Genomic DNA, 57,188 nt, shown 5'->3' on the forward strand with positions numbered 1-57,188 from the left:
AATCAATAGTGATGGCAAAGTGGAAACCTAGTTCCAGAGCCAATTCAAAACCTTTTCTCAGAGCATATCCTTTGCCTATGTTATGTGGAAGGGAAATAGTACGGATATTGGAAAATTTATCCAATATATCCGAAGTGGTATCGGTTGAACCATCATTTACTACTATAACATTTTGGGTGTATAGCAGCACCCCTTCAAGGACTTTTTTTAGGGTTTTATGATTGTTGTAGGTAGGTATTATCACACAGCATTTAAGCTGATCCATAGCTTTAGTTGTGGATGTAGTATGTTGTGACACGGTTTTAACGTAATTTGGTTGTTCCATCTTGTAGAAAAATACAAGATATGGTTCGCAAAAATAGCAATTACTGAAGTTAAAACCGTTGCTTTTCTTCAGTATTAAATCCTGTGGATTGTAATATATACGATTTCACAAAATCCTTGACCGCTTTAGAATTGGTCTTTTCGTAGTGGTTTAAAATGAAAGTTTTGTCCTCTGCGATGTTGGATCTGTATTTCAAAAACTTTGGGGAATTTTCCTGTATACTCAATCTTAGGCACCTAATTTCTATGTTTTCCGGTTTTTGGGATACCGCAAATTCCAGTAGTAAAACCCCACTTTTAAAAAGGTCTTTCCTTTCCGCATTATCTTTTGTGTATTTTGCCGTCAATGCAGAAACTGCACCCTTGTAAGCTACCAATACAGTGTTATCTTCCTTGGAAACAGTTTCCAGTTTATCCCTTAAGGCCAGGGCCGATTCACGGTCGTTTGTGGCCAGGCTAAAATCTTTTCGAACCTGGTCTAGATCGGGTGTGAAAGGAGAAATGGAAATCACGAATAGAAGAAAACAGATAAGTTTCATTTAGGCCGCGCTTTTAAAGGTTGCACTTAGTTTTAGGGCAACTGTTTCCCCAAAGGTGGTTGTACTTTTTACCTTGATCAGACCGTCTATTTCAGAAAGGTTGATGTCTATTAAAAGTGTCGGATCCGTTTCAGGATTTATAATGGCCATGAATTTTACATTGGTGGCGACAGATAGAAATAAATCATGCCCAAGACTTTTTTCCGTTAATTCCTTTATGATTTGAATCATACATACCCCTGGCATAATAGGCTTTCCTGGGAAATGGCCTTTAAAAATTTCATGCTTGGGGTTCAACTTGATTTGGGCCGATATGCCTTCCTCGTTTTTATTAAAAGTTTCTGTAGTATATAGTCCTTCTATTAACATTTTGCTCACATATTAAATTTGTAGGCGAGTCCAATTTGGAATACCCTGTTCAATTGATTCTCCTCAGAATTGACTCCATATTCTCCGGAGTCATTGAAATCCAGATCTATCAATCCTTGTTTATACCTCAATTCCAATGCCAATCCAAAATCAAACTCATATCCAATCCCTCCGAACACGGCCAGATCAATAGGCGTTATTTCTAGATTTTCACCGTTGTCATTGATAAGGTTTATAAAATTGTCATCAAAATTAATGTCTATACTAGGGCCCAATATAAAGTGGAACCCCTGATTTTTACTGACAAAAAATTTATTTGCCAGGGCAATGGATACATAATTAATATTTATGTCTTCCCCATTTCTATAGCTGGCATTACCTCCCTGGTTGGAATATATTATTTCTGGTTGCATAGTGTAACTATCCGTAAATTTGACCGCCAAAAACAACCCTGTGTATAATCCGGATTTGTTATCCAGTTTGGAATTCAGGATCTTGGCGTTGTTCAATCCCAATCTTACCCCTAGTTGCGACTTGCTTTGTGCAATCAAGGTGTAGGAAATGGTGAGGAAAAGGCTGGTAAATAGTAATTTTTTCATTTTTAAATGGCTTTTAAATCAATAGTTAGCTTAATGTTTTTGTGCCGTATTTTAATTTCCCTTGCATGATCGTTTTCTATTTCTGTAAAAATATAGTCCGATTTCTCTTTGTTTCCTTTTGTTTCCAGTATTTTATGTAGCCGTTCATCTGCCGTGATGTAAAAGTAAGTGTTATTCTTTATCTTGGTCTCAAAGAACATGCTATCTCCCATTTTCTGGTAATGGTTCAAAATGTTGGGATTTTCACTGGTCAGAACAAATAAATCCTTCTTAAGCAGGTTAATAAGAATCTTTTTATTCATTTCACTAAGAATAAAATTAATTTTGAATTCGTTTTTGATGAACGAAAAATCAAATAGTTTATTTCCCATTTCGGTTGTGAATACAACCCTATAGTGTTCTTGTCCCAGCTTTTTTATAGCAAATATTCCGCCAAAGGATTTCTCGGCGAAATTAATTTTGGCCTTGTAGATATAATCCTTGGAAAGGTCGGAAAAGTAAGGATTGATTACAGTTGGCCTATTGCCGTTTATTCTTTCTAGATTATTTTTTTTTGGAAAGGAAGCACAGGCAAACAGCAAGAGGGTCAAGCTAATTAGTAAATACCTCATTGTCCAATGGTTTGTTGATCAGTCGGTCGTTAAAGACAATTCTAGTGAAATCATTGGTGGGTTCCACCATTTTAACCTCCATAACATCGGCCTTATTCTTATCGAAAAACAAAATAAAAGAGGCGATATAACTTTTTATTTTTTCGTCTTTAGGGATAAAGATGACCTTGTAATAATTTGGGCTTTTAAAGTAGCTCATAGTGAAATCCGAATCTTGGAACAAGTTGCCCTTTACACTATTGACAATTAATTGATTTAGCTTTTTAAACAGGGCACTATTTCCCAGATCCATATTGCTTTTGGTTCCGGAATCGTTTATTGTTAATTTGTCGTCCTTAAAAATGATACTGTATTTAAAGGGTTCTGTATACTCCCATTTTACCATGTTGGGAGCCTTAAAAGCCATTCTGCCCTGTGTAGTAATATCATTGGATAAAAAGTCCAGATGCTTATACTGTGTAAAATTGCTTTGTATAGTGTTCGTGGCCTTGGACGTCTCGTTTATCATGGCCTTGAGCTCTGCAATTTCGGTATTGTTCATATTGCTTTCTTGGGCGAACAATAGGGTTGTATGGGCAATTAGGACAATTAAAAATAATAGGTTACGCATAGGCTTCAATATCTAACAATTGGTCTACAGTTACAGATTGCATTTTGTGCTGCTGTAAAAATAGCAATAACTGTTCCAATACTTCAACTGTTTTTTCACTACTGTCATGTAGTAGTATAATGTCGCCTTTCTTTATTTTATTGGTGATGCGTTTCAGGATTACTTTTTTTGATCTTTTGGTAGTGTCCAAAGATCGAATGTTCCAGCCCACCGTTTTTAGTTCCAATTTTTTAACTGCTCTTCTTATACTGGGATTTGTTACCCCAAAGGCCGGTCTATATAATTTGGGGTTAAGACCTGTTACTTCTTTTATGGTAGCATTTGTTTTTTGGAGTTCCAATATTACTTTTTGTGTCCCAAAGAATCCAAATTTGTTGGAATGTGTGTAGGTATGGTTCCCAATAGTATGTCCGTTATCTACTATTTTCTGTGCAATTCCACCAAATAAGTTTACTTGTTGTCCCACACAAAAAAAAGATGCTCTGGCATTATATTTTTGAAGTAGTTCCAAAACTTTGGGCGTAAAGTTGGGGTGGGGACCATCATCAAAGGTAATGGCAACCAGATTATCGGGAATTTTATTGTTGAAATGCAGGGCAGGGAGATGATAATTCCAGCGGATGTGGAAGGAGCCAATAATAGTAAAGGTAACCCAAACAGCACCCAATAGTATATAGGCCCACCACTTGATTTCCCAAAAAACATCCAATACAAGAAGGGCGGCCAAAGCAATGCTAAAAAGGCTATTTATTATAGGATACTTCAACATCGGCGAAGAAGGGTGAAACTATGGTTTTTACCTCTGTATTGATTGTACAGTAAAACAATTTCAAAGCCCTTGGTTTTAATTGTGTTTATGGCAACGGCACTTGGTATCTGCTGGGTCTTAAGAATTTTGGCTCCCAGCCAAAATCCAAATGCCGAAGCTGTGTTAAATTCACCACTTAGATGTTTGTAAACCACTTGCTGGGTGTTTTTAAAAGGTCCATTGGTAAGCTCAGTATAATAATTGTCGTAGTCAATGTCTCCATTATTTCCACTGATCAGCACATCAATGTCGGTTGCGGATAGATTATTTTCCTTTAAATATGCCTCAAGATTGGCCAATAGATCTGATATAGCAAGGGTATTAAAGGTCTTTACTCCCAATACCTGGGCATAACTGGAATCTTGTTTTTTGTTGGACAACACAAAGAAATTGGCACCTTCCCCAAATACGGCGCCAGCGGTTTTGGAATTCAGCAACTCGTTGGAATTTATTTTTTCCGGTTTTATATGTTGTATTAGTTTATGTATGGCGTTGGTGTGTTCCCCGGATTCATCAACTCCACCTACAAGTATGTTTTCCGCTTCCTTAAGTTCTAATTGCATTAAGGCATCGATGAGGGCCGATTCAAAGGAAACACTGCTATGTACGTAGGTGAAATTATATCCCTTGCACCCAATGCCCAATGCTATCTGGCCTGCAACTGTATTATGGGTAGACTGTATAAACGAAGTAGGGGTAAGGAACTGCTCATTGTTGTCCAAAATGGCGGTTACAAATTTTTCGGAATCCCGAACGCATCCCATTCCCGTTCCGGTAATAATGGCATCTATATCTGTTAGATTTGCTTCCTCCAAGGCTATTTTAGAGGCAACTACCCCCATTTTTATACCCTTTGCCATTCTTCTAGCTGCTGCCGGCGGAATAAAATCCTTATAGTTGGGCTCTATTACCGGTATGATGTTGTCTTCATAGGTAGTTATTTCCTCCAAAAAATCATTGTTGTCAAATGTTTTTTGGGCAGATATGGAACCGATACTGTTAATATAAACTTTTTCCATTAGTTGTTGGGAATGCCGATTTCTAATATAATATCTAAAAGGATCAAATGGTCCAAATGTAAATATAACAATTCCTTCTTAAGCCTATTTTGAAAAAATAAGTGTGGAGCAATTTCCTCCAAACCCTAGGGAGTTGGACAGAACGGTGTTTAATGCTTTTTCTTTTAAGGTGGTTTGCGGGATAAGGGAAAACTCTTTCATTGGAGTTTTAAAATTTAAATTGGGGTAGATAATGTTGTTTTGAAGTGATAGTATTGCATACACCGCTTCAATTGCGCCTGCTGCGGCCAAGGTATGCCCGGTATAGGCTTTCGTGGAACTAAATTCTGGTACATCTTCACCAAAAACACGGATAAGGGCCCGTCCCTCGGATAGATCGTTGTTGCCGGTGGCGGTCCCATGGGCATTGATGTAATCTATGTCCTTTGGCTCCAATCCTGCAACGGCAAGAGCCTTCTCCATGGCCAAAGTGGCACCATCCCCATTTTCGGAAGAGGCCGTTTGGTGATATGCATCGTTGGCATTACCATATCCAACCACATATCCCAACACTTTTTTCTTTTCCTTTTTTACTAGGAATTCAGATTCCAACACTAAATAAGCAGCAGCTTCCCCTAAATTGAGTCCTTTTCTATTTTCGTCAAAAGGTGTATTGTAGGAGTCGGACAATATCATTAAGGTTTTAAAACCATTAATAGTGAATTTGGACAAACAGTCGGCACCACCCACAATTACCCTATCCAATTTTCCTGTTTTAATTAATCTGGCCCCGAACATTATTGCATTCGCAGCAGAGGAACAGGCAGTACTGATGGTCGTGACCAAACTTTGGTCAATGCCCAATTGTTCCGCTATTTTTTCCGTAGAGTCTCCGGCATGGTGGCCTTCAATGTACCTTCTATTGTCCTCACTTTCCAAGTAATCGTAATAAAATTTTTCGGTCATATCCATGCCGCCAACACTGGTGGATGAAATAAGGCCCGTCCTGTAGGCTTTTATGTTGGTTATTTTGGCATCAGCAATGGCTTCCTTAGCTGCAATGGCTCCCAATAAGGCCGTTCTGGAGTAATTGTTGTTAGTGCTTAAACCCAATTTTGCTTCCAATTCCGCGTTGGTGAATTCAATTTCACCTACCATAATACTGCCTTTGTGCACGGTATCTATTTTGGAAATATGGGAAATTCCTGTTCTACCCTCCAAAAGTGAACTGTAATTCTCGGCCACATTGTTTCCAATAGCCGAAATTATACCCATTCCCGTTATAGCTACTCCTGTGGACATGAATTTTTTATTTTAAGGTATAGATTTCCTTGGATATAACCAAGGTGTTCATTCAGTGAATAAACACCTTGGTTTTGTACTGTTGAATGTAACCGAATTATTTTGTGCGATGCTGAGCAATATAATTTGCCATTACTTCAATGGATTCAAATATTTTTTTTCCCTCTTTTGGGTCGGTAAGTTTAATTCCATAATCCTTGTCCAACATTACTATGAGTTCCAATGCGTCTATGGAGTCCAGTCCAAGACCATCACCAAACAAGGAATCGTTATCTGCAATTTCATCAATTGCAATATCCTCCAAGTTTAATTGAGTAATAATTTTTTCCTTAAGTTCTTGTTTTAAATCGCTCATTTGGTTGTGTACAATTTTATTATTTCTTCTTTATTGTGTGCAATGCTTCCTTCCGTAGAAACTAGGTATAAAAATGCTTCATAGTCCTCTACGTCACAGTTTATCCACCCGCACAACACTTCGTCCGCTTTTTCAGTCTTAATTAAACTGCTTGCGTAGTCGTGCAGATAACCTGCATTAAAGTGGTTAAAGATAAAAAAACTATTTTCAGAATATAGCCTATGCTTAATACTTATCTCTCCAAGGCAAATATTGGGCAAGGTATAGACGAAAACAGCGGGACTCGGAAAGTAGTTTTCTTTGTCCACTATAGACTCTTGGTGCTTTCTGTCAGTTTTCAGGCTCGAAGCACTATTTGAAAACACCAAGGCAATGTTTTTGGGTTTTTCTGAATCTTGGGTTATTGGCTTTAGTAAAATATCGGAGGCCAGAAACCCAAGTTTGCTTAGGTCATCCATTTTAAAAAACTTGGGATAATTGGTGTCCATCTTTTTATAGGCCATTTTTATAAAAGTGGTGAAATCGCCCCCTAGGTCTTCAAAGAGCAACTGAGCATTCAACAGTACCCTGTTGTTGGATATTCTACAATATTCCTTTATTTTAAGATCTTGGGCCTTCATGATTGAACCTTTTTAAATACGGCAGCTGTATTGCAGCCTCCAAAGCCAGAGGCAGTCTTTAAGAAGTAATTTAAATTCTTGACCGTAGGTGCAGTAATTATATTGAGGGGTTGTGATACGCCCAATTCGGTGAACCCTTTGGAGGTATATAAGGTATTGTGGTAAAGGGAATGCATACCAACAATAGTTTCCAAAAGGCCCGATGCCCCAAGGGTATGTCCAAAATAGCCTTTGAGGCTGTTTAATGGCACCGTGCCCAGGCCTAATCTGTTCAGGGCTATTGATTCCATTTCGTCATTGAAATTGGTTGCAGTGCCATGGGCGGAAATATAGTCTATATCCTGAGGGCCTACATTGGCTTCTTTAAAAGCCGAAAGTATACTGCGATAAAGGCCTTCCCCTGTTCTTGATGGGCCGGAAATATGATTGGCATCATTACAGGAAGCTTCGCCCAATACTTCCACGGCCTCGGGGACTAAATTGTTCTGGTCCTTGTTTACCAATACACTGGCGGCCACCTCCCCTATATTAATACCTGATCTCTGCTTGCAATAGGGTTTGCAGGGCTGGGAACTCATGGCTTGGAAGGAATTGAAGCCAGAAAGAATAAAATTGGAAACAATATCGCCTCCAACTATAAATACCTGATCGAAGGTGCCCTGGCAAATAAATCTTTTAGCTATTGAAATAGCCAATATTCCTGAAACACAGGCGTTGGAAAGCACAATAGGTTCTGTGGTAAACCCAAAATAGTTTTTGACAATATGCCCTAAAGTTCCCAAATAGGCCCTTTCTGTTGGCATAGGGCTCCTGGGATCCAAGGTATCTATATTTCCTTTGGTTGTGGACAGAATTAAGCCTACCCTATCCGTTAATTCTACTCCGGATGCTTTAATGATTTTATCCAGGGATAGGATCATCATTTTCTCCAAGCGGGTATAGTCGCCATTCGGGTGTAATTTTTCGAAGGCCTTCTCTAGGTAATCGGAATCGATAACAGAAGCATAAAATGGGTTGGGAAATAGGTTTTCATCTTCAATTAATGTTATCCCCGATAAGCCCTCATGAATATTTTTCACCACCGTAGGACTATCAAAGCCTATGGAAGACACAATATTGTTATATGAGAGATAGGTCTTATTCATTCAATAATCCAACTTTTAGTTTCCAATCCAAAAAAAATGTTGGCATGGTCAGGGATAAACCGCCTTCGTCTTCCACAAAAACCTGTATGGTTTCCCCGGTGCATACCAATTTGTTTTGTGGATCATAAATTTCGTATTTAAAAACCATTTTAGCTGCTGGTGAATCTACAAAAATTGTTTTAATAGTGGCAACATCGCCATAGCGTAACGGAAGTTTGTGTTCACAGGACGATTTAACAATCGGGGTGGTGTAGCCGGCTGCTTTGTGATCTAGATAGGCAATCCCATGGTGCCTGCCAAAGGCTTCCCTGCCATCCTCAAAATATTGGATATAATTTCCGTGCCACACAATGCCCAAAGGGTCTGTTTCAGCAAAGCGAACCCTAATTTCACTGGTAAAGCTAATCTCTGATTTGTTCTTAGACGGCATTTTTTCTTTCATTATACACAATGGAAATGGCGGTAGTTATTACAAAAAATAAAAATAATAGGGTTAGTTCAGGTACAAGATCCATTAGCCCCACATCTCTTAAAAAAACATCATAAAAGGCATTTAAGCCCCAATTCATGGGCGATAAATTTGAAAGTGTCTGCATAAACTTAGGCATTATAAATACGGGCACCCAAACACCTCCCAATGCTGCCAATATAACCACAAAAGTAGCGCCGAAGGGGGCAGATTGTTCCTGGGTCTTTGCCACGGTTCCCAATAGCAGTCCAAGGCCAATGGCCGCAAGTCCCGCAAATAAAGCTACAAGGAACAATAGTGGTATTTTTCCCGAGACGTCAAGGCTGGGAAGGCCTAAGATAGGGAATAGATAAACCCCTATTCCCAACATTAGTCCAAACTGTATGAGACATACAGCAAGGTAAATCACAGTTTTTCCTCCTAAAACCGTTAGATAGGAAACGGGATTTGTCCTTAGACGAACAAAGGTGCCCTGGCTTTTTTCCTTGACCATATTGATGGACAAGGGAACAATGATAAAAAATATAGCGAACAAGGTCCAGGCGGGTACATTGTGCTGTACCGAATTGGGGATTATTTCATTTTTGCCAATACTAGGAGTAACTTCCTTAAAGGTGATAAAACTTTCGGTGTCAAATATTGCTTCGGTTTCATCATCCGTTATTTGGGATTGGAATGCCTTGTAAATAGTTTGGGTCTCTATTTTAAAGATCATCTTGTCTATCCCATTCTTAATGGAGTTTTTAAAGGCCATCTGTGTAGCGGGGTCGAAATAAAGTATGACCTCTTTTTTTTCTAAATCCGCTTTTTCGGATTGAGGCGTTTCTTCTTCCAAACCAAATTTGGAAAGCAGACCTTCCACATTAAGATTCACTTTTTTTTCCAGTTCCGAACTAAGGTTGGCCGGAATTACAATGGCCAGTTGATACTTGCCTTTGAAAACCAGTTCCTTGGCTTCGCTGTCCGATTCTTTCCCAATAATATTAAAGGATTTGGACTCGGCCAGCCCATCGTAAATATTTTTGGAAACCTCACCCTTGTCATAATCCACCCAAAGGATAGGTATTTTGTTGTCATTGATAGACCTAAAAGTGCTATCCTGAATTAGGGTAATGGTGACCACCAATACCAAAGGCATTACAAATAAGATGGCCAATCCACCTATATCTCTGGATAGGAGTAGTAATTCCTTATATGTTGAAGCCCAAAGTTTATGCATGATCTCTTAGGGCTTTTCCGGTCAAGGTTAAGAAGACGTCTTCCAGATTGTGTGATTCCGGGTATTGGGAAATAAGATTTTTAGGAGCTCCTTCAATGATGATCCTTCCGTGGTCAATAATAGCCACTTTTGTACAAAATTGTTCTGCTTCGTTCAAATGATGGGACGTATAGATAATGGTGGTTCCCTGGGCGTTCAATTTTTTTAAATTTTCAATAATTACATTTTTGGATTGTACGTCCACACCAACTGTGGGTTCGTCCAAGAACAGAACTTTTGGGTTGTGCAGGATACTGGCAATTAAGTTGACACGTCTTTTCATTCCGCCAGAAAAAGTATCCAATTTTTTGTTGGAAAATTTTTCCAACCCTAAAACTTCCAAATGAAAATTGATCTTTTCCTTTAAAAGCTTCCCTTTTAGACCGTACATGCTGCCCAGGTAATACAAATTTTCATATGCGGTTAGGGTAGGGTAAAGGGCATATTCTTGGGGTACTATACCAATTAGTTGTTTAAGTTGGTTAGCATTCTTCTGAAAGGTTAGTCCGTTGATGGAAAAACTGCCAGAGGTGGGTTTTATCAAAGAACTTAACATGGAGATCAGTGTTGTTTTTCCAGCTCCGTTGGGTCCTAAAAGCCCAAAAATTTCCCCTTCGTCTATTTTTAGATCGAGGTCCACCACCGAATAATCCGCGTTATTTTTATATTTTTTGGAGAGATGGGATATTTGGATCATGGGCTACTTTATATTGCCTTTTTCAGTTTTTTAAAAAAAACTTCCTCTTTGTTGGCGATATCTTCAAGAAGGGTGGCTACATGATCGTATTGGTCAACGGCTACGGCATTGCTCCTGTTTTTGTATATGCGTGATGCCTCCACTGCAAAATCGCGCCACTGGTCACCTATCAAGGTCATTTCTTTGGAAAGCTCCAAGAGTTGATTGTTGGTCAATAATTTTCCCGCTTCTTGTAAAAATGCGGCATAAATATATCGGAAACCACCACCTCCGGTACCTATTTCTTCTTGCATACGCACAATTTGCCCCAAATAATGATTGGCAATTTTAATGCCTTTGGCCTTTGGCCATTTGCGAATAAGTTTGGCAATTTTCCGTATTCCCTTTACCCCAACAACCGGGACGGGCGCCAACATATCCCTACAGGTGTGCTTTATGCCCTTAATAATGGCTTTTTCGAGCTGTAGCTGTTCCGGGAAAGCGGTAGGATAATAAATATGTCCTTTGGGGGCAAAGGCGCCTTTGGCAAATCTTACTTTTTCCAGTTCCTTTTCGGTAAGCGAGGTAACCGTTTCCATTACGGGGTCACTTATTAGATAAATACCATCTTTTTTACCATAGACCACCATGTTGTGGGCGTTGAAATGGAAGCGATATTCATCAGGAAAGTAAGGTAGATTGTATACGCCTACCTGAAGTCCTACCGGATTATTTCTTTGTAGGTTTTCATCCAACCTGGCCTTGGCGGTTTGGGCATTTCGAAATTTTTCACGTTTTATTTTAATTCCGACCCGTGTGGCAAATCGGGTAAAGATAATTCCTGGCATTGCCCTATAGGATACTACAGGTGCATGATTGACCTTTAAAAAGGGAATATAGGTAAACAAGAGCCCAGAGCCTATTCCAAAAACCATAGGCTCACTTACGGTAAACCCGTTATACGTCATTAAGTTGGCTACTACACCGTTCTCGCAGTGTGCAGCTTGCTTGTGTTTAAAATCTATTTCCATTGTTTAGAGATCGGTACGCTGTAGCTCTTCGATCGTAATATCGAAGACATCTGCATATTTTTGTAATGTTTTGTTATTTAGATTTTTAAATACGGCAGGTCGAAAATGTCTTTTAACCCTCCACTTCCAAATCCCCACGTAACTCGCTAAGATGGGGAGATCCATTTTATGGAGTTCCATATAGTATTCCAAGGGGCTCACCTTAAGATCCTTAACCCTTTGTTTTGAAGCTGAAATACGCTCATTTAAAGCCTCTATGGCATTGTTCAGGGCAATGGTCTTAGGGTTCCATCCTGTACTTAATTCTGTGGTGTATTCCCCGTTTTCATCAACGGCATAACACAGTTCTTTAAAATTGGCAGATTCAAGATTGCTTTTGTCCTGTGGTACTTCATTCTTTTTCATGCCTAAGGTCATTATACATTATAGGCCAAGGTTGCTGGCTTATAAAGTTATTAATACAATTTCATATTCGATCCGCAGATGTAGCTAAACTTCCTGTATCAGAAAATTCAGGATACAATCTGCCACTAATTCTTTCTCTGTATATATTTTGCATTCCATAGTGCATATACTAAAATTTCCCGAATTGTAATTGGATACGAGATTGGCCTTGGTGGTTAAGGTGTCTCCTGTCTTGGGTAACAAAAAAATGTTAGCCTTTTTAATACCGCTAATAAAACCAATAACACTATTTCCTTCACCTTCAAGATCATCCGCTGCAAAGAAATCTTGGCCAACAATTGCAGAACAGGATTGGGCTGCATTTTCTATAATGCCCGATTCACTAAACCTATTGTCCTTTACAAAGATACAATCTTCGGTTACTTTGAATTCAGTGGTTACCGTTTCTTTGTTAAGATCTATTATTTTCGTGACCAAGAGCATTGGCGCTCTATGGGGCAAAAATTTGTGTATATTTATATGTGAACGCGCTGTATTCAATTAGTTTAGTTTGCCAATACGGTTTTCATTTCACTGTTTGCCATAATTTTGTCATTGCAGGTTACTTGAATCTTTACTAAGGTAACACCTAAGATCTCATGTAGAATGGTAACTGTTGTTATTAATTCCTGATCTACGGTTGGCAACTCAAGTATTTCAGCCAATTTAATAGCTCCAATATATCCCGTGGGCGCAGGCTCATTCTTTAGGAAATATTGGTACCCGGTATGAAGGGCCACGGACTGTGCCATGTGTTCAATTAATCCGGCAGCCATAAATTTATTATTGTACACAAACAAATTGGTTGGTGGCGGTGTAAAACCAGCAACCACCTTTTCTTCGGAAAAGTAAAGTAACTTGTCCACCATTACAAAAGGCGCTTTTTGGGGGATCAGATTTTCAATTAGCCCTTTATCGTCTATTGTTTGTTTCAATAAATTCATTTAACAGACCGTTAGGTAGGCATAGGAATAAGAAAACCTAGCACTTTCCGGTACGTGCAACAATATCTTTTCTCCCTTTTTTAATTGTCCTGAACTTACCAATTCTTCAAGCATAACAAAAATTGAAGCTGCACCAACATTACCAACCTTGCTCAAATTCATAAACCATTTCTCCCAAGGTACTTCCACGCCCTGTCGTTTCAATTCCTCATATAAATTTTCCTTAAAATAATAGGAGGAGATATGTGGTAAATAATAGTCAAAATCGGCTGTAGTAATATTGTGTTTTGCCATAGCCATTTTTAGACTATCCACTCCTTTTCCCAATATATTTTCACCCAAGAGTTTAACATCTTGTTTCATGGCGAAAAGTGATTTTTTTGCCCAATCTTCGGCAGGATATTCGCTCCAAGGTTTTAAATGGCCATTTTCCAATTTATCGGCACCGGCATACATACATGTTTCCATTTCAAAGGCATAGGAATACCCTTCCATCCATTCAATTTTTAAAGCAATGCCTTTAGGTTCGCTTTCCAGTAAAACGGCTCCGGAGCCATCGGAAAGCATCCAGCGCAAAAATTCTTTGTTAAAGGCCAATATAGGGTTGTCTTCCAACTCTTTCAGGTGTTCTACCTCATTTTCAAAAATATCGGATTTCATCCAAGTTGAGGTTCTTTCCGACCCCGTGCATACTGCATTGGATACCTGTCCCGCCTTTATGGCCAAGAAACCGTATTTCAGGGCGTTCATCCCAGAACAACAGGCCCCAGAAGGGGAATTAACCTCTAAATTTCCGTTTTTTAAAAAGCCGTGCACCATAGAGGCGTGTGATGGCAATATTTGGTCCGGACTACTGGTGCCACATGAAAGAAGTTCAATATCCTTGGTGGTAAAAGTGTCATCACATAATAGCTCAATGGCCTCCTTGGTTAGTTGGGCATTGTTATGGGTAATGTTTCCATTATCGTCTATGGCGTAATATCTGGTCTTAATTTGATTGTTTCGCAGGACTATACGTCTAGCCTTAGAATTCTTACCATTGATAATGCCCAATTTTTCTTCCATTTGTTCATTGTCAATAGGTTCATTAGGTAAGAACTTGGCAATCCTGGTAATATAAACGTCTTTCATTAATTGTTCTTTAATCTAACGGATGAATAGTATGCTTTATCCCTTTTAATTTTATTGTACCGGGGTATGTAAGTCGCCAAAAATACAATAAAAACTATTGGAGCTATAGCCCAAATTGCAAATAACAAATAATATTTGAACAAAACCAGCAATTTCTTTCGTTTTGGATTACCTGTAGGTCCTTTCTTTATAATAAGGTTTGCCCATTTAGTAAACAAAACATTGCCTCTAATGTCTGTCTGTATCAGCAAGGGTTTTACTTTAACGGCATCGAGTTTTAATAAATCATCTTGTAAGTTGCCGAATTCATTGGTTAATAGCGCCTTTCTGATAGGTGTTCCAAATTTTTCAGACGCTTTGATATCTTCGTCGGAAACCCCCGGTTTTGGAAAAATGCCAAGGTACTTTGTTTTTTTTCCTCCTAACATCCAATGCACTATGGTAATAACGCTTATGTGATTTATGTGACGGTCTACCAAAGCTATATTGCCCACTAACCGGGCATTACAGGAAACTAGTAGGCGTTTCATTTTTTCCTGTGCCATTAGCCACATGTTTCTACAGGCAATAACTGTTACTACGGGTGTCTTGTCCAGAATTTTCTTGGCAACATCAGATTTTAGAAAAGAATTGATGGGTATAGAGGGAGTTAGGTACCAGACTTGGTACCCTAGAATTATGAGATCATATTTCTTTTCAAGGATTTCGGCCTTTGGCGGCTTTAGCTTACATGGGATTTGTAAAAAGGATTCAGGAAACGCATCATAAAAATCATCTTGTTTCCAAGGAAATTTATAATCATTTTCGGGTTCTATCCTATAATAAGTAATGTTTACGTTCTTCCCGTCTATGGAAGTTGCCAAATTTTGAACAATATCCAACAACTGCCCGGATTGGGAGTAATAAATTATAAGAACTTCTTTCATGGGTAAGCTATTAATCTTCTTTATAATACCGCCAAGATTACCATTTTATTAATAATTAAATGGTCTTTCCTATGACTTTTAAATTGGTTCAAATTTAATTTTAATTTAGAGATCGGCACCAGATTTGGAAAATGTAACCAAAACTTAGTGTTATCCTAACCGAAATTAGTTTTTTGAGCCCCAAAAATCAAAATAGTTAAACCACTGTAATGGATATTGTTCTATTATCCATTCCATGCTTTTAATATAATTGGCTAATAATCCTTCGGCATCCCTTTTCTTAAAATCTGCTTTTCTGGCGTAAAGATGATAGTGTTTATTGGTTTCCTTCATTACATATACAAAGAGGACCGGTACGTTTAATCTAGATCCCATCAAAAAAGGACCGGAAGGAAATTGTGCTTTTTCACCTAAAATAGGTGCGGTCATCAACTTGGCCGTTGTTGCATATCTATCTCCGGTCATGCAAATTATCTCATTTTTTGCCAGGGCCGCATTCATTTCAAAGATATGGGAAAGATCTTCCTGAAGGATAATAAATTTGGTTGCCGATTTCTTAATATATCGATCGAGGTATTCCTTTATTGCTTTATGTTCGGCATCCGTGGTAAGTAGATTAATAGTGGCATTCCCTTCCAGTTCGTCCAGGAAAAACTCAGCTATTTCGAAGTTGCCCAAATGGGCACTGATCAAAATCCCCCCCTTTTTATTGGCCAAGGTTTCGTTTAAATGTTCTATTCCGTCGAAATGATAGGTGAACCTATTTCTAAGACCCGAAGAAATAGCTACTTTGTCCAAAATGGTCTGTCCAAATACGTAGTAGCTTTTATAAATGGATACAATACTTTTTAGCGTGCTGTATTTAAGTCTTTTACGGAAGTAGTAATAGCTGGCCTTGGTGCTTGCGGGAGCAAAAAAACAAAAATAAAAGGCGACAAAATATAGAATAAAATAGGCCGATCCCAATCCAAGCCTTTTAATGGAAAAAACAAAAATCTTATATCCTAAAACAGAACCTCTGGACTTTCCTTTCCATTGATTTGACATTTTTTGCGACTAAAATTTTAGTTTAATTTCCTCTCTATAAGATCATAAAAGTCTTGTAAAGTAATTACATTAATGAAATCTTCTCCCACCAATTTAACACTAAAGTTAGATTCGATAGCCACTACTAAATCAACAAAATCCAAACTGTCCAATTCAAGGGTTTTCTTTAAATTGGCCAATGGAGAAATATCATCTGCATCAACTTCAAATTCATCTATAAGAAAGTTGTTTATTTTATCAATAATTACTTCTTTATTCATCTTTAATCTTTCACTTTTTTTATTAGCAATGCTGAATTTGTACCTCCAAATCCAAAAGAATTCGACAAAAATACATCAATTTTTTTATCCAGTGTTTTTCTTACCAGATTTAATTTGGCCGCATCCTCGTCAGGATTTTCAAGATTTATATTGGGTGCAATAAATGAATGTTCCATCATCAGCATGGAATACACAATCTCACTGGCACCAGCCATCCAACATTCATGGCCGGTCATGGATTTTGTAGAGCTAACATAGGGACCGTTATCACCAAAAACAGCAAATATGGCCTTGGCTTCATTGGAATCCCCCACAGGAGTAGAGGTAGCATGGGCATTTACATAGTCTATTTCGCCGGGTTTAATTTGGGCTTGGTCTATAGCTTTTTTCATGGCCAATGTAGGGCCGTCTACGTTTGGAGTGGAGATATGATCCCCATTGGACGAAAACCCGTAGCCTATGATTTCTCCTAAAATAACAGCATTCCTTTTTTTAGCGGATTCATAGCTTTCAACTATAAGGGATGCAGCTCCGCCACTGGGTACCAGTCCGTCCCTACTTTTGTCAAATGGGCGAGAAGCGGTCCCAGGTGCTACATCGTTGACCGAAAATACACCTAGTCCGTCAAAACTGCCCATGGCCAATTCATTGATTTCTTGGGTTCCGCCGCATATGATACAATCTTGAAGTCCACTTTTAATTAATTGATAGGCAATACCAATGGCGTGCGACCCGCTTGCACAAGCAGCACTTACGGTGAAGTTTATTCCCCTTAATTTGAAGATGGTGGAGAGGTTCATGGTTACGGACGAGTTCATGGCTTTAAAAATAGCCCCGGAACCAACCAAGGTAGTGTCTTTCTTTTCCCTTAGTTTGTCAATGGATTCGATTACTGATTTGGCTGTGCTATCATTGCCGTATAGTACGCCAACCTCATTATTGTCTAAATATTCTTGGGATATACCTGCATTTTTTAAAGCCTCCAAAGTGGCTATATATGCGTAGGCTCCTTCCTCTCCCATACTTAAACGTTGCCTTCTAGTGAGCAAGTCTTTCAGGTCGGGTTCTTCTACCATGCCCGTTAAGCAGGAGCGATATCCAAATTCCTTCCGTTTTTCGTCATAAACAATTCCTGAAGTTCCCTTGTAAAGTGATTCTTTGACTTCGTCCAGGTTTTTTCCTAAACAAGAGTATATTCCCATACCTGTAATTACGACCCTCTTCATCTTTCCTAGTGTTATTTTTAAGAATATATACCTCCGTTAATATTTATGACCTCGCCTGTAATATACGATGACTTTTTGGAAGCCAAAAAGGAAACTAAATGGGCTACTTCCCCAGCTTCCCCAAAGCGGTTCATAGGTATCATTTTTTTAAGCTCTTTTTCGTCAAGATCACCGGTCATATCCGTTTTGATAAAGCCAGGTGCCACAGCATTAACGGTGATGTTCCTTTTTGCTATTTCCTGGGCCAAGGCCTTTGTACCCGCTATTATTCCTCCTTTTGCGGCAGAATAATTGACTTGCCCCGGTGTACCTTTAAGGCCGGATACGGAAACCATATTAATGATCCTGCCATATTTATGCACCAATAATTTTTGGATCAGGTGATTGGTGACATTGAAAAAACCATTTAGACTTGTGTTGATTACACTGTTCCAATCCTCAGGTTTCATCCACATGAAAAGGCCGTCTTTGGTAATGCCGGCATTGTTTACAATTACTTCTATAATAGCCTCCTTGTTGTCCTCATGCCATTTATCCAATTTACTTTTTACTTCTTCCGCATCGCCAACATTAAATTGTATAAGTTCCGCGCTCCCTCCAATTTTTTCTATTTCATCTAAGGTTTCCTGTGCCGCGGATTCATTGGACTGATAATTAATAAGAATCTTATACTCGGTATCTAGTGCTAGCTGTAGGCATATGGCTTTTCCAATACCTCTTGATCCTCCGGTTACCAGTGCAAATTTCTTTTTTTCGCTCATTTATCTAATTAGTGTGATTTAATTCTTTACGTCGTCGAATATCTCCGCATTTTCGTACCATTTATTGCCCAAAACTTCTCCCTTGGCATTTAAAAACCCCCATTCCTTGTTATGTTTTACTCGGGCAAGCCCATTAATGAACCCTTTTTCCAAATTCTTTTTAAAGATAGAAAACGATAATCCTGCCGTGATATCATATTCCGGTTGTATTACCCATTTTCCAGTTTTATCTATAAAGCCCCATTTCTTTTCTTTCACAGGAGCAAGACCGTTAGCGGAGAACACTTCGGCATCCTTAAAGTTGAAATCTATAACCTTTTCTCCCTTTTCATTAATATACCCCCAGTTTTTGTTCATAAACACTGGGGCCAATCCTTGGCTAAAATCCCTTGCCTTTTCATAGGTAGGAGCTATGACCCACTCGCCTTTGTTATTGATGAAGCCCATCAATTTATTGCTACGGGCATATGTTAAGTCGGACTTGTCAGTGAATTCCCAGATCTTATCGGCATTCTTTACCGGGTTAAAATTGCCATTGGCTACTATACCAAAGGAATCCTGTTTTTTTACCCACACACCTTTACTATTATAATCTCCAATTTCTTGGTTCTCAATGGGGATAAAGATCTCACCCTTTTTGTTGATCATTCCCCATAGCTCACCTTTTCTGGCCTTGGCATATCCATCAATAAAGGGTTTTATTTCATCAAAATCCGGTTCGGCAATTAATTTTCCGTCGGTCCCTAAAAGCCCAATTTTTTCGCCTCTTTTAAAAAAGGCCACTCCATTGTCAAAATCATAATATTTATCCGAAACTGGTGTTTCCAAGGTTTCGCCCGAAACATTGATATAATGCCATTGGTCACCTTTGTTTACCAGAGCCAGCCCGGAATTAAATTCCTTTACATGTTCGTATTCAGGTTGAATTGCCCATTCTCCCGAAGTATTTATATAGCCCCATTTGTCACCCATTGAGGCAGCGGCGCGCTCGTTCGTAAAATTGTCCGCTTTCTTGAATTGGGGTTTTATCGCATATTCCCCCGAGGTATTAATATACCCAAATAGGCCATTTTCTCTTACCAGGGCATATTCCTGGGAATAAAAATTACCAAAAACTAAAAAAAGTACAACTGACAATCCAATTTTTGTTTTCATCTGTGATTTTTTTAAATTAAAACGTTCATATTCAATAATTACCAAGTTAAGACTCGGCATATGTTTAAGATTAAACTAAGCCACTATTAAATTATGGAATATTTTATTTAAATAACTTTTCTAACTCAATTTTTTAACTAAGCTCCTTACATGCGTAAGTTTCTTCTTCAAAATTTTGAATAAAGCTTTTAACCTTATTTACGTAAGGGTACATGGGAACGTCTTTGTCGGAGATAGGGGGAACCAAATTTCTAATATCATCATACATTTTTTTTGTTTTTGATGATATTTTATCCTGTACTTTCAAATATTCAATTGCTTGAACAATAGTTATCGTTTCTATGGCAAGGACTTCGAAAGTATTTTCGATGACTTTTTTGGTAATATTGGCTGCATTGGTTCCCATGCTAACAATATCCTGATTGTCGTTGTTGTTGGGGATACTGTGCACGTACATGGGATTGGACAACATCTGGTTCTCAGCAGTTGTGGAGGTGGCAGTAAACTGTACACCTTGCATCCCAAAATTTAAACCAAGTTTGCCAAGATTGACAAATGGGGGAAGTATATTATTTAGATTTGGATTTAAGAGGTAATTTAATTGTCTTTCGGCGAGCATGCTCATTTTGGTTACAATTAATTTTAGTTTGTCCATTTCAAGGGAAACATAATCGCCATGGAAATTTCCACCGTGGTACACATGCTCTTTTTCAACATCCACAATGGGGTTGTCGTTGGCCGAATTAACCTCTTCAATAAGAATTTTTTCCACATTGTTCAAAGTATCAAGGACCGGGCCTAAAATTTGGGGTACGCATCTCAGAGAATAGTATTCCTGAACCTTTTCCTCAAAAATTGACACTTCATTATTGCCATTGTACAAATGGTGTTCCCTTTTCCGGGTAAGTGTACTGTCCTTTAAATGATTTCTCATTGATTTGGCGATGTGCTGCTGTCCCTTATGTTTTTTGGACTGATTTAGCTCTAGGGACAAATGGTCATCATAGGCCTGTACTATTTCGTTGATGGCAGAAGAACAGCATATCATCCAATCCAATAACTTTCTGCTATTTATGGTGTTGATAAGGCCTATACCGGTCATTACGGAAGTGCCATTTATAAGTGCCAAGCCCTCTCTTAATGAGACGGTAATCGGCTTTAGGTTTTCAATTTTAAAAACTTCTTCCGTTGGTCTTCTCTCGTCCTTGTAAAAAACTTCACCTTCCCCTATAAGTACTAACGCAATATGGGCCAATTGGACTAAATCCCCACTGGCACCAACACCACCGTGCTCAAAAATTACAGGGGTAATGTTTTTATTGATGAGCGAAGTCATTAATTCGATTACCGAAATATGTACACCTGAATGACCCAAGCTTAAAGTGTTCAATCTGGCCAACATGGCAGCCTTAACATATTGTGCCGGGATTAGATTGCCGGTTCCGGAAGCGTGGCTTCTTATAAGATTGTATTGTAATTGGATTCGGTCGGAGTCCTTTATTTTATATTGGGCCATTGGGCCAAAACCTGTATTTACACCGTAAATAATTTTGTTTTGGGAAAATTGGCTTAAAAAATTAAAACTATTTTCGACGGTTGCTAAAACGTCTTTATTTATTAGAATAGATTCTTCTTTAAAAATTATACGATAGAAATCCTCTATTCCTAACTTTCCTTTAATAGTCAACATGTATATAAATTCAATATTTAAAAAGTAAATTGAATAACAATTAATAAAAATAGTTATTTTGGATTGCAAATGTATGATATTTAACCAATCAATATTTTAAAAATAATGAATCAACGTTTAGTCGAAGTCTTGGTAATTGGCGCAGGGCCGTCTGGTTGCGTCTCTGCAGCCTTTTTGCAAAGTCAAGGAATTAAAGTTCAAGTGGTTGAAAAAAGTGTTTTTCCCAGGTTTGTTATCGGGGAGAGTCTTTTGCCCAGGTGTATGGATCATTTTGAGGAAGTAGGTCTGTTGGACGGTTTGAATGCCTTTGGTTTTGAAAAAAAATTCGGAGCCCGATTTATAAAAGGGGACAAAATCTGTGAATTTGATTTTAGTAAGAAACATACCAAAGGTTGGGATTGGACTTGGCAGGTTCCAAGAGCGGATTTCGATAAGGTATTGGTAGACGAATTAGTCAAGAAGGGAGTGGAAGTCTCTTTTGGACATGAGGTTGTGGATGTGGTTATTGACGAAAATGGAGGTTCCGTGACTACCATTAAGGACGAAAATGGGACACCATACCAGGTTCGGGCCAGATACATAATAGATTCCAGTGGTTACGGAAGGGTATTGCCCAGATTGTTGGACTTGGATAAGCCCTCTGCCCTGCCTAGTCATTCTTCTATTTTTACCCACGTAGTGGATGTAAACCGCCCGGAGGGTAGGGAAGGTACCCTGATAACTTTTGATGTAATTGAGACCGAGGTTTGGTTATGGGTCATTCCATTTTCAAATGGAAGAACAAGTATAGGATATGTAGGGCCTACTGAATTTTTGGAATCTTTTGAAGGAAGTAATGCAGAGAAATTGACCCAGATGTTGCAGTTGTCCACCTATTATTATGAACGTTTTAAAGGAGTTGAATTCTTGTTCGAGCCTGTTATGATAAAAAATTATTCCAAATCAGTAAAAAAACTTTACGGTAAAGGATTTATATTAACGGGCAATAGTGCTGAATTTTTGGATCCTGTATTTTCATCCGGAGTTACTTTTGCTACTGAATCGGCCTTGTTGGGGGCAAAACTGATTGCCAAAGAGCTTAATGAACAATCAGTGGATTGGGAGAAGGAATACTCTGGTTATATTAGGGAAGGAGTAAGTGTTTTTTCTTCTTATGTTAAGGAATGGTATAGCGGTAATCTGCAGACCTTATTTTTCCACGAACCGGAAAACCCAGAGGTAAAAAGACAAATTTGTTCCGTTTTGGCGGGCTATGTTTGGGATAAAACCAATCCATTTGTTACCAAGCACAACAGGCTTATAAGGACGGTAGCACATATTATTGAGCTTGAAAAGCAAAAAAGTGAATGACATTGTCATTCACTTTTTTGTAACCGACTAAAAGATAATTTGGTCTAGAATCCTTTTTTCAAAATTAACTTAGCAAATGATTTTCCAGTTTTTGCGTAACCTTCACCCAATCGGTCTTCATTGCTAAATGAACTTCCCCATTGGTCTCCAGGTGCGTTTTCACTAGAAACTTCCAACAGTACATTAGCTCTATTATTGGTTTCAACGAACTTTAATAAGGTGCTAACTTTTGCAGGTTGTTTCATGACACCGGCATCCCAACCTGGATAAACCCATACCGTTTCCACTATAAGGGTGTATTTGGCCTCAGCTAAATTCTCATTAAAGAAAACATTGTGGTCCTCGTAAAGATATCTATTCATTAATTCCAGAAATTTTGGTGCATAGATCAGCTCCCTACTTGCGTACCAGCTTTTTTCCCAAGATGTACCTTTTCCCCTTGTTTTTTCTTCCAATTCTGCAGAATGCTCTTTTACGTATTCATCATTTGAAAGATTCTTTTTTAAAAGTTTCATATTGTCGTAAACAAATTCTACGTTTATTTCTTTCTGACCCTTAATAAAATTAAAATCTCCCTGTTTTACTTTTAGCTTTTGGCCATAACTAAATAGGGTTGATAAAAATACTAGAGCAATGATAAAATTGATTTTCATAATAAATAATTAGTGTTTATACCTTCAAATGTATGGGAATTATATTTTAAGGTGGCTTTTCTGGAATTAATTTTTCCTTAGGTTTAAATATACGTGCCAGTTGGGTGCTTGAAATTCGGAGAGGGATTTTATAATTATCAAAAAATCAGTGCTTTGAGGAATTTTTATAAATGTTATCGTTTTGTTATTTCCAGTAATATGTGGGTGAATCTTATTCCATATGTTTAATTTTGCCGGATGCAAAAAAGTCAGCAGCGACCACAATTCGAATTTGTAGCCATTATGGCTTCCTTAATGTCTATCGTAGCACTGGCCATTGATGCTCTTTTGCCGGCAATGTCTACTATAGGGATAGATATCAATAGCCTTGATTCTACTGAAAATCAAAAGTTTATAACGATGATTTTTTTGGGCTTGGGTGTAGGGCAATTGGTTTTTGGACCTCTATCGGATAGTTTTGGTAGGAAACCTATTGTTTATATTGGCTTTATTGTGTTTTGTTTGGCCAGTGTTATCTGTGTTTTGGCTCCCAATTTGGAGTGGATGATAATAGGTCGAATTCTGCAGGGTATAGGGCTTTCTGCCCCGAGAACAATAAGCATATCCATGATAAGGGATTCCTATAAGGGGGATTATATGGCCAAGATTATGTCTTTTGTCACGGCATTTTTTATTTTGGTGCCTATTGTAGCTCCTTCTATGGGAAAATTTTTTCTGGATCATTATGGTTGGGAAGCTATTTTTTATATGCAATTGGTTGCTACTTTAGTGGTGGGAGTTTGGTTTTGGCGAAGGCAACCGGAAACTTTAAAACCGGAATACAAGATTAAATTTTCCAGTCATGTGTTCGTGGACGGATTTAGGGAATTGCTCCAACACCGGGAAACAGTGGCTTTTACCATTGTTTCTGGGCTAATCACAGGGGCTTTTATGGTCTATTTGAGTTCGGCACAAGAGGTGTTTGAAGTGCAGTATGGCTTGGCCGACAATTTCCCCTATGTTTTTGCCGGATTGGCAATTTCCGTTGGCCTATCTACCTTGTTGAATGGTACTATGGTGGTGAAATTGGGGATGAGAAGATTGGCATTGATTGCCTTGACCTTATTTTGTACTGTTTCTATTGTCTATGTGGGCTTGTTCTGGAATTCCCAAAATCCTAGTTTGTGGATATTGATCTCCTTCTTGGCCATGCAATTTTTTACCTTGGGCTTTTTGTTCGGTAATCTTAGGGCCATTGCTATGGAGCCAATAGGCCATATAGCTGGTATAGGGGCCGCCATCACCGGATTTATATCTACTATGATCGCTATTCCCATCGCAACCTATGTTGGTGGTTATATACAGGATACCATTCTTCCTCTTTTCGTGGGATTTTTGGTTTGTGGATCCATTTCCTTGGGAATTTTTATGTTGATTAGGAGACGTAGCATTTTGGCTACTGCCTAGTGTGTATAATTGGATAAACTGAATATCTTTAGACCAATTACTTAATAAGGCAACTACATAGAATCAATATTTAAATCTATTTGCTTAATGGGGTACCCATTCTTAGAAAGATAGGGAAGTTTATTTGTTGTCGTCTTGTATTCCATATAGGAGCTATATCCCTTATAAGATTTTCTACGGGATTTTCGCCCTTGTTCTTTTCCATATAATTTTGAACACTGGACCAAGAATTAAAATACCCCTGTAGCTGATCAATTGTCCATTGGGTTTCAATTTTAAAGGTCTTCTTGATATCCACTTCATCAAAATTAAATAGAATGGTACTGTAATTTTGATCTATGTAATCCCTTTCCTTATCCCAATAATTTCCTATGATATCTTGATAAAAGTGATTCACAATGGCATCAATTTCTGAATTTATTTTTAGAAGTCCGTAACCCCAAATAGCAACAATACCATTGGGTTTTAAAACCCTATAGACTTCCTTATTGAAGCTTGGGAGATGAAACCAATGTACGGCTTGGGCTGCTGTGATCAAATCAAAATAGCGATCTGGAAATGTTGTCTTTTCAGCTCTTTGAACGCTATAGTATATGTTTGGTCTGGGAATGGCATATTTAATTTGTTCTTGGCTTATATCGGTGGCATATACCTGATCGAAGGAATTGGATAGTAAAGCGGCCACTTGGCCGTTGCCTGTACCACAGTCCCAACAAGTATTCCTGCCATTACAAAAGGAGTATATATAATTAAACAACTCCTCTGGGTAGGTAGGCCGATAGTCTTTATAGGTTTTTGATTGTTTGGAAAAACGGTCCAAGGCTTTTTTCATATTATAAAAGTAAGAAGCAAAGAATATTATTGGAATTCATTTAATATTAAATCGAAGTAATTCCACGGATTTTTACTTTTTGATCACATAATCTTAAAATCGCAGGGCCTCAGACTGTAAGTAAATACTTACACTCATCGATGAAACGCAAAATTTTATCGTTAAAACGATTTTGAGTCCGTATACGTTCATCGATATTATTTTGCACTTCATCCGGATTTTGTCCGCTTAACGAGAAACAGTGCTTTTTATCGAAACAGAACCTAGAAAAATACACTTGCCCAAGTTATATATATAACAAAACGCAAGTCATGAAAACCATATTAACTTTAATCTTTGTTCTTTTTATCGGAGTAGCTGCACAGGCTCAAAACGATGCTGCCGAAGTTAAGGTTGAAACTGTTGCCATGAGTATTGTAACTGCAACAGCAAAACAAGAAGTTGCTGTTAAAACTAACAATGCTGTTGCCCGTTTGTATATGTTCAAAAATTCTAAGGTAACCAAAGAATTGTCTTTCTCTACCAAATTGAACAAGTCTAAATTGGCTTAATCTTAAGCCACTACATTATTAGCATTTAAATACTGAATCTCCCAAACCTTTAGTGCCCCTCTTCAACTTTGACTATTGGATAGTATTTTTTACGTAACCCAAAGGCTACGCGCACCAATAAAATTAAGGCAGGAACTTCCACTAAGGGACCAATGACCCCTGCGAATGCTTGTCCTGAATTTAGTCCGAAGACGGCTATTGCCACGGCTATGGCCAATTCAAAATTGTTCCCGGCCGCCGTGAAGGCAACCGAAGCCGTTTTGTCGTATTCAGCACCCATGGCCTTGGTAAAGAAAAACCCAATAATAAACATCAGGGTAAAATAGATGAGTAATGGAACCGCTATGATAAGAACATCCATGGGTATCTCAACAATCATTTCTCCTTTTAAGGAAAACATGACCACTATGGTAAACAATAGGGCAATCAAGGTCATTGGGGATATGGTTGGAATAAATGTGTTGGAGTACCATTCCTCACCTTTTAGTTTAACAAAGATCAATCTACTTAAAAAACCCAGTGCAAACGGAATTCCCAAATAAATAGCTACGCTTTCGGCTATGGTAGCAATAGATATATCCACTATTGCCCCTTCAAATCCGAAATAGGGCGGGAGTACGGTAATAAAGATCCAGGCATAAAAACTGTAGGCAAATACCTGAAATATACTATTTAGGGCTACCAATCCGGCCCCGTATTCGCTACTTCCTTCGGCCAGATCGTTCCATACAAGTACCATGGCTATGCAACGCGCCAAGCCTATTAGGATGAGTCCCACCATATATTCTGGGTAATCCCTTAAAAAAGTAATGGCTAGCGCAAACATCAAAATTGGACCAACAATCCAATTCAGGATTAAAGAAATAGATAAAATCCTGGTGTTTTTAAAAACCTTGGGCAAGAGGGAGTAATCTACCTTGGCCAATGGAGGGTACATCATTAGTATCAAGCCAATGGCAATGGGTATATTGGTTGCTCCACTACTAAAACTATCGATGATCTTAGGAAAGCTAGGTACAAAATAGCCTATGCCTACTCCCAAAGCCATTGCCAAAAAAATCCATAGGGTGAGGTAGCTGTCCAGAAAACTTAATTTTTTGTTCGAGGCCATTAATTATGATTTTATTTGGGCAAATATGTATAGTAGTTCCGTTGCAATTTGAAGGCTTCTTTCCTTGTATTTTTCTGCCTGTTGCGGGGAATTATCAAACGCCTTTGGATCCTCATAAGTAATGGGTATACGCTTTTCGGCGCCTGCTATAAATGGGCAGCCAACATCTGCCTGGGAGCAGGTCATAACTGCTGCAAATTCAGATTTAGGGTTAAAACTATCATCGAACTTCTTTGAAAATCCAATTACTGCAGGTTCATTGTCTGCATATTTAATGCTGTAAACTGGATTTTCTCCCTGAGATATGGTCTCTATACTAAATCCCGAATTTTTTAAGGTTTCCGCCGCCATAGGAAATAAGGCAGTAGCTTCCGTTCCTCCAGAATAACAGTACACGTTTTTAATTCCAAAATAAAAAGCCATGGTTTGTGCCCAGACTTGGGACAAGTGACTCCGTCTGGAATTATGGGTACATATAAAATTGATCCTTACAGGCTCGTGTTTATTTATTTTGTGCTGTACATATTCAACAAGAGGTAGTAATATTTCTTTACGTTCCTTGCTTATATTTTTAACGCTTAAATTAGAGATTACTTTCTCAATATTAGCACAAAGCTTCGTTTTTACTGGTGTCATGGGTTGGTGTTTGTTGGATAGTAATGGGTTTAGCAGCATCCGGAATCGGGAGTACAACAATTGGCTGTTGTTCCTTGCAATTGGGATAACTTTAATTTTGGTTTTTCAGTAGGAATACCACAATTCTCCTTAGCCAGGCAATCTGTATGTTTGGTGGCCAAAAGAAAGTTGGTACCGTCAAAATCCAATCCAAATTTTTGAATGGTTTCTCCTTGGTATTCCACTTCAATTTCCAAATCCCCAATTTCCAATACCTTTTCAGATAGTTCAATGATGTGCACCAATTTCTCAGGATGAAGTCGGTGGTCATAGTCGTTGGAATCCCATAGCTGAAAATTTACCACCTCCTCTTTACGAACGGTTCCCCCACAGTCTATAAAATTCTTGGTTATTTTCCCTACTTCGGTAACGTGAAAGTGATTGGGAACTAGTTTACCGTTTGGCAATTGGAATGCAATAGTATCCAATTTTCCTAAAATTGTTTTTACTTCTGATAGTTTCATTTTATTATTTGTTTATTGCGATTATACGATTAAAGAATTTAAATTTTTTAGCAGCAATCCCCTTGTTTGGAGATGTCCTGATTTAGAAATTGGTTTAAGATTTCCTTCATTTCCAGCCATTTTTCGGTGTTAATGCAATAGCAGACGCTGGTTCCTTCAACACTACCCTTAATGAGTCCCAAGAGTTTCAATTCTTTTAAATGTTGTGAAATGGTAGGTTGGGCCAAACCAATTTCATTTACAAGATCACCACATACACAGGTGTTTATTTTAAATAGATGCTGCAGAATGGCCACTCGAGCCGGATGCCCAAAAGCTTTGGCAAAAATGGCAATTTCGTTTTGTTGATCCGAAAATATTTCTGTTTTAGCTAATCCCATTCTCTTATTATTTGTATATCGCAATATTACGATGAATATTTCTTTTAAGCAATGTTTTTTAATTTTTTTTACAATTAGTCCTTTTGGTGTTGATTTTTCCTGCTTATCAGGACCGTATGTTTTTCTATTAGGGCTTCCGTTCTCTGGTAATCTATATGGTAAACCTCAGGTTCTTCAAATGAATTTTGAGTTAGAATTGTTTTTAATGTATCCAATTTATGGAAATGGAAATAGACTCTGTCTCCGTTGCTACCCACTTTGAAGTCCGATTTGTTTGGATCACCCTCCACAAAACTTAAATAGAGTAACCCGTTGTTCAATAATAATCTGTGGGAATCCACAATTAATTGAACACAATCTTCCGGTGAAAGAAAGGGTAGGCAAAAACCACAAACTATTCCATCATATTGGGGGTTCAGTTCACTGATCCGTCTGCCGTCCAAAACCTTGAATGTTGCGGTTGGATTGTTCTTTTCTGCCAATTTTATCATATTTGGGGCAACGTCTATCCCCAGTATATTGAAGTCGGGCCTTTTGGATAAAAGATATCTTGTGATGTTTCCGGGGCCACAGCCTATTTCTAAAATTTCGGCATTTTTTGTTGATATCGAATTGCAAATAAGATCATAGCTTTCATTGTACAAGTCCAGTTCCATAAACTTGTCTTGATATAGGGAAGCTATTTTGTTCCAAGTCTCGAATGTTTCCTTATAGCGGTCCAATGAGGTATTTCATTTTAAATGACTGTTAATCGACATAAATATCGGGAATAATCTTCAACCCAGGATTGCTGTATTATATCATTTTTTTATTTTAAGTGTGGAAAATCACAAATCAGTGGGGCTTAATTTGTAAGTAAATACTTGCTCTAATCGATGAAATGCAATTTTTTAGCGCTAAAGTGATTTTGGAGCCCGATACGTTCATCGGGAATTTTTTGCACTTCATCTGGAATTTTTCCGCTTAACGAGAAAGAGTGTTTTTCGTCGAATCAGAACCTAGAAAAGTACACTTGCCCAAGTTATATATATAACAAAACGCAAGTCATGAAAACCATTTTAACTTTAATCTTTGTTCTTTTTATCGGAGTAGCTGCTCAAGCTCAAAACGATGCTTCCGAAGTTAAGGTTGAAACTGTTACCATGAGTATTACAACGGCAAAACAAGAAGTAGCTTTAAAAAACGAGAACTCTGTTGCACGTTTGTATATGTTTAAAAATTCTAAGATAACCAAAGAATTATCTTTCTCTACCAAGTTGAACAAAGCTAAACTGGCTTAGTACTTGGGTAAATTAATAAAGTCGCCATTCGGCTTTCAATCAAAGAAAATACTATGATAATAATTGCCCTTTTAATCTTCTTCTGTATCTGCCTTAATTATATGGTTGTTTTTCCTGAAAAAGAGGATAGTGTAAGGACATTGAAGGAGCCAGTGAAACGGGATATCTAGATCTGTGTCTTCTTTCTTCTGCTAATAAATCGTAGAGGAATTAATTTTTGCTCTTTGGGAGTGCTTCAAATTCCTTTTTTTTATTTTCGAACCATTTGGCCATGGCATCTTGTGATTTCATAAGTTCCTGCATTTTATTCATGGCTTCCAAGTGCTCTTTGTTACCCGCCTTAAACATTTCCATACCATGCTTTTTGCTTTGTTCAGCCATTTCTTCAAAGGTATTGGCGTGAAATTGCATGTCACAGGCACCTCCCAATTGTTTACACGTCATTGTTTTCATATCGATTGTTTTTTAAAGATAAGTTTATCCAGTAGACCACTGACTCGCAAATGGTTCCTGTTAACGCTATGTTTTATCTAAATTGTAGGCCGAGGTTACAAGTTAATGAAAAAGCCTTAAACTTATATTGGGAATATCGAGTTCCTTTAATATCACAAGTTCTTGTTTATTGGTATTTTTCGAAAGGTATGGATTAATAGAAGTCAATATTAGGTAGAATATCTTTTGAATATGCAGGTACCTTGGGGATGGCAATGTAGATAAAGTGCCACCACCAGGAGTGGCGGTGATGAGGACGTGACCTATATACTAGTTTTTTAGAACGATGAGTTGTTTAGAAATTTTGAGTAGATCTGTTTCAATTATTTCGGGCCGTGGAGCCAAAGGATACAGTTGTTGTCCGGGACGGGCAATGAATGCACCTCTCCAACCGGCCCACATTGCACCCGCAATATCCCATCCGTGGGCAGCAATCATTATACATTCATTTGGTTGTACCCCCATTTTCCTGGCTGCCCAATTATAGACATCGCTGTCGGGTTTGTATTTTCCAAGATCCTCTATACTTAATCGTTCATCGAAATAGTCGGTAAGACCGGCATTCTTAAATTGCATCTCGACTCCTTTGTTAGAGGAGTTGGTCAAGGAGACCATTTTATAACCGGCATTTCTAATATTTTCCAAAGCAGCCTTAACTTCCGGGTGAGGGGGTAAGGAGCGCAATGGGGTTAGTGCCTCCTTGGCATCCTTCTCCGATAATTGAATTCCATGATTTGCGGCGACCATTCTCAAGGTGGCGGCTCCTATGGTGCCAAAATCTACATATTGCCTACTAGCGGTTGATACAAGGGAGTATTGCAACATGGTAGTGAACCATAGAGGCAAGAGATCTTCTCGGCCCCCTAAGGCCTTCCCTATACTATTTTTCATATTCCCTAAATCTAATAGGGATTCATTTACGTCAAAAAATAGAACCTTGGGTGGTTTCATATGGATTTGTATTTCTTTATATTAATCGGTCTTAGGTTAAATCAGCATTAGTGTACAACACCGGATTTTATAATTTTTTAAAAATTGTTGTAGCGTTGTGCCCGCCAAATCCAAAGGTGTTGCTCATGGCTACATTTACGTTATGGTCAATGGCTTCCTTAAGTACTATGGGCATGGATACGGGGATATTGGAATCAATTTTTGTAGTGTTGATTGTTGGTGGAATAATATTGTTTTGAATGGCCTTTATGGATAAAATCGCTTCCACTGCACCTGCCGCTCCCAATAAATGCCCGGTCATGGATTTTGTAGCGCTTATTTTTAGGTTGTTGAACTCATTGTTGAAGGTTTTTGCCACAGCCTTTATCTCGCTCAAATCACCAACAGGGGTAGAGGTAGTGTGGGTGTTTAAGTAATTGATCTCTCCCGAATTAAGTTTTGCTTCCTCCATGGCCAATTGCATAGCTTTTATAGCACCGAGACCCTCTGGATGTGTGGCAGAAATGTGGTAGGCGTCATCGGTCATAGCAGCTCCTACTATTTCGGCATAGATTTTTGCGCCGCGTTTTTTGGCATGTTCATATTCTTCAAGAATTAAGGCACCGGCTCCTTCGCCCATAACAAATCCGTCCCGATCTTCATCAAATGGTCTTGATGCTCCTTGTGGATCATCATTTCTGGTAGATAAAGCTTTCATTGCACTGAAGCCACCAATGGAAGCCTCGGTTATGGGAGCTTCCGATCCCCCTGTCACCATTACTTTGGCCTTGTTTAATCGAATATAGTTAAAGGCATCCATAATGGCAGAGCTTGAAGATGCACAGGCCGAAACCGCTGTATAATTAATTCCCATTAATCCGAATTTCATAGCAATCATTCCCGATGCCATATTTGCTAAAAGTTTGGGTATAAAAAAAGGATTGAATCGGGGATTCATTCCTCCCTGGGTATAATTCTTCACTTCATCCTCAAAGGTTTTCATACCGCCCTGACCAGTTCCCCAAATTACCCCAATATCAAAAGGAGAAAGTGTATCCAGGTTTAATCCGCTATCACCGAAAGCTTCTGTTACGGAACAAAGGGCATACTGGGTAAAGGGATCACTTCTTTTTATTTCATTGCGATCAAGATATTTTTCGGGTGCGAAATCCTTTAATTCACCCGCGAAGTATGTTTTAAACAAAGAAGGGTCGAACTTGGTGATTTTTGAAAATCCATTTTTGCCTTTTATGGCATTTTCCCAAAACTCATCAACCGAATTTCCTATTGGGGTCAAGGCTCCCAATCCTGTAATCACTACTCTTTTCATAAATTCAATTTTATAACAGGAACCGCCAATGCTGGTTTCCGTGCACTTGAGGGCCTGTTTATATGTTCTCCTGTTAACCTTATTGTTCAATAACTTCAGTAAGTATCTGTTTAAATACATCTACAGGTTGTGCCCCTGTCACTGCGCTTTTTCGGTTAAATACAATAGTTGGTACAGAATTAACTCCTAAATTTTTCCAATAATCTTCTTTACTTCTTATCTCGTAACGTGCTTCATCATTATCTAATTTAGCTAGAGCTTCTTCAGCGTTTAAACCAACATCTAATAAAGCTTGCTTTAAAATAGCTCTGTCCGAGACATCTTTTCTTTCGCTAAAAAAAGCTGTGGTTAAACGCATCTTTAATTCGGTTTGCTTTCCAAATGCCTTGGCATACTCCAATAAGATATGAGCTTCAAAGGTATTTGCCATTCTCATTTCATCAAAATAATCGAAGGTAAATCCCAGTTCTGCCCCTGCCTCGGCCATATATTCCTGTGAGCGCTTTTGGTCTTCCAAGCTAGAACCATATTTTTCGGCAATATGTTCCTGTACGTTCTGACCCTCTTTTGGCATATGTGGATTTAGTTCAAAAGGTTGCCACTCTATTTCAACTTGGTCTTGAATACCCATTTCTGAGATAGCTTTATCTAAGCGTTTGTAACCAATGGTGCACCAAGGGCACACCACATCGGATACGATATCTATTTTAATTTTATCTGCCATTTTATTTGATATTTAGTATTGGTTAAGGCTTATTTAACTTCACTAATTTGAACTTGTGGTTGCACATTGGTAAAATTAGGAAGGTCAGCCAAAATAGCTTCTGCATTTGGACCAAACGAATGTTGAAAGGTTTCCATTGATACAAAAGTTCAAAGTTAATGAATATGGGACTGGTTGTATAGAATCTGTTCCCATATTGGTGGAAAATTGAACCGGGCGGTCACTTAAGTTGTGTATACCTTTACCGTCCGATTCCTTTCTTAGTCCTTTCCTTTATTTAGGAGACTATTGTTTCGGGTTTCCAGGCAAACTTTTTAAATGGTGTATCAACAGGAGTGTTGGCAATATGATTGGAATAATTGCTTATTACCTTTTGCGATAGTCCAAGGATAATTTCTAAAATTTGTCTTTCCCCGTAACCCACGGCATAGAATCTGTTCATTTCTTCTTCCGAAATATTTCCACGATTCCGAACAATGGATAAAGTGGTCTCGTGCAATACCTGTAATTTTTCTGTGGGCATTGCGGTCTTATTTCTCAAAGCTTCGCTTATTGCCGGATCTACCTTCATCATATGGGCTATGCCGGTATGTGCCGGTACACAATAGTGACATTCGTGTTCCACGTTAATGGTTTGCCACACCACCGTTAGTTCTTCGTTGTTAAAGGAAGAGTCTACAAACAATTGATGCAATGTCTGATATGCCTCTAAGATGCCTGGAGCACCGGCTAATACCCCATGTAATCCGGGTATCATCCCAAAGGCCTTAACTGATTTTTCCAATAACGGTTTACTTTCCTCTGGTGCGGTCTCAATGTCGTGTACTTTTAATGTAGTCATAATTCAATTTTTAATTTATTGTTTATTCGATTTTATTTTATTTCTAAGCAACTGCTTAGAAATGGAGTAAAAAAAATGTTAAAGGTTCGTAAATGCTGTTTCTATATAATCTTCCAATTCTTTCCTACTTAATATTTTAGAGGCCAGGGAAAGTCCTAACATAGATGTGGCCAAGTAGTTGGCTTGTTTTTCAATAGTTACTTGGGTTTTATTTTTGTCTTGTTTTAAGCTATTTGCAAATAGGGTTTTAATTTCATTAAAAAAGCTCTTCAATTCTGTCATAATAATGGGATCCCCATGCGCTCCCAATTCATTTACGGTATTGGTAACCAAACATCCCTTTTTGCCATTATCATCTTTTGAGAATTCTAAGAAATCGTAAAAATATTGTTTAATACCGGCTACCCCGTTGTTCGATTTTTCTAAAATTTCTGTAATGCGGTGTATCCGTTTTTTATAGGATTTAATACATTCCAAGAAAACCCCGTTCTTACTTCCGAAACTTGAGTAAATAGAGAATTGGTTTATGCCCATTTCTTTTTCCAACATCCGAACGGAGGTATTCTCATACCCATTGCGCCAGAACAAGCCCATGGCCTTTTCTATTACTTCCTCTTCGTTATATTGTTTGCTCCGTGCCATTTTTTAAATACTGGACAAAACTAAGCATTTGCTTTGAAATAAAAAAAACATTTAACATTTTGTTCGATATTGCCTATGGATATAGTTGTTCTGCATTAAACAATAATCTTAGGCCTTAAAAGGAGATATGCCCCAAACTACAGCTAGTTAACCTCGGTTAAATACTTCTTTTATCGCTAAAGTGAATTGAGGCCTCCTGACGTTTATCGACAATATTTTGCACATTAACAGACTTTTTTCCAATGAACGAGTAACAGTGCTTTTCAGCGAATCGGAACCTAGATAAGTACACTTGCCCGAGTTATATATATAACAAAACGCAAGTCATGAAAACCATTTTAACCTTAATCTTTGTTCTTTTTATCGGAATGGCCGGGCAAGCTCAAAACAGTGCTGCTGAAGTTAAGGTTGAAACTGCTACCATGAGCATTGTTGCTGCCACTGCAAAGCAAGAGGTTGCTTTAAAAAATGAAAACCCTGTTGCACGTTTGTATATGTTCAAAAATTCCAAGATTACAAAAGCATTGTCTTTTACAACTAAATTAAACAAAGCCAAATTGGCCTAATAAGATACACTAACCTGCTGCCCCTAAACGGACAGTCCCAAAATAGACCATTATGATATTATTTGCTCTTTTAATTCTCATATTTCTTGGCCTTAGTCATATCATTATTTTTCCTAAAACGAAGGGTATTCTGAGACCTTTGAAAGTGTCAGGGAAGCAGGAAAAGGAATAGACCTTTACACGGAATCCGATTTTACCGCCAATTATCGTAAGTTCGTCTTAAAACGGAGTACCTATAACTGATTATTAATTGAAGGTTTTGGATAGCTATATCTTTGATAAGAGGTCTCTCCCGATAAGCATCGGGATACGCCATTCTGCGGATAGGCAGTCTTCACTGGACATTATTTGACATAAACCCTGGCTTATTTTCATTAAAAAATTGAAAATAAGAAAGAGTATGCGAATAAGTGTAGCTACTACTTATGGGTTTAAGTCTTAAAGGGATGTTGTATATCGGAAAATTTGACAACGTAGTTTGTGCCTTTTTTGGAGGAATCCCTGTTTATGGATCCCTTTAATTGACGGGACAGATTATGGATAAGTTTTAGTCCTAACGATTTGGTGTTCTTATGGCTTATGCCATCGGGAAAACCTTCACCATTGTCACCAATATAAAGTATATAATCCTTACCATTCGATTGTACAAGTTCTATATGTACTTCCCCGTGATCATTATCCTTTATACCGTATTTAAGGGCATTGGTAATTACTTCGTTGATCAATAGTCCTAATGGGATAGCCGTGTCTATCCCGAGTTTAATATCAGGGATTTTGATGTTTAGCGTGATATTGTTTTCAGTGCCTTTGAAGGATCGTATGAGATAGTCACTTAATTCCTCTACATAGGACTTGTATTCAATTTTGGACAGATCGTGACGCATATACAACATCTCATGTACCATGGCCATGGAAATCACCCGGTTTTGACTGCTTTTTATCAAAGTTTTTATTCTAGGTTCTTCAATGCTTCTGGATTGAAGACTTAGTAAGCTGGATACGGTTTGAAGATTATTCTTTACCCTATGGTGAATTTCTTTTAAGAGCGTGTCTTTTTCCCTAATGCGGGCCTCGTTTTCGTTTCTAATCTTATGCAGTTCGTTGTGCGCCTTTAGAAGGTTTTTTCCTATAACACCTCCCAAGAGGTATACCGAGAAAAGAATACTAAAAAGTGCAAAAATATTTTTACTTTCTATAGGGACTACATTTTCTGTAAAATTAAATTCTGCTATACTCTGGGAGTAAATAAGGATAATAATAAGCAGATTTAAGTTTAGGTAAACCCTTCCATATACCTTTGTGCTGATGTATCCGGCAAATACCACCAATGCCAATACAAAAATAAAGGGACTGTTAATGCCACCACTGTATATGGTAATAATAACAGAGGAGGCCAAGGCCATTATTGAAGTAATATTGTAAGTTAATCCCAATAGTTTGTGCTTGTGGTACAAAAGGGTATTGGCCAAATTTAAAGTGCCAAAGACAAAAAAAGTAGTGGGAATTATTTCAGTGATCTTAAGGAAAAATATACAGATAATACCAAAAAGAATGGAAAGGACCGAGGAAATATAGTTGACCCTTAACGTTAAACGGACTTTGTCCTTTAGTCGGTACTGATCCTGAGTGGGTATTTGCATTAAAAATTGGTTAATGGTTGTATTCTGAAGGTAAAGATAATCGTTTGAATTAAAGCGCGATGAATTTTAAGGTTAAAACAATATTTTTATGGAAATCCCTTTTGCCTTGCAGGTGGGATTTTGGATCTATTGATTTTTGGCCCCAATTTTTCACCTCTTTTATTCGATATTAGTTTTGCTTTTCCGTCAGAAAAAACCTTAGTATTGTTATAAATATATTAAAATTTGAACAATAAAAAAGCGACACCTTTGTAGGGCGTCGCTTTTTTGTGCGTACTACTTTAATTTTAAAGCTGTTGGGCGTTTTTACTAATCTTCTATAATTACCCATTCGCCTTTTTCCAAAAGCGGTTCTGCTTGCTTGTATTTGACCGTCTTGCTTTCACCGGACATTACATTCTTAATAGTGATCCTTTCGTTTCTTCCTATTTTGGCCTTTTCCCGTACAATGGTTTCGGTTACCTGTGGTCGTCCACCCTGATTTTGGCCTACAGCCCTGCTTTGGGCCGACATATCATCACTGTTGGGGATTTCTTCCTTGGAGGTCTTTAAGTTTTCCTTTGGCCTGCGAACATTTCTGGCTTCTTGGATTTCCGGACTCTGCGTTGGAAGCTCTCCTTTAAACAAGAAAGAGACGACTTCTTTGTTCACCTTTTCTATCATTCCCTTGAAAAGTTCAAAGGCCTCAAATTTGTAGATCAACAAGGGATCTTTTTGTTCATGTACGGCCAATTGAACGGATTGTTTCAACTCGTCCATTTTTCGTAGATGAGTTTTCCAGGAATCGTCAATGATGGCGAGGGAAATGTTCTTTTCAAAATCTGTTACCAATTGGTTGCCATTACTTTCGTAGGCTTCCTGAAGATTGGTAACCACATTCAAGGATTTTATGCCGTCTGTAAAAGGCACTACAATTCTTTCAAACTTATTGGCATTGTCCTCATATACCTTCTTTATAACTGGGAAGGCCGTGGCTGCATTGCGCTCCATTTTGTTCTTATAATGGGTATATGCCGTTTTATAAATAACATTCGCCATTTCCTGAACGCCCATTTTTGCAAAATCATTTTCGCTAATGGGAGAGGTGATGGAAAAATATTTTATAAGTTCAAATTCAAAGTTCTTAAAATCGTTGGCCGCCTTATTGGTGTCTGAAATTACCTCGCAGGTATCGTAGATCATGTTGGCGATATCTACTTTAAGTCGCTCCCCCTGTAAGGCATGGCGTCTTCTTTTGTAGACTACTTCCCTTTGGGCGTTCATGACATCATCATATTCCAATAATCGCTTACGGACACCAAAATTGTTTTCCTCCACTTTCTTCTGTGCGCGCTCAATAGATTTCGTCATCATGGAATGTTGGATAACCTCACCTTCTTCCAAGCCCATCTTATCCATCATTTTGGCTACCCGGTCCGATCCGAACAATCGCATAAGGTTATCTTCCAAGGAAACATAGAATTGAGAGCTTCCTGGGTCTCCCTGTCGTCCGGAGCGACCTCTAAGCTGTCTATCTACCCTTCTGGAATCATGGCGTTCAGTTCCTACAATCGCCAAACCTCCAGCTTTTTTTACTTCTGTACTTAGTTTAATATCTGTACCACGACCTGCCATGTTGGTGGCTATGGTTACCACACCTGCATTACCTGCCTCGGCCACAATATCCGCTTCTTTCTTATGCAATTTGGCATTAAGTACGTTGTGAGGTACTTTCCTGATTGTTAACATACGCGAAAGAAGTTCGGAGATCTCCACAGAGGTAGTACCAATAAGCACCGGTCTGCCGGATTGTGATATTTTGGTAACCTCATCAATAATGGCATTGTACTTTTCGCGTTTGGTCTTGTAGATCAAATCTTGTCTATCGTCCCTTGCAATTGGTCTGTTGGTAGGGATTTCCATCACATCCAACTTGTAAATCTCCCAAAATTCCCCAGCTTCTGTAACAGCTGTACCGGTCATCCCTGCCAGTTTGCTATACATCCTAAAGTAGTTCTGTAAGGTTACGGTGGCAAAGGTTTGGGTCATTGCCTCGATCTTAACATTTTCTTTGGCTTCAATGGCTTGGTGCAATCCGTCAGAATAACGCCTGCCATCCATAATACGGCCCGTTTGTTCGTCTACGATCATAACCTTGTTCTCCATAACCACATACTCCACATCCTTTTCAAAAAGCGTGTATGCCTTTAAAAGCTGGTTCATGGTATGGATACGCTCACTTTTTATCGCGAAATCCTTGAACAATTCCTCTTTTAATTCGGCTTCCTTATTAATTTCAAGATCCTGATTCTCGATTTTTGCAATTTCATTTCCAATATCCGGCATTACGAAAAAGTCCTTTTCGCCATCCCCGGATAGATATTCAACTCCCTTTTCTGTGAGTTCTATCTGATTATTTTTTTCATCGATAACAAACCAAAGTTCTTCATCTACCTTCGGCATTTCTCGGTTGTTATCCTGCATATAAAAGTTCTCGGTCTTTTGAAGTAACTGTTTTACCCCTTCTTCGCTCAAGAACTTTATTAAGGCTTTGTTCTTAGGAAGACCTCTATGTACACGTAACAAAAGGAAACCACCTTCTTTGGTATCTCCCTCGGTAATCAATTTTTTGGCCTCAGCCAAAACTCCTGTTAAATAGGCGCGCTGTTTGTTGACAATGTCACCAACTTTGGGCTTCAGTTCATTAAATTCATGTCGATCTCCCTCTGGTACCGGACCTGAAATGATCAAGGGGGTACGGGCATCATCTACAAGAACAGAATCCACCTCATCCACAATGGCGTAATTATGAGGTCTTTGAACCAGGTCGCTGGGAGTATGGGCCATATTATCCCTCAGATAATCAAAACCGAACTCATTGTTGGTGCCATAGGTAATATCTGCGTTATAGGCAGCCCTACGTCCGTCGGAATTGGGTTGGTGTTTGTCTATACAATCCACTGAAAGTCCATGGAATTCGAATATAGGTGCCATCCAGGCACTATCCCTTTTGGCCAGATAATCGTTAACTGTAACCAAATGGGCTCCCTTGCCGGTTAGAGCATTTAAATAGAGGGGCAGGGTAGCCACCAAGGTTTTACCTTCCCCTGTTTGCATTTCCGCAATCTTTCCTTGGTGAAGGGCAATCCCCCCAATTAATTGCACATCATAATGTATCATATCCCAGGTAACCTCCTTGCCGGCGGCATCCCAAGAGTTCTTCCAGATGGCACTGTCGCCATTCAAGGTAACGTAATCCTTTGAACCGGAAAGCAGCCTATCGTATTCGGAGGCTTTAACGGTAATGGTTTCATTATTGGCAAAGCGTTTTGCAGTTTCTTTTACAACGGCAAAGGCTTCGGGCAACATATCTGTCAGGGCCTTTTCGGAAATGGTATATATTTCCTCCTTTAGTTTGTCTATGTCCGCATAAATATCTTCGTTCTTGTCTATGTCTGCAGACTCCTTTACCTCTTTTAGCAACTGATCTATTTGCTCATTGATCTCTTTACAGTCTTCTTTTATTTTATTTTTAAAAAAAGCCGTCTTTTCCCTTAGTTCATCGTGGCTCAATTTTTCCAACGCCGCTTCGAACGATTTTATTTGATTGACCAAAGGTTGTAGGTCCTTGACATCTTTCTTTGATTTATCCCCTACAAATACCTTTAATACTGAATTTAAAAAACTCATAATAATTTCTGTTATTAATGAAAGACCTGGTAAAAGCCTTTTCCAATGTATATGCACAAAATATTTTAGTTGGCACGTGCAATGCCAACTTTTGGATATAAGATTTCCAACATCAAAATTACGTAAAAAAAAAGCCTCATATGAGACTTTTTTGTTGTAATTCCGTTAATATTTTAATACTCGTCCTCGTTCCAAAGATAGTCTTCTTCCGTGGGATAGTCTGGCCAAATCTCTTCGATTGATTCATAAATCTCCCCTCCTTCTTCCTCCATGGACTGTAGGTTTTCTACAACCTCCAAAGGTGCACCGGTTCTAATTGAGTAATCTATCAATTCGTCTTTTGTTGCGGGCCAGGGCGCATCACTTAGGTAGGATGCTAATTCTAATGTCCAATACATCGTAATTATTTATTTTTTAATATTTTGCAAAAGTAATTTTTAAACTGAAACTGCCAAGTTTTTTTGCGTAAAATTCATCTAATTCTATTCTAATTTTATCGCTTTAATATTTTGATAACGAAGAATTAACGAATTTATTAGTCCCGCTTCTCCGGAATCCATCTTATTTCCTCAGCTTGTACATCATAGGACAATTTTCGTGCCAATACAAAGAGAAAATCGGAAAGTCTGTTTATATAGGATAATAAAATGGGGTCTACAGGCTCAAAATCGTTCAATTGGGAGACCAGGCGCTCCGCCCTACGGCAAATAGTCCTTGCAATATGACAATATGACACTGTTGTATGTCCTCCCGGTAAAATAAAATGGGTCATAGGGGGCAAGGCTTGTTCCATAAGGTCTATTTCCTTCTCTAGAAGGTTTAAATCCCCACTATCAATTTTAGGAATATTTAATCGGTCTTTTCCACTTTTTAGTTTTTCTTTCTCCGGGTCAATGGACAATAGCGCTCCTACGGTAAATAATTTCTCCTGAATTTTTATCAATACCTGCTTGGAAGATTTGTCTATTTGCTGGTCCCTTATCAATCCGATCCAGGAATTGAGTTCGTCCAAGGTGCCATAACTTTCAATACGAATGTGATGCTTGGGTACCCGGGTGCCGCCAAACAGACCTGTTGTGCCATCATCGCCTGTCTTGGTATATATTTTCATGCCGGTCAATGTATTTTAATTTAAGGAATAATAATTTTTGTTGATTATAGTGGAGGGTGATACTGCTGAGCAGCAGGCTTTGTTTTGGAGCAAGTCTAAATATTGTTTTTATGCTTGGTCTTTGGACTTACTCCTATCCTCTCTATTATAATCTTCCATGAATTTCCTGGATTTTCTGTCTCTAGATTTTCTTTTGGTAAACCCTTGGGCAACAAAGAAAATAACTCCTAGAACGGCAAGCACTATGTAAATGATGTAGTCCATCGGTCATATTTTAAAAATTTCTTTATCTCCTTTAAAAATACGGGTTTAAATCCGAATCTTAAAATGCTCTTTGGCCTGTTCCTTTCTAAAAAAAACCAGTCCGCAGTAAAATAGGTCTATGGTAACCCTTACCTGTTTCAATTCTTTTATATTTTCCCATAATTTATGAGTGTTCGCCGTTTGGTATATCCCATCTACGAAAACAACAGTATCGTTGGCAAGGTTGTAATTATGAACAATAAATTCATCAACCGTTGCCTTATCCAACCGTTCAATAAAAATTAATTCTTTGGAGGTATTGGTGAAGGATACCCCTTTTAAGTATTTTGTTATTTCTTTTTGCACAGCAATATTGGCAGGGACCAAATGTACTTGGCCAAGTCCAAAATAGGCTATAGTCTTTACTAGAATATTATGGGACTTTGATATTCTATAATGTGGGGCAGCGTAAAGACACTTGGTAATAAACCGGTAAACAAAAGGGGAGTGTACCCCGTGCTGGTTGCTGGATGACAGCCGGAATTTTATAAATGCGAATAGCTTATATAACATCTTAAACTTTATTGGACAAGATTTATTCGCCCATGGACATAGAAAGCTCGAACCAGCGTTCTGTTTTTTCTTCTATGGTATCTGTAATCTCCTTGAGCTCAATAGATAATTTGGAAATATCATCACCGGAAAGGGTGCTATCCGTAAATTTATTCTGGATTTCCACCTTTTGGGATTCCAGTTTTTGGATTTCCTTTTCCAATTGTTTGTACTCCTTTTGTTCCAAAAACGAAAGCTTTTTTCCGGTTTCTTCTTCTTTCCAGGTATTTTTGGAATTTTTTACCTCGTTGGCTTTTTCTTTGGATGCCTTGTTTTCCTGTATGTTACTGTCTTCATAAGTCCTGAAATCGGAATAGTTGCCTGGAAAGTCCTCAATTTCTGCATTTCCCCTAAAAACAAAGAGGTGGTCCACGATCTTATCCATAAAATAACGGTCGTGGGAAACAACCAAAAGGCAGCCTGGGAAATCGAGCAGAAAACTTTCCAATACGTTCAGCGTTACAATGTCCAGATCGTTGGTAGGTTCATCTAGGATAAGAAAGTTCGGATTTTGTATTAAGACAGTGCACAGGTATAGGCGTTTGCGTTCCCCTCCACTTAATTTTTCAACAAAATCATATTGCTTTTTACGGTCGAACAGAAAACGTTCCAATAGTTGCTGGGCTGAAATTTGTTTCCCCTTCATTAACGGAATGTAATCCCCGAATTCACGGATAACGTCGATTACTTTCTGACCTTCTTTTATAGTAATACCCTTTTGGGTGTAATAGCCAAACTTAATGGTTTCGCCAATGATTACCTTGCCACTGTCCGGTTGCACGGTGCCGCTCAGTATATTTAAAAAGGTAGATTTTCCTGTGCCATTTTTTCCTATGATACCGATTCGTTCCCCCTTCAGGAAGTTATATTCAAATTTGTCCAGAATGGGCTTGTTGGGAAAGGATTTGGATATTTTGTGAAGCTCCACAATTTTGCTCCCCATACGTTCCATATTTATTTCCAACTGCACCTCGTGTTCCTTTCTACGTTGGCTTGCCTTTTCCTTAATAGTATGAAAATCGTCGATTCTGGATTTCGATTTAGTGGTCCTTGCTTTGGGCTGCCTGCGCATCCAATCCAGTTCTTTCTTGAACAGTATTTTGGATTTGTGCTGTTCCACTGCTTCCTGTTCTATACGGGCTTCTTTCTTTTCCAAATAATAGGAATAATTACCCTTGTAGGAATACAGCTGCCCATTGTCCAATTCAATGATTTCATTGCAGACCCGCTCCAGGAAATAACGATCGTGGGTAACCATGAACAAGGTCATGTTCTCCTTGGCGAAATACTGTTCCAGCCACTCGATCATTTCCAGGTCCAAATGGTTGGTAGGTTCATCCAATATAAGTAGATCCGGCCTATTGATCAAGGCATTGGCCAATGCCAATCGCTTCTTTTGTCCCCCTGAAAGTAGTCCTACCTTAACATCTAGATCTTCCAATTTTAATTTGAACAGGATTTGCTTGTATTGGGTTTCAAAATCCCAAGCATCATAGCGTTCCATTGCTTCAAAGGCCTTTTGGTAGGCATCAGCATCTTCTGGATCCAGAAGTGCATGTTCGTAGTTTTGAATAACTTTTAAAACTTCGTTGTCCGATGCAAAGATGGTTTCCTCTACGGTCAATTTGGGGTCTAGGTCCGGTTCTTGTTCCAAAAATGAAATTCGAATGCCCTTACGACTATTTATCTGGCCGCTGTCCGATGCATCCTTGCCGGAAAGTATGTTTAAGATAGAAGTCTTTCCGCTGCCGTTTTTGGCAATGAGCGCAATCTTTTGATCCTTGTTGATGCCAAAGGAAATATTTGAAAAAAGCGATAACTCGCCAAATGATTTGGATATGTTTTCTACAGTAAGTAGGTTCATTTAAGGTGTTATTTTAAACTGATGTGTTGTTGGAAATACTTCCATAAAAAAAGATATCTCACTCCAAGCATTATCCAAAGGGGAATGGCCAAGGGGGAGAAAACCTGCACTTTAAATGCTGCCAATACCAAGGTTAAGCTTAATAGTCCAAGTAAAATTAGCAAGTATTTGGGCAGCCAATTGGGGGCCTTCTTCTTTCTAACAATGGTAAAGCCAACAATTAAATTTAATGGAAATACCCATAGAATATTGAAGTTGTTGGCTGTAGCCGTATGGTCGGTAAAAAACCAAAGAAAAATCAGCAGAACACCGGCCAGCCCTGTAACAAAAAATAGTATGGAATCCAAGATCCTGCTTCTAACTTGATTCTTATAGTCGATATAGGTGATGGTCAAAACAAACAACAACATTGCCAATATCCAAAACAGGGGGGAGGCCAGAAAATATCCCTGTTCCTCCTTTTTTACCGAAGTTAAAATGGACCTGTCCCTAATTACTAGATTATGTTTGGATAGGGTGGTATTGCCCAATTGTTCCATTACATATATGGGTAAAAACATATGTTCCTTAACCGTAGCTGTTCTGTCTATGACAGCCCCCAACGCCAAATCTATGCCGAAACTGGACCATGAATTGGTAATTAGGTTTTGGTGTATAAGCTGCCTGAAGGTGTAATTCTTTTCCAAATGACCTTCATTAAAATGCAAATTTTCACCTAGGGCCTCTTGTAAGACATCCCCTATTTTGGTGGCGCAATTGTTGAAAAAGAAATCGTATTTATAATCCCTATTTTCTGGGCGATAATTATTTTCCAAAAATTGGAACAATTCATTCTTTTCTGTAGGGGTAAGTTGCAAGAGTTGTTCTTTTACCCATCTATTTTCCATTTCGTAGGCATACAAAAAATTGGGCATGTTTTGCTTGCTCAGGGAATAGAATAATTTGCCCATGGCGAACTCCACATAGAACATGGGAGGGTCAAAATTAAAAGTCCCATAATTGTATACCCAGTCTATTCCCTGGGTGGGATCTTGTATTCTAAAAGCGCTATGGCCAAATGTAGTGTATAGGTCGCTGCCAGAGCCACAGGTTAAAACGCTAATTTGGGATTCGGGAGATAATTCCCTAACCTGTGCGGTACCGTGGAACATCAGGCCCAAAAAAAATGCAATAAAAAGAATCCTTATGCTCATATACTATTGGGAGCCACTATTTTTTGAAATTACCAACGCAAATATCGAATAATTTATAGGATTTAAGCGGGATAGTACAAGCTATTATAAAAAACAGGATATATTTTAACAGCATTTTTTAATAAATGGTATTTTTACATGATGGTACCCAAGTTGCAATGTGCAAATGTTGGTGGTAAACCTAGTAAAACAAGACCTATGAAGCGCCATATTCCAAATATAATTACCTTGTTGAATGTTTTTTGTGGTTGTGTCGCCACCGTGTTTGCCGTACTTAACAAACTGGAGGTAGCCGCGGCTTTTGTGTTTTTGGGTATATTTTTTGATTTTTTTGATGGATTGGCAGCAAGGGCTTTGAATGTGAGAAGTGAGTTGGGGCTGCAATTGGATTCCCTTGCAGATGTAATTACAAGTGGTTTGGTGCCTGGTATAGTAATGTTTCAGCTGTTGAGTATGTCCTATAGCGGTGGATGGAACATTGGCCTTCAGCCAGATACAACGGAGACCATGCATTGGGCCGCATTCAACATTCCCTTGATTCCTTTTTTTGGGTTTTTAATTACCTTGGCCTCGGCATATCGCTTGGCAAAATTTAATCTGGATGAAAATCAGGTTTCCTCCTTTGTGGGACTGCCAACGCCAGCCAATGCCTTGCTGATACTTTCCTTTCCCCTAATATTGCTATATCATAACAATGATTTTTTAAATACCATAATCTTGAATAAATGGTTCTTGATCGGGACAACCCTATTGAGTTCGTATCTGCTAAATGCCCGTATTGGGTTATTTGCGTTGAAGTTTAAAAATTGGAGCTTTCGGGATAACGCCCTGCGCTATATTTTTATAGTGGTAAGTTTTGTGCTGATCCTCACCATGAAATTTATCGCTATTCCGGGAATCATAGCTTTTTATATTATAAGTTCTTTGGTGAATAACCAAAAAACCCCAAAAATAGATTGATTACTTATAAATATTGATTGACCTCTTTGAGGTTAGGCCAACATTGATTAGATAATACATAAAAAAATGAATTGGGCTTGGGATGGCTTATTGCTTTGAACAATTTCCGGTTAGGTGGGAGAGGGTATAATTAAAAATCCAATTTCTTCCTACGAAGCTCAAAATTCTGTCCCAAATACACCTTTCGGACCATTTCATCGGCTGCCAGGTCTTCGGGAATCCCTGATTTAAGGATACCACCTTCAAACATAAGATAAGAACGCTCTGTGATTGCCAAAGTTTCCTGTACGTTGTGGTCTGTAATTAAGATGCCGATATTCTTATTTTTAAGTTGGGCCACAATTCTCTGAATGTCCTCAACGGCCACAGGGTCTACTCCAGCGAAGGGTTCGTCCAATAAGATAAATTTCGGATCTGTTGCCAGGGCCCTTGCAATCTCGGTCCGCCTTCTTTCGCCACCCGATAAAAGATCGCCCCGGTTTTTGCGTATATGTCCCAGTCCAAACTCCTCAATGAGCGATTCCATCTTCATCAGCTGCTCCTTTTTGCTCAATTTGGTCAATTGAAGTACGCTAAGAATATTTTTTTCAATGCTCAATTTTCTAAATACAGAGGCTTCCTGAGCCAAATATCCAATACCATTTTGCGCTCTTTTGTACATAGGGAAGCGCGTTATTTCCATTTTATCCAGATAAATATTGCCCCCATTAGGTTTTATCAACCCCACTATCATATAGAACGATGTTGTTTTTCCGGCACCATTGGGGCCCAATAAACCAACGATCTCACCTTGGTTGACCTCCAATGAAATTCCTTTAACTACTTGTCGCCCTCGGTAGGACTTCATAATGTTATCTGCTCTTAGCTTCATAGTACCTTTCTATTCTCCAAAACTAAGCCTTATATTAGTTTGGGAAAAGATATTGTAGTTTTTTTAACCTTCTTGTTTTTCCAGTTCCTCCCAATATTCATAGGCCCTTCTTAAGTGGGGGACTACTATAGTGCCGCCGACAAGGGTGGCAATGCCCAAAGTTTCCATAACTTCTTCCTTGCTGGCACCTTCATTAAAGGAGCTTTCCAGATGGTATTTCACACAATCGTCGCAACGCAGTACAGCGGAGGCTACCAATCCCAACAGCTCCTTGGTCTTTACGTCTAGAGCACCGGCGGCGTAGGCATTGGTGTCCAAGTTGAAGATTCTTTTTATGATCTTGTTGTTGTCCGCCAAGAGCTTTTCGTTCATTTTGGAACGATACTCGTTAAACTCCTTAACTTGATTTGACATTTTTCTTCTGTTTTTTGGCTTCTCTTTTTAAAACCACCTTGGAAATATAAATACTTATTTGGTATAGGATTAAAATGGGTACCGCCACAATTATCTGACTGGCCACATCCGGTGGGGTGATTACGGCGGATATAATAAGTACCACAACCAACGCTATTTTTCTGTATTTACGAAGTACTTCCGGGGTAACCAAACCTATTTTGGTCAAGAAATAAATGATAATGGGTAATTCGAATATTAGACCACAGGCAATTACTGCCGCTCTTACGGTAGATATGTAGGATACCAAATCTATTTCCCTTACTACTGAGTCGCTTATGGAGTATCCTCCCAAAAAGTTAATGGACAAAGGAGCTACAACGTAGTACCCGAACAATACCCCCATAAAGAAAAGAGAGGAAGCTATAAAGATAAAACCCCTTGCATTCTGACGTTCATTGTCGTAAAGACCGGGAGCAATAAATTTCCACATTTCATAGAGTACATAGGGAAATCCAATAATAAAACCTGCCCAAATGGAAGTCCAGATGTGTGCGGAGAATTGTTCGGACATTTGCCTGCTCTGTACCGTAAATTCCGGTTCTGTATTACAAAAAGCCTCGCTAAAACCCAATAACTTGGAAAAGTCGCAAAAAACGTGGTAGGTTGGAAAATCTGGCATCATTGGGCCAAAGATGACCGTATCGAAAATAAATCCTTTCATTAAAAAAGCCACTCCCCCTATAATAACTACGGCCAAGGTTGATCTTATTAAATGCCATCTTAGTTCTTCCAAATGGTCTAGGAACGACATCTCATTTGGGGTCTTAATCTTTTTTGTCATTACAGTATGCCTTCTTTAATTAAATTGTGTAAATGTACTATTCCTTTGTAATTCTCTCCATCAACAACCAATATTTGTGATATATTATTGGCCTGCATTATTTCCAATGCCTTTACGGCAAGGACGTCCGAAGCTATAGTTTTAGGAGTAATGCTCATGATATCTTTGGCGGTTAAACCATAAATATTGTCATATTTGTTAAGCATACGCCTAATATCGCCATCAGTTATTACTCCAACAATTTTTTGGTCTTCCAATACCGCTGCGGCACCTAACATTTTTTCGGATATCTCTATGATCACAGATTTTACATCACTGTTGGTACGGACCTGCGGAATCTGATTATTACTGGCAATGTCGCCCACCCTTAAATATAATTTTTTCCCAAGCGCACCTCCCGGGTGGTATTTAGCAAAGTCCTTACTGCTGAATCCCTTGAGTTCCAATAGGCAGATAGCCAGGGCATCCCCTATGACCAATTGAGCAGTTGTACTGGTAGTTGGTGCAAGATTGTTGGGGCAGGCCTCTTTTTCAACATAGGTATTTAGAATGTAGTCTGCCTGTGCTGCCAAAAAGGAATCCGGATTCCCGGTCATTCCTATTAATTTGTTCTTGCCCCGTTTTATTAAAGGTACCAGCATCTTAATTTCGGCGGTATTGCCACTTTTGGATATGCAGATGACTACATCGTCTTTCTGAACGGTTCCAAGATCGCCGTGTATGGCGTCGGCGGCGTGCATAAATATAGATGGGGTACCTGTGGAATTTAAGGTGGCAACAATTTTGGAAGCGATCAGGGCACTTTTTCCAATTCCGGAAATTATGACCCTGCCTTTGGAATGTCTGATGCATTCCACCGCATTGGAAAAATCTTCGTTTAGGAGAGTCGCTAAATGGGATATTGCCTCGGCCTCATTATCTATGGTTTTCTTTGCTATGGCCAATATAGCTTTGGTATCGCTCAAAGTAAATTAAAATTATGTGATGATTTTCCTAAAAGAAAGTCTTATCTTTATTTTACAAAATTACATAAACTTAAGTTTATAGAATATTTTAAATTTGAACAAATTTATTTCGAATAAATACTTATTTAAAAGACAAAAATTCCTTAACTTAAGGAATTTCATTTTTGGCGATGGCGCCAATTTATAATATTAATATGGTGAAGTACGGTATGGGTATAAATGAGATTGATTTACATGCCTCTCTAAAAAAGTATTTTGGATTCTCCCAGTTCAAAGGTTTACAGGAAAATGTTGTTAAGAATATTGTACAAGGTAAAAATACCTTTGTAATAATGCCCACAGGAGGTGGTAAATCCCTTTGTTATCAATTACCGGCACTAATGCAGGAAGGAACGGCAATTGTGGTATCGCCATTGATTGCCCTGATGAAGAACCAAGTAGATGCAATTAGGGACGTGTCCAGCGAGATAGGAGTGGCCCATGTTTTGAACTCTTCTTTGACAAAGACAGAAATCAAACAGGTAAAAAGTGATGTAAGCAGTGGGATAACCAAGCTTTTGTATGTTGCTCCCGAATCTTTGACCAAGGAGGAATATGTGGATTTTTTGCAGGGGGAAACCATATCCTTTGTAGCGGTGGATGAGGCCCATTGTATTTCGGAATGGGGACACGATTTTAGACCGGAGTACCGCAATCTTAAATCTATTGTTGGCAGGTTGGGAGATAATATTCCATTAATTGCCCTAACTGCTACCGCGACTCCCAAGGTACAGGAAGATATTATCAAAAACTTGGGAATAACTGATGCCAAGGTGTTCAAGGCAAGTTTTAACAGACCAAATCTTTATTACGAAGTAAGGCCTAAAACCCAAAATGTTGATAGTGATATCATTAGGTTCATAAAGCAAAATTTGGGCAAGTCGGGCATTATTTATTGTCTTAGTAGGAAACGGGTAGAGGAGCTGGCCCAAGTATTGCAGGTAAACGGAGTTAGCGCAGTACCCTATCATGCGGGATTGGATGGTAAGACCAGGTCCAAGCATCAAGACATGTTCCTTATGGAGGATGTGGATGTGGTGGTTGCCACCATTGCATTTGGGATGGGAATCGACAAACCGGACGTGCGTTTTGTAATTCATCACGATATTCCCAAGAGCATAGAAAGCTATTATCAGGAGACTGGTAGGGCCGGAAGAGATGGGGGAGAGGGTCATTGCCTTGCTTTTTACTCCTATAAGGATGTGGAAAAACTGGAAAAATTTATGTCCGGAAAGCCAGTGGCAGAGCAGGAGATAGGAAATGCCCTATTGCAGGAAATTGTGGGTTATGCCGAGACTTCAATGTCCCGAAGAAAATTTATACTTCATTATTTTGGGGAGGAATTTGATGAAATAAACGGTGAGGGTGCCGATATGGATGATAATACCAGAAACCCCAAGGAAAAGCAGGAAGCCAAGGACGATGTGGTTAAGCTGATCAGTGTAGTAACGGGTACCAGCGAGAAATTCAAGTCCAAAGAGGTGGTAAGGGCCTTGGTCGGGAAGGTAAATGCCTTGATATCCTCTCACAAGACCGATGAAAAGGATTTTTTTGGTATAGGAAAGGATAAGGATAAAGGCTATTGGATGGCTTTGATCCGGCAGAGCTTGGTTGCTGGCTTGCTTAGAAAGGAAATTGAGCAATACGGAATTTTGCATGTAACCCCACTTGGAAAGGAATTTGTTAAGAATCCAACTTCATTTATGATGACGATGGATCATGTTTACAATAAGGAGACCGATGATGCTATAGTAAGCGCCGCCAAATCTTCAGGAGGTGTGGCCGATGATAATTTATTGAAGATTCTTAAAGATTTAAGAAAAAAAGAAGCCCATAAATTGGGGGTTCCGCCATTTGTTGTATTTCAAGATCCTTCCTTGGACGACATGGCGCTTAAATATCCAATATCCTTGGATGAACTGGTGAATATCTATGGAGTTGGGGAAGGTAAGGCAAAAAAATATGGCAAGCCCTTTGTTGATCAGATTGCCGCCTATGTTGAGGATAACAACATTTTAAGACCCGATGATCTCATCGTAAAAAGTACGGGTGCCAATTCCTCCCTTAAGCTTTATATCATTCAAAACGTAGATAGAAAATTGCCGTTGGATGATATCGCTTCTGCCAAGGGCTTGGAATTGAACGAATTGATCAAAGAGATGGAACAAATTGTTTTTAGCGGTACCAAATTGAATATCGCCTATTGGATCGATGAGATTTTGGATGAGGATCAACAAGAGGAAATCCATGATTACTTCTTGGAAGCCAATACGGACGATCTTGAAGTGGCCTTAAAGGAATTTGATGGGGAATATGAGGATGAAGAGCTTAGGTTGTATAGATTGAAGTTTATTAGTGAGGTGGCCAACTAACCGATGACGGCTAGTTTCAACCAAAAGCAGCCATCCTGATGATGGCTGCATTATACTTTTAGGTAATTTGCTTTAAATAATATTTACCAGTTTATAAGTTGTGCGGCCTATATTTATCGGACCGCCTTTTCCAATAATTGTAGTGTCATTTTCTCGGTGTCCAATTTGGCATTAATTCCCAAAGGGAGTGTAAAGTTGTTTTCTATATGGCCAAAGGTCATGCCGTAAACAGCTGGTATTCCAAGAGGTTTAATTCTGTCCATTATAACTTCCTTAAGCGTAAAGGATTTGGGATCGGGAACACTATCACAGCCTTTAAAAACACCTAAAGCTATTCCTGCCGCTTTATTAAAGGTCTTGCCCTGCATTAATTGGGTCAGCATCCTATCTATACGATAGGGGGCTTCTTCAATATCTTCAAGAAAGACTATAGCATCTGTGAAATCAATTTCATGGGGAGTCCCTATCAGGGCATTTACCAAAGTTAAACTACCGCCTACCAATTTTCCGGTTACAATACCCGGGTTGATGCAATATCGATCATATTCGGGCTTGCTATATTCCTCCAGATCTGTTATTTCTACATTATTTATAATGGGAGGCAATTCTTTGGATTTCATTACCACATTTTGCAGCTGCTCAATACTATACGGGTCATTGATGGTGCTCCCCACGGGCCCATGAAACGTGATAAGGCCAGTTTCCTGATATATGCCATTTAAAAGAGCCGTAATGTCACTAAATCCAATTAAAGCCTTGGGGTTCTTTCTAATAAGTCCATAATCTATTAAATGCATAATCCTGGTACATCCGTATCCGCCACGTGCGCAAAGGATACCATCTACCTTTTTATTGGCGAACATTTCGTTTAGATCCGCAACCCTTTCCGCGTCCGTATTGCTAAAGTAACCATGGTTCCCGTGTATGCGATCCGTATGGTAAGGTATAAATCCCATTTTTTCCAGAGTTTCTTTGGCTTCCACCAATACCTCGGGTTTTATGGCGTAACCAGGTGCAATAAGGCCTATAGTATCTCCTTTTTTTAATGCTTTGGGCTTTAAGGTTGTAAGGGCTGATTTTTTTTCGTGTGGATTGGCAAATATTGTTGCTGGCACTAGGGTAGCCATCCCTGCCCCTAGGGCTGTTTTGAAGAACTGTCTCCTTTTTTTCATTAATCTTATTTTGTATCACCTAAATATATAAAAAATCGCATAAAAAAGTCCGTCATAAACATGACGGACTTCATTGTTCAAATATAATAGCTCTACATTCCCAGGGAGGATGAATCCTCTTTGGCCTTAGATCTTCTTAATTGCCTTTGTATTTTCTTAATGGCAGATTCAATGGATTTTTCTGGTTCTATGATATTGTACTCGCCCCAAAAATCCGGATCTGAAAATCCTATTGCTTCATCTTCCAAAATTATCGAAGATTTGATACGGTCCTTAAATTTGGGCGATTCTCCTGTAGTGTTTTTCTCCCAATCGGTAATGGCCATTTCGCAGGTCATACTATATACCGAATTGAAAAGTCGATCGTCCCAATTTATTTTGAATTCCAATAGGACATTGCTGTATCCGTAATACCATTTTCCATTTTTTTCCCTGTAATCTACGCGGTAGGCAATATCCGTTGGCCATACATTGGCATGGGCAGGCTTTTTACGAACGAACATTTTAGCTGCCTTTTCCCTGTCCGTAATGTTTAGGGAATAGATGGCACTGGTCAGAATTTTTTTATCGGCATCTATATACAGTTTACCTTGGTATAAGGGATCCGTAATGGATTCCTTTTGTTTAAAATTGATTACGAAGATAAGCTTGTCGTTAACTTTGGTGGAATTTTCAAAGCTAAAGTTGTAATCATCAAACGTTTCTTCTGTAAAGATATACTGAGGGTATTTGATCATGTCCACAAAGAGGGTATTAAAAGGCCCCCCTTGCAGTTTAATGGCCAAGGTATCCAGTTTATCATAATCGGTGCTCTTTCTTGCCTTGTAGAGCTGTAATGCATCCCTACGATCGGAATTGTAGGGAGATTTGTAAATATTGACCACGGCCTCGGATAAAGAAACGTTTTTCCTTCTTTTTTTAATGGTTTCCCTGTAAAAGGCTGTCATTAAGGTGGGGTCGTCAAAATAATTATCACCTTTTCTGAGCAAGGTTTCTTGGACCAGGGCCTTTGCGTCTTTAGGAACGGCAAGGCTCACTTCGGATAATTCCGTAAAGCTTACCTCCAGGGCAATTTCATTCTTATTTTCCTTCAACTGGCTTAAAGGGATTGTTCTGGTCTTGTAGCCCAAAAAGGAAACGCTAACCTGTCCCTCGCCAATATCTTTGGGAACTTTCAAGGAAAAGTAACCCTCGGTATTACTGACGGTACTAATATTCGTATTTTCAATGGAAAGAGTGGCAAATACCAATGGATTATTGGTTTCGCTATCAACAATTTTACCTTGATATTGGTTAAATGAACTTTCCTGTTCCTGCACATCTTGGTACAGAATGGCCGCCGAAACGGAGGGCGTTACCCCTAAGAACAACAAAATGGTTATTGCGGTTATAAGGGGATTTTTTCCAAAGGGATTTTTTTTGAGTTTCATCTGTTTGAATTTTATTGTTCCAAGCGTTCATGGGTATTCGCAATAAATATAAATAGTAGTTGGTGCAGGTTGGAAAGGGTAATTTAAGCTAAGCATTCAAAGCTTATATCAATGAACGATGGTCTTCCTAAGTTAGTGATTTTTAATGAAATACCCTACTAAAAATTTGTTTAATTTTTCGGAGGCCTAAGACAGTAAAACCACAGCTAATGGAGCCTGGTTTTCCGCCCCATAAATTAAAGTGGCTTATGTTAAAGCCGATGTATATGGGAAATAGCCGTGTAAATACAACACAAGTTGACTTGTGCTGTTCCTTTTGGGAAACAATATGTTCTAAGATCCTTAGCTACAGTGTTTCACCTACAATGGTTTTGGTTGTACCGGATATATTAGTCTTTTATGCGGCAATAAGCATTAAGAAAGGTGCACAAGGTGTGCTATATTGTTTTTTGTTTAGTTCTTTCTGCGCACCTCAAAAATATCCGTTCTTCTATCTTTTAGGTTTCTAACGCTACCAAATTGGTTTAGTTCCCTCAGTAGATCTATATCCAGGTCAACTATCAGAATCATTTCGGTATTTGGTGTGGCTTCTGCCTTTATCCCATTGGCGGGAAAAGCAAAATCACAGGGGGTAAATACCATGGATTGGGCATATTGAATGTCCATATTATGTACCTTGGGCAAGTTGCCCACGCTTCCTGCAATGGCCACATAACATTCATTTTCAATGGCCCTGGCCTGTGCACAATTTCTGACCCTGGAAAAGCCATTTTGGGTATCGGTGAGAAAGGGGACAAATAAAATATCCATTCCTTCGTCTGCCAGTAATCTACTCAGTTCCGGAAATTCGGAATCGTAGCAGATCAGGACACCAATCTTTCCGCAATCCGTGTCAAATACCTTTAGTTCGTTGCCTCCTTGCATGCCCCATACCTTTGCCTCATCCGGAGTTACATGGAGTTTTTCATATCGTTCCTTGGTGCCATCCCTTTTACAGATATACCCAACATTGTAAAGACTTTCATCCTTTATTTCTGGCATACTCCCTGTTATTATATTGATGTTATAGGAAATTGCCAATTCTGAAAATCGTTGAACAATGGTGGCCGTGTGCTGAGCCAGTTCACGTATGGCGGCAGACTCTGATAAATGATTGTTCTCCGCCATCAAAGGGGCGTTAAAGAATTCGGGGAACAGTGCAAAGTCTGATCGATAACCGGAAACCGCATCTACAAAATACTCTGCTTGTTGAAGTACGTCATCCAGGTTTTTGTAGGGTCTCATCTGCCATTGGATGAGACCAACCCTCACCACCTTTTTTACAACGCTAGCCTCTATATTCTTCTTCTCATAATAAATGTTGTCCCATTTCAAAAGTACCGCGTAATCGTTGGAAGCTGAATCACCTTCCAAATAGTTTTTTAGAATTTTACTGGGATGGAAGTCGTTGGAAATTTGAAAGTTAAGTACAGGGTCGTTTATTTCCTTGCGTTTTACTTTTTCAATATATTCCTTGGGAGATAAGGTGTCTTTGTACTTATAATAGTTGGGGATTCTACCTCCAAAAGCAACCCCCTTTAAATTTAAACGCTCGCATAGGTCTTTTCTGTAATCATATAGTCTACGACCCAACCGCATACCCCTATATTCGGGTTTTATAAAAACATCGATACCATACAGTACATCACCATCCGGAGAGTGGGTGTTAAAGGTGTAATTTCCGGTTATTTGTTGGTAGGTGTGTTTATTTTCAAATTTATCATAATCCAGAATAATGGACAATGCGCAGCCTGCAATATGGCCATTCACTTTTATGACTACCTGTCCCTCCGGAAATTTGGATATTAAATTATCTATTTGATGTTCCCGCCAGTAAGATTCCGGCATAGTGGTGTACGATTCTATCATGGCCGTTTTAAGCTCTTGATAGTCATCCACGCTTAAGTACAATAACTCAATATTTTCTATTTCTTCCATCTTCATGGCCATACTTTTAAAATTAAATTAGAGGGGCAGTTTATTGTTTTTACTTGTGATGGGTCTTGGTAGAATCGGAAATCATTTCATTGATTTCACCTAATTCCTTTTCGGATAAATACCGCCATTTGCCTACAGGAACGTCCAATTGAATGTTCATGATCCTAATACGTTTTAGGGCGGTTACATTGTAACCCAGATACTCGCACATACGCCTTATCTGACGGTTAAGCCCTTGTGTTAGAATAATCCGAAATTGGAACTTGCT

General features: G+C 38.8%; 63 protein-coding genes (2 of these 63 only partly in view). 7 read left to right on the forward strand and 56 right to left on the reverse strand.

What is annotated here, in order from left to right; translation table 11 throughout:
- From KO529_RS02910 to KO529_RS03040, 27 genes are all read right to left on the reverse strand, one after another.
- Positions 1–325, reverse strand: the 5' end (the start) of a protein-coding gene (locus KO529_RS02910; RefSeq protein WP_252734289.1) for a DUF2062 domain-containing protein. It extends 905 nt beyond the left edge of the window; the window shows 325 of its 1,230 coding nt (coding positions 1–325); the start codon lies at positions 323–325; its stop codon lies beyond the left edge, outside the window.
- 49 nt (positions 326–374) lie between these two features.
- Positions 375–863: a hypothetical protein gene (locus KO529_RS02915; RefSeq protein ID WP_215946422.1), complete on the reverse strand. Its 489-nt coding sequence runs from the start codon at positions 861–863 to the stop codon at positions 375–377.
- Positions 864–1,232: a 3-hydroxyacyl-ACP dehydratase gene (locus KO529_RS02920; RefSeq protein WP_215946423.1), complete on the reverse strand. Its 369-nt coding sequence runs from the start codon at positions 1,230–1,232 to the stop codon at positions 864–866.
- Positions 1,233–1,237: 5 nt separating this feature from the next.
- Positions 1,238–1,831, reverse strand: coding sequence for a porin family protein (locus KO529_RS02925; RefSeq protein WP_215946424.1), 594 nt, complete (start codon positions 1,829–1,831; stop codon positions 1,238–1,240).
- 2 nt (positions 1,832–1,833) lie between these two features.
- Entirely contained in the window at positions 1,834–2,442 is a 609-nt protein-coding gene (locus KO529_RS02930; RefSeq protein ID WP_215946425.1) for a hypothetical protein, read from the reverse strand.
- Positions 2,423–3,052: a LolA family protein gene (locus tag KO529_RS02935; RefSeq protein ID WP_252734290.1), complete on the reverse strand. Its 630-nt coding sequence runs from the start codon at positions 3,050–3,052 to the stop codon at positions 2,423–2,425. The genes KO529_RS02930 and KO529_RS02935 overlap by 20 nt, the downstream gene beginning before the upstream one ends.
- Entirely contained in the window at positions 3,045–3,821 is a 777-nt protein-coding gene (locus tag KO529_RS02940; protein ID WP_215946426.1) for a polysaccharide deacetylase family protein, read from the reverse strand. Before KO529_RS02940 ends, KO529_RS02935 begins: the two co-directional genes overlap by 8 nt.
- Positions 3,815–4,879 (reverse strand): beta-ketoacyl synthase N-terminal-like domain-containing protein, encoded by a 1,065-nt coding sequence (locus KO529_RS02945; RefSeq protein ID WP_111621871.1) that lies wholly within the window; start codon positions 4,877–4,879, stop codon positions 3,815–3,817. Before KO529_RS02945 ends, KO529_RS02940 begins: the two co-directional genes overlap by 7 nt.
- Before the next feature lie 84 nt (positions 4,880–4,963).
- Positions 4,964–6,160: a beta-ketoacyl-[acyl-carrier-protein] synthase family protein gene (locus KO529_RS02950; RefSeq protein WP_215946427.1), complete on the reverse strand. Its 1,197-nt coding sequence runs from the start codon at positions 6,158–6,160 to the stop codon at positions 4,964–4,966.
- A 97-nt stretch (positions 6,161–6,257) separates the two neighbouring features.
- The gene (locus KO529_RS02955) at positions 6,258–6,515 is read right to left on the reverse strand and encodes a phosphopantetheine-binding protein (protein ID WP_215946428.1); all 258 of its coding nucleotides are present in this window, start codon (positions 6,513–6,515) and stop codon (positions 6,258–6,260) included.
- Positions 6,512–7,135 carry a 3-oxoacyl-ACP synthase gene (locus KO529_RS02960; RefSeq protein WP_215946429.1) on the reverse strand — a complete coding sequence of 208 codons (624 nt, stop codon included), beginning with the start codon at positions 7,133–7,135 and terminating at the stop codon, positions 6,512–6,514. Before KO529_RS02960 ends, KO529_RS02955 begins: the two co-directional genes overlap by 4 nt.
- The gene (locus KO529_RS02965) at positions 7,132–8,280 is read right to left on the reverse strand and encodes a beta-ketoacyl-[acyl-carrier-protein] synthase family protein (RefSeq protein ID WP_215946430.1); all 1,149 of its coding nucleotides are present in this window, start codon (positions 8,278–8,280) and stop codon (positions 7,132–7,134) included. The genes KO529_RS02960 and KO529_RS02965 overlap by 4 nt, the downstream gene beginning before the upstream one ends.
- Positions 8,273–8,722, reverse strand: coding sequence for an acyl-CoA thioesterase (locus KO529_RS02970; protein WP_215946431.1), 450 nt, complete (start codon positions 8,720–8,722; stop codon positions 8,273–8,275). Before KO529_RS02970 ends, KO529_RS02965 begins: the two co-directional genes overlap by 8 nt.
- Complete coding sequence (locus KO529_RS02975; RefSeq protein WP_215946432.1) at positions 8,700–9,968, reverse strand: ABC transporter permease; 1,269 nt, start codon at positions 9,966–9,968, stop codon at positions 8,700–8,702. The genes KO529_RS02970 and KO529_RS02975 overlap by 23 nt, the downstream gene beginning before the upstream one ends.
- Positions 9,961–10,704, reverse strand: a complete 744-nt coding sequence (locus KO529_RS02980; RefSeq protein ID WP_215946433.1) for an ABC transporter ATP-binding protein — start codon at positions 10,702–10,704, stop codon at positions 9,961–9,963. Before KO529_RS02980 ends, KO529_RS02975 begins: the two co-directional genes overlap by 8 nt.
- 8 nt (positions 10,705–10,712) lie before the next feature.
- Positions 10,713–11,714 carry a BtrH N-terminal domain-containing protein gene (locus KO529_RS02985; RefSeq protein WP_215946434.1) on the reverse strand — a complete coding sequence of 334 codons (1,002 nt, stop codon included), beginning with the start codon at positions 11,712–11,714 and terminating at the stop codon, positions 10,713–10,715.
- 3 nt (positions 11,715–11,717) lie between these two features.
- Positions 11,718–12,119: a hypothetical protein gene (locus KO529_RS02990; protein ID WP_215946435.1), complete on the reverse strand. Its 402-nt coding sequence runs from the start codon at positions 12,117–12,119 to the stop codon at positions 11,718–11,720.
- A gap of 84 nt (positions 12,120–12,203) precedes the next feature.
- A complete protein-coding gene (locus tag KO529_RS02995) occupies positions 12,204–12,620 on the reverse strand; it encodes an ABC transporter permease (RefSeq protein ID WP_215946436.1) in 417 nt (138 codons plus the stop codon).
- Between the two features lie 44 nt (positions 12,621–12,664).
- Positions 12,665–13,102: a hypothetical protein gene (locus KO529_RS03000; protein WP_215946437.1), complete on the reverse strand. Its 438-nt coding sequence runs from the start codon at positions 13,100–13,102 to the stop codon at positions 12,665–12,667.
- Entirely contained in the window at positions 13,103–14,233 is a 1,131-nt protein-coding gene (locus KO529_RS03005; RefSeq protein WP_215946438.1) for a beta-ketoacyl-ACP synthase III, read from the reverse strand.
- Entirely contained in the window at positions 14,233–15,159 is a 927-nt protein-coding gene (locus KO529_RS03010; protein ID WP_215946439.1) for a dialkylrecorsinol condensing enzyme DarA, read from the reverse strand. The genes KO529_RS03005 and KO529_RS03010 overlap by 1 nt, the downstream gene beginning before the upstream one ends.
- Positions 15,160–15,324: 165 nt before the next feature.
- A complete protein-coding gene (locus tag KO529_RS03015; protein ID WP_215946440.1) occupies positions 15,325–16,206 on the reverse strand; it encodes an LpxL/LpxP family acyltransferase in 882 nt (293 codons plus the stop codon).
- A gap of 17 nt (positions 16,207–16,223) precedes the next feature.
- Positions 16,224–16,466: a phosphopantetheine-binding protein gene (locus KO529_RS03020; protein ID WP_215946441.1), complete on the reverse strand. Its 243-nt coding sequence runs from the start codon at positions 16,464–16,466 to the stop codon at positions 16,224–16,226.
- Positions 16,467–16,468: 2 nt separating this feature from the next.
- Positions 16,469–17,692, reverse strand: coding sequence for a beta-ketoacyl-[acyl-carrier-protein] synthase family protein (locus KO529_RS03025; RefSeq protein WP_215946442.1), 1,224 nt, complete (start codon positions 17,690–17,692; stop codon positions 16,469–16,471).
- Between the two features lie 17 nt (positions 17,693–17,709).
- Entirely contained in the window at positions 17,710–18,453 is a 744-nt protein-coding gene (gene fabG, locus KO529_RS03030) for a 3-oxoacyl-ACP reductase FabG (RefSeq protein WP_215946443.1), read from the reverse strand.
- 18 nt (positions 18,454–18,471) lie between these two features.
- Positions 18,472–19,608, reverse strand: a complete 1,137-nt coding sequence (locus KO529_RS03035) for a WG repeat-containing protein (RefSeq protein WP_215946444.1) — start codon at positions 19,606–19,608, stop codon at positions 18,472–18,474.
- 133 nt (positions 19,609–19,741) lie between these two features.
- On the reverse strand, positions 19,742–21,298 hold the full coding sequence (locus KO529_RS03040) for an HAL/PAL/TAL family ammonia-lyase (protein WP_215946445.1): 1,557 nt from the start codon (positions 21,296–21,298) through the stop codon (positions 19,742–19,744).
- A gap of 105 nt (positions 21,299–21,403) precedes the next feature.
- On the opposite strand from KO529_RS03040, the gene KO529_RS03045 reads away from it, so the two are divergent.
- Positions 21,404–22,648, forward strand: a complete 1,245-nt coding sequence (locus KO529_RS03045) for an NAD(P)/FAD-dependent oxidoreductase (RefSeq protein WP_215946446.1) — start codon at positions 21,404–21,406, stop codon at positions 22,646–22,648.
- A 44-nt stretch (positions 22,649–22,692) separates the two neighbouring features.
- Here KO529_RS03045 and KO529_RS03050 read toward each other — a convergent pair whose 3' ends face one another.
- Positions 22,693–23,301, reverse strand: coding sequence for a hypothetical protein (locus KO529_RS03050; protein WP_215946447.1), 609 nt, complete (start codon positions 23,299–23,301; stop codon positions 22,693–22,695).
- A gap of 237 nt (positions 23,302–23,538) precedes the next feature.
- On the opposite strand from KO529_RS03050, the gene KO529_RS03055 reads away from it, so the two are divergent.
- The gene (locus KO529_RS03055) at positions 23,539–24,747 is read left to right on the forward strand and encodes a multidrug effflux MFS transporter (RefSeq protein WP_215946448.1); all 1,209 of its coding nucleotides are present in this window, start codon (positions 23,539–23,541) and stop codon (positions 24,745–24,747) included.
- A 76-nt stretch (positions 24,748–24,823) separates the two neighbouring features.
- On the opposite strand, the gene KO529_RS03060 is transcribed toward KO529_RS03055, so the two are convergent.
- A complete protein-coding gene (locus KO529_RS03060; RefSeq protein WP_215946449.1) occupies positions 24,824–25,579 on the reverse strand; it encodes a class I SAM-dependent methyltransferase in 756 nt (251 codons plus the stop codon).
- Between the two features lie 311 nt (positions 25,580–25,890).
- On the opposite strand from KO529_RS03060, the gene KO529_RS03065 reads away from it, so the two are divergent.
- Entirely contained in the window at positions 25,891–26,130 is a 240-nt protein-coding gene (locus tag KO529_RS03065) for a hypothetical protein (protein WP_215946450.1), read from the forward strand.
- A 49-nt stretch (positions 26,131–26,179) separates the two neighbouring features.
- Here the strand turns inward: KO529_RS03065 and arsB are convergent, their stop codons facing one another.
- From arsB to KO529_RS03090, 5 genes are all read right to left on the reverse strand, one after another.
- Positions 26,180–27,241, reverse strand: a complete 1,062-nt coding sequence (gene arsB / locus KO529_RS03070) for an ACR3 family arsenite efflux transporter (RefSeq protein ID WP_215946451.1) — start codon at positions 27,239–27,241, stop codon at positions 26,180–26,182.
- Positions 27,242–27,244: 3 nt separating this feature from the next.
- Complete coding sequence (locus tag KO529_RS03075; RefSeq protein WP_215946452.1) at positions 27,245–27,877, reverse strand: low molecular weight phosphatase family protein; 633 nt, start codon at positions 27,875–27,877, stop codon at positions 27,245–27,247.
- A 29-nt stretch (positions 27,878–27,906) separates the two neighbouring features.
- Positions 27,907–28,380, reverse strand: a complete 474-nt coding sequence (locus KO529_RS03080) for a DUF6428 family protein (protein WP_215946453.1) — start codon at positions 28,378–28,380, stop codon at positions 27,907–27,909.
- 47 nt (positions 28,381–28,427) lie between these two features.
- Complete coding sequence (locus tag KO529_RS03085; RefSeq protein WP_215946454.1) at positions 28,428–28,760, reverse strand: ArsR/SmtB family transcription factor; 333 nt, start codon at positions 28,758–28,760, stop codon at positions 28,428–28,430.
- A 74-nt stretch (positions 28,761–28,834) separates the two neighbouring features.
- The gene (locus KO529_RS03090; RefSeq protein WP_215946455.1) at positions 28,835–29,482 is read right to left on the reverse strand and encodes a class I SAM-dependent methyltransferase; all 648 of its coding nucleotides are present in this window, start codon (positions 29,480–29,482) and stop codon (positions 28,835–28,837) included.
- A gap of 324 nt (positions 29,483–29,806) precedes the next feature.
- Here KO529_RS03090 and KO529_RS03095 point away from each other — a divergent pair, with 324 nt between their 5' ends.
- A complete protein-coding gene (locus KO529_RS03095) occupies positions 29,807–30,040 on the forward strand; it encodes a hypothetical protein (protein ID WP_215946456.1) in 234 nt (77 codons plus the stop codon).
- Positions 30,041–30,250: 210 nt separating this feature from the next.
- On the opposite strand, the gene KO529_RS03100 is transcribed toward KO529_RS03095, so the two are convergent.
- From KO529_RS03100 to KO529_RS03125, 6 genes are all read right to left on the reverse strand, one after another.
- The gene (locus KO529_RS03100) at positions 30,251–30,493 is read right to left on the reverse strand and encodes a DUF1059 domain-containing protein (protein ID WP_215946457.1); all 243 of its coding nucleotides are present in this window, start codon (positions 30,491–30,493) and stop codon (positions 30,251–30,253) included.
- Positions 30,494–30,802: 309 nt separating this feature from the next.
- Positions 30,803–31,483, reverse strand: coding sequence for a haloacid dehalogenase type II (locus KO529_RS03105; protein ID WP_215946458.1), 681 nt, complete (start codon positions 31,481–31,483; stop codon positions 30,803–30,805).
- A gap of 67 nt (positions 31,484–31,550) precedes the next feature.
- Positions 31,551–32,792: a beta-ketoacyl-ACP synthase II gene (fabF, locus tag KO529_RS03110; protein ID WP_215946459.1), complete on the reverse strand. Its 1,242-nt coding sequence runs from the start codon at positions 32,790–32,792 to the stop codon at positions 31,551–31,553.
- Between the two features lie 79 nt (positions 32,793–32,871).
- Entirely contained in the window at positions 32,872–33,516 is a 645-nt protein-coding gene (locus KO529_RS03115) for a DsbA family oxidoreductase (RefSeq protein WP_215946460.1), read from the reverse strand.
- A 277-nt stretch (positions 33,517–33,793) separates the two neighbouring features.
- The gene (locus KO529_RS03120) at positions 33,794–34,357 is read right to left on the reverse strand and encodes a carboxymuconolactone decarboxylase family protein (RefSeq protein WP_215946461.1); all 564 of its coding nucleotides are present in this window, start codon (positions 34,355–34,357) and stop codon (positions 33,794–33,796) included.
- 78 nt (positions 34,358–34,435) lie between these two features.
- The gene (locus tag KO529_RS03125; protein WP_215946462.1) at positions 34,436–34,999 is read right to left on the reverse strand and encodes a TetR/AcrR family transcriptional regulator; all 564 of its coding nucleotides are present in this window, start codon (positions 34,997–34,999) and stop codon (positions 34,436–34,438) included.
- A 326-nt stretch (positions 35,000–35,325) separates the two neighbouring features.
- On the opposite strand from KO529_RS03125, the gene KO529_RS03130 reads away from it, so the two are divergent.
- Positions 35,326–35,565, forward strand: a complete 240-nt coding sequence (locus KO529_RS03130) for a hypothetical protein (RefSeq protein WP_215946463.1) — start codon at positions 35,326–35,328, stop codon at positions 35,563–35,565.
- A 431-nt stretch (positions 35,566–35,996) separates the two neighbouring features.
- On the opposite strand, the gene KO529_RS03135 is transcribed toward KO529_RS03130, so the two are convergent.
- The 8 genes from KO529_RS03135 to KO529_RS03170 all read right to left on the reverse strand — a co-directional run bounded on the left by KO529_RS03135 (position 35,997) and on the right by KO529_RS03170 (position 45,897).
- Positions 35,997–37,205, reverse strand: coding sequence for a sensor histidine kinase (locus KO529_RS03135; protein ID WP_215946464.1), 1,209 nt, complete (start codon positions 37,203–37,205; stop codon positions 35,997–35,999).
- A 309-nt stretch (positions 37,206–37,514) separates the two neighbouring features.
- Entirely contained in the window at positions 37,515–40,874 is a 3,360-nt protein-coding gene (gene secA, locus KO529_RS03140; protein ID WP_215946465.1) for a preprotein translocase subunit SecA, read from the reverse strand.
- Positions 40,875–41,047: 173 nt separating this feature from the next.
- Positions 41,048–41,272: a DUF2795 domain-containing protein gene (locus tag KO529_RS03145; protein WP_013994285.1), complete on the reverse strand. Its 225-nt coding sequence runs from the start codon at positions 41,270–41,272 to the stop codon at positions 41,048–41,050.
- A gap of 137 nt (positions 41,273–41,409) precedes the next feature.
- Positions 41,410–41,985: a cob(I)yrinic acid a,c-diamide adenosyltransferase gene (locus KO529_RS03150; RefSeq protein WP_215946466.1), complete on the reverse strand. Its 576-nt coding sequence runs from the start codon at positions 41,983–41,985 to the stop codon at positions 41,410–41,412.
- A gap of 108 nt (positions 41,986–42,093) precedes the next feature.
- Positions 42,094–42,249, reverse strand: coding sequence for a hypothetical protein (locus KO529_RS03155; protein ID WP_215946467.1), 156 nt, complete (start codon positions 42,247–42,249; stop codon positions 42,094–42,096).
- Between the two features lie 45 nt (positions 42,250–42,294).
- A complete protein-coding gene (locus KO529_RS03160; RefSeq protein ID WP_215947133.1) occupies positions 42,295–42,801 on the reverse strand; it encodes a hypothetical protein in 507 nt (168 codons plus the stop codon).
- A gap of 22 nt (positions 42,802–42,823) precedes the next feature.
- Positions 42,824–44,704: an ABC-F family ATP-binding cassette domain-containing protein gene (locus tag KO529_RS03165; RefSeq protein WP_215946468.1), complete on the reverse strand. Its 1,881-nt coding sequence runs from the start codon at positions 44,702–44,704 to the stop codon at positions 42,824–42,826.
- An 8-nt stretch (positions 44,705–44,712) separates the two neighbouring features.
- Positions 44,713–45,897 (reverse strand): lipoprotein N-acyltransferase Lnb domain-containing protein, encoded by a 1,185-nt coding sequence (locus tag KO529_RS03170; protein WP_252734291.1) that lies wholly within the window; start codon positions 45,895–45,897, stop codon positions 44,713–44,715.
- A 198-nt stretch (positions 45,898–46,095) separates the two neighbouring features.
- On the opposite strand from KO529_RS03170, the gene KO529_RS03175 reads away from it, so the two are divergent.
- Positions 46,096–46,857, forward strand: a complete 762-nt coding sequence (locus tag KO529_RS03175) for a CDP-alcohol phosphatidyltransferase family protein (protein ID WP_215946469.1) — start codon at positions 46,096–46,098, stop codon at positions 46,855–46,857.
- A gap of 130 nt (positions 46,858–46,987) precedes the next feature.
- Here the strand turns inward: KO529_RS03175 and lptB are convergent, their stop codons facing one another.
- The 4 genes from lptB to KO529_RS03195 all read right to left on the reverse strand — a co-directional run bounded on the left by lptB (position 46,988) and on the right by KO529_RS03195 (position 49,930).
- Entirely contained in the window at positions 46,988–47,728 is a 741-nt protein-coding gene (lptB, locus tag KO529_RS03180; RefSeq protein ID WP_031442894.1) for an LPS export ABC transporter ATP-binding protein, read from the reverse strand.
- Positions 47,729–47,791: 63 nt separating this feature from the next.
- Positions 47,792–48,142 (reverse strand): carboxymuconolactone decarboxylase family protein, encoded by a 351-nt coding sequence (locus KO529_RS03185; protein ID WP_215946470.1) that lies wholly within the window; start codon positions 48,140–48,142, stop codon positions 47,792–47,794.
- A complete protein-coding gene (gene tatC, locus KO529_RS03190) occupies positions 48,126–48,965 on the reverse strand; it encodes a twin-arginine translocase subunit TatC (protein ID WP_215946471.1) in 840 nt (279 codons plus the stop codon). The genes KO529_RS03185 and tatC overlap by 17 nt, the downstream gene beginning before the upstream one ends.
- Positions 48,965–49,930 carry a KpsF/GutQ family sugar-phosphate isomerase gene (locus KO529_RS03195; RefSeq protein ID WP_215946472.1) on the reverse strand — a complete coding sequence of 322 codons (966 nt, stop codon included), beginning with the start codon at positions 49,928–49,930 and terminating at the stop codon, positions 48,965–48,967. Before KO529_RS03195 ends, tatC begins: the two co-directional genes overlap by 1 nt.
- A 209-nt stretch (positions 49,931–50,139) precedes the next feature.
- Here KO529_RS03195 and recQ point away from each other — a divergent pair, with 209 nt between their 5' ends.
- Positions 50,140–52,341 carry a DNA helicase RecQ gene (gene recQ / locus KO529_RS03200; RefSeq protein WP_215947100.1) on the forward strand — a complete coding sequence of 734 codons (2,202 nt, stop codon included), beginning with the start codon at positions 50,140–50,142 and terminating at the stop codon, positions 52,339–52,341.
- A gap of 113 nt (positions 52,342–52,454) precedes the next feature.
- On the opposite strand, the gene KO529_RS03205 is transcribed toward recQ, so the two are convergent.
- From KO529_RS03205 to rluF, 4 genes are all read right to left on the reverse strand, one after another.
- Positions 52,455–53,513 (reverse strand): S66 peptidase family protein, encoded by a 1,059-nt coding sequence (locus KO529_RS03205; RefSeq protein ID WP_215946473.1) that lies wholly within the window; start codon positions 53,511–53,513, stop codon positions 52,455–52,457.
- Between the two features lie 92 nt (positions 53,514–53,605).
- Positions 53,606–54,943, reverse strand: a complete 1,338-nt coding sequence (locus KO529_RS03210; RefSeq protein ID WP_215946474.1) for a carboxypeptidase-like regulatory domain-containing protein — start codon at positions 54,941–54,943, stop codon at positions 53,606–53,608.
- A 453-nt stretch (positions 54,944–55,396) separates the two neighbouring features.
- Positions 55,397–56,926 carry a bifunctional GNAT family N-acetyltransferase/carbon-nitrogen hydrolase family protein gene (locus tag KO529_RS03215; RefSeq protein WP_215946475.1) on the reverse strand — a complete coding sequence of 510 codons (1,530 nt, stop codon included), beginning with the start codon at positions 56,924–56,926 and terminating at the stop codon, positions 55,397–55,399.
- Positions 56,927–56,969: 43 nt separating this feature from the next.
- Positions 56,970–57,188: the final stretch of a 23S rRNA pseudouridine(2604) synthase RluF gene (gene rluF, locus KO529_RS03220; protein ID WP_215946476.1), read on the reverse strand. 516 nt of this gene lie beyond the right edge of the window; the window shows 219 of its 735 coding nt (coding positions 517–735); its start codon lies beyond the right edge, outside the window; it ends in the stop codon at positions 56,970–56,972.

It is taken from the genome of Arenibacter algicola (genome assembly GCF_018860365.1).
Classification (GTDB): Bacteria; Bacteroidota; Bacteroidia; order Flavobacteriales; family Flavobacteriaceae; genus Arenibacter; species Arenibacter algicola_B.

Bases quoted from the DNA above. Each gene is read 5' to 3' on its own strand.
- KO529_RS02915 (WP_215946422.1), bottom strand. From the start codon at position 863: ATGAAACTTATCTGTTTTCTTCTATTCGTGATTTCCATTTCTCCTTTC.
- KO529_RS02920 (WP_215946423.1), bottom strand. From the start codon at position 1,232: ATGTTAATAGAAGGACTATATACTACAGAAACTTTTAATAAAAACGAG.
- KO529_RS02925 (WP_215946424.1), bottom strand. From the start codon at position 1,831: ATGAAAAAATTACTATTTACCAGCCTTTTCCTCACCATTTCCTACACC.
- KO529_RS02930 (WP_215946425.1), bottom strand. From the start codon at position 2,442: ATGAGGTATTTACTAATTAGCTTGACCCTCTTGCTGTTTGCCTGTGCT.
- KO529_RS02935 (WP_252734290.1), bottom strand. From the start codon at position 3,052: ATGCGTAACCTATTATTTTTAATTGTCCTAATTGCCCATACAACCCTA.
- KO529_RS02940 (WP_215946426.1), bottom strand. From the start codon at position 3,821: ATGTTGAAGTATCCTATAATAAATAGCCTTTTTAGCATTGCTTTGGCC.
- KO529_RS02945 (WP_111621871.1), bottom strand. From the start codon at position 4,879: ATGGAAAAAGTTTATATTAACAGTATCGGTTCCATATCTGCCCAAAAA.
- KO529_RS02950 (WP_215946427.1), bottom strand. From the start codon at position 6,160: ATGTCCACAGGAGTAGCTATAACGGGAATGGGTATAATTTCGGCTATT.
- KO529_RS02955 (WP_215946428.1), bottom strand. From the start codon at position 6,515: ATGAGCGATTTAAAACAAGAACTTAAGGAAAAAATTATTACTCAATTA.
- KO529_RS02960 (WP_215946429.1), bottom strand. From the start codon at position 7,135: ATGAAGGCCCAAGATCTTAAAATAAAGGAATATTGTAGAATATCCAAC.
- KO529_RS02965 (WP_215946430.1), bottom strand. From the start codon at position 8,280: ATGAATAAGACCTATCTCTCATATAACAATATTGTGTCTTCCATAGGC.
- KO529_RS02970 (WP_215946431.1), bottom strand. From the start codon at position 8,722: ATGAAAGAAAAAATGCCGTCTAAGAACAAATCAGAGATTAGCTTTACC.
- KO529_RS02975 (WP_215946432.1), bottom strand. From the start codon at position 9,968: ATGCATAAACTTTGGGCTTCAACATATAAGGAATTACTACTCCTATCC.
- KO529_RS02980 (WP_215946433.1), bottom strand. From the start codon at position 10,704: ATGATCCAAATATCCCATCTCTCCAAAAAATATAAAAATAACGCGGAT.
- KO529_RS02985 (WP_215946434.1), bottom strand. From the start codon at position 11,714: ATGGAAATAGATTTTAAACACAAGCAAGCTGCACACTGCGAGAACGGT.
- KO529_RS02990 (WP_215946435.1), bottom strand. From the start codon at position 12,119: ATGAAAAAGAATGAAGTACCACAGGACAAAAGCAATCTTGAATCTGCC.
- KO529_RS03000 (WP_215946437.1), bottom strand. From the start codon at position 13,102: ATGAATTTATTGAAACAAACAATAGACGATAAAGGGCTAATTGAAAAT.
- KO529_RS03005 (WP_215946438.1), bottom strand. From the start codon at position 14,233: ATGAAAGACGTTTATATTACCAGGATTGCCAAGTTCTTACCTAATGAA.
- KO529_RS03010 (WP_215946439.1), bottom strand. From the start codon at position 15,159: ATGAAAGAAGTTCTTATAATTTATTACTCCCAATCCGGGCAGTTGTTG.
- KO529_RS03015 (WP_215946440.1), bottom strand. From the start codon at position 16,206: ATGTCAAATCAATGGAAAGGAAAGTCCAGAGGTTCTGTTTTAGGATAT.
- KO529_RS03020 (WP_215946441.1), bottom strand. From the start codon at position 16,466: ATGAATAAAGAAGTAATTATTGATAAAATAAACAACTTTCTTATAGAT.
- KO529_RS03025 (WP_215946442.1), bottom strand. From the start codon at position 17,692: ATGAAGAGGGTCGTAATTACAGGTATGGGAATATACTCTTGTTTAGGA.
- fabG (WP_215946443.1), bottom strand. From the start codon at position 18,453: ATGAGCGAAAAAAAGAAATTTGCACTGGTAACCGGAGGATCAAGAGGT.
- KO529_RS03035 (WP_215946444.1), bottom strand. From the start codon at position 19,608: ATGAAAACAAAAATTGGATTGTCAGTTGTACTTTTTTTAGTTTTTGGT.
- KO529_RS03040 (WP_215946445.1), bottom strand. From the start codon at position 21,298: ATGTTGACTATTAAAGGAAAGTTAGGAATAGAGGATTTCTATCGTATA.
- KO529_RS03045 (WP_215946446.1), top strand. From the start codon at position 21,404: ATGAATCAACGTTTAGTCGAAGTCTTGGTAATTGGCGCAGGGCCGTCT.
- KO529_RS03050 (WP_215946447.1), bottom strand. From the start codon at position 23,301: ATGAAAATCAATTTTATCATTGCTCTAGTATTTTTATCAACCCTATTT.
- KO529_RS03055 (WP_215946448.1), top strand. From the start codon at position 23,539: ATGCAAAAAAGTCAGCAGCGACCACAATTCGAATTTGTAGCCATTATG.
- KO529_RS03060 (WP_215946449.1), bottom strand. From the start codon at position 25,579: ATGAAAAAAGCCTTGGACCGTTTTTCCAAACAATCAAAAACCTATAAA.
- KO529_RS03065 (WP_215946450.1), top strand. From the start codon at position 25,891: ATGAAAACCATATTAACTTTAATCTTTGTTCTTTTTATCGGAGTAGCT.
- arsB (WP_215946451.1), bottom strand. From the start codon at position 27,241: ATGGCCTCGAACAAAAAATTAAGTTTTCTGGACAGCTACCTCACCCTA.
- KO529_RS03075 (WP_215946452.1), bottom strand. From the start codon at position 27,877: ATGACACCAGTAAAAACGAAGCTTTGTGCTAATATTGAGAAAGTAATC.
- KO529_RS03080 (WP_215946453.1), bottom strand. From the start codon at position 28,380: ATGAAACTATCAGAAGTAAAAACAATTTTAGGAAAATTGGATACTATT.
- KO529_RS03085 (WP_215946454.1), bottom strand. From the start codon at position 28,760: ATGGGATTAGCTAAAACAGAAATATTTTCGGATCAACAAAACGAAATT.
- KO529_RS03095 (WP_215946456.1), top strand. From the start codon at position 29,807: ATGAAAACCATTTTAACTTTAATCTTTGTTCTTTTTATCGGAGTAGCT.
- KO529_RS03100 (WP_215946457.1), bottom strand. From the start codon at position 30,493: ATGAAAACAATGACGTGTAAACAATTGGGAGGTGCCTGTGACATGCAA.
- KO529_RS03105 (WP_215946458.1), bottom strand. From the start codon at position 31,483: ATGAAACCACCCAAGGTTCTATTTTTTGACGTAAATGAATCCCTATTA.
- fabF (WP_215946459.1), bottom strand. From the start codon at position 32,792: ATGAAAAGAGTAGTGATTACAGGATTGGGAGCCTTGACCCCAATAGGA.
- KO529_RS03115 (WP_215946460.1), bottom strand. From the start codon at position 33,516: ATGGCAGATAAAATTAAAATAGATATCGTATCCGATGTGGTGTGCCCT.
- KO529_RS03120 (WP_215946461.1), bottom strand. From the start codon at position 34,357: ATGACTACATTAAAAGTACACGACATTGAGACCGCACCAGAGGAAAGT.
- KO529_RS03125 (WP_215946462.1), bottom strand. From the start codon at position 34,999: ATGGCACGGAGCAAACAATATAACGAAGAGGAAGTAATAGAAAAGGCC.
- KO529_RS03130 (WP_215946463.1), top strand. From the start codon at position 35,326: ATGAAAACCATTTTAACCTTAATCTTTGTTCTTTTTATCGGAATGGCC.
- KO529_RS03135 (WP_215946464.1), bottom strand. From the start codon at position 37,205: ATGCAAATACCCACTCAGGATCAGTACCGACTAAAGGACAAAGTCCGT.
- secA (WP_215946465.1), bottom strand. From the start codon at position 40,874: ATGAGTTTTTTAAATTCAGTATTAAAGGTATTTGTAGGGGATAAATCA.
- KO529_RS03145 (WP_013994285.1), bottom strand. From the start codon at position 41,272: ATGTATTGGACATTAGAATTAGCATCCTACCTAAGTGATGCGCCCTGG.
- KO529_RS03150 (WP_215946466.1), bottom strand. From the start codon at position 41,985: ATGAAAATATATACCAAGACAGGCGATGATGGCACAACAGGTCTGTTT.
- KO529_RS03155 (WP_215946467.1), bottom strand. From the start codon at position 42,249: ATGGACTACATCATTTACATAGTGCTTGCCGTTCTAGGAGTTATTTTC.
- KO529_RS03160 (WP_215947133.1), bottom strand. From the start codon at position 42,801: ATGTTATATAAGCTATTCGCATTTATAAAATTCCGGCTGTCATCCAGC.
- KO529_RS03165 (WP_215946468.1), bottom strand. From the start codon at position 44,704: ATGAACCTACTTACTGTAGAAAACATATCCAAATCATTTGGCGAGTTA.
- KO529_RS03170 (WP_252734291.1), bottom strand. From the start codon at position 45,897: ATGAGCATAAGGATTCTTTTTATTGCATTTTTTTTGGGCCTGATGTTC.
- KO529_RS03175 (WP_215946469.1), top strand. From the start codon at position 46,096: ATGAAGCGCCATATTCCAAATATAATTACCTTGTTGAATGTTTTTTGT.
- lptB (WP_031442894.1), bottom strand. From the start codon at position 47,728: ATGAAGCTAAGAGCAGATAACATTATGAAGTCCTACCGAGGGCGACAA.
- KO529_RS03185 (WP_215946470.1), bottom strand. From the start codon at position 48,142: ATGTCAAATCAAGTTAAGGAGTTTAACGAGTATCGTTCCAAAATGAAC.
- tatC (WP_215946471.1), bottom strand. From the start codon at position 48,965: ATGACAAAAAAGATTAAGACCCCAAATGAGATGTCGTTCCTAGACCAT.
- recQ (WP_215947100.1), top strand. From the start codon at position 50,140: ATGGGTATAAATGAGATTGATTTACATGCCTCTCTAAAAAAGTATTTT.
- KO529_RS03205 (WP_215946473.1), bottom strand. From the start codon at position 53,513: ATGAAAAAAAGGAGACAGTTCTTCAAAACAGCCCTAGGGGCAGGGATG.
- KO529_RS03210 (WP_215946474.1), bottom strand. From the start codon at position 54,943: ATGAAACTCAAAAAAAATCCCTTTGGAAAAAATCCCCTTATAACCGCA.
- KO529_RS03215 (WP_215946475.1), bottom strand. From the start codon at position 56,926: ATGAAGATGGAAGAAATAGAAAATATTGAGTTATTGTACTTAAGCGTG.